This window comes from Comamonas sp. MYb21 (assembly GCF_037479395.1).
Taxonomy (GTDB): domain Bacteria; phylum Pseudomonadota; class Gammaproteobacteria; order Burkholderiales; family Burkholderiaceae_C; genus Comamonas.
On the sequence record NZ_JBBGZC010000013.1, the window covers coordinates 1 to 54,930 of the forward strand.

General features: G+C 59.9%; 58 protein-coding genes, 1 tRNA gene and 2 riboswitches (1 of these 61 only partly in view). Of the genes, 30 read left to right on the forward strand and 29 right to left on the reverse strand.

Going from position 1 to position 54,930, the window contains the following annotated elements; all coding sequences use genetic code 11:
* From WH367_RS18980 to WH367_RS19010, 7 genes are all read left to right on the forward strand, one after another.
* Positions 1 to 765, forward strand: a 765-nt coding sequence (locus WH367_RS18980) for an RHS repeat-associated core domain-containing protein (protein ID WP_339537222.1), incomplete at its 5' end; no start/stop codon positions are given.
* A 695-nt stretch (positions 766 to 1,460) separates the two neighbouring features.
* Positions 1,461 to 1,626, forward strand: a riboswitch (yybP-ykoY riboswitch).
* 19 nt (positions 1,627 to 1,645) lie between these two features.
* Positions 1,646 to 3,856 carry an RHS repeat-associated core domain-containing protein gene (locus tag WH367_RS18985; RefSeq protein WP_339537223.1) on the forward strand — a complete coding sequence of 737 codons (2,211 nt, stop codon included), beginning with the start codon at positions 1,646 to 1,648 and terminating at the stop codon, positions 3,854 to 3,856.
* 495 nt (positions 3,857 to 4,351) lie between these two features.
* On the forward strand, positions 4,352 to 5,278 hold the full coding sequence (locus WH367_RS18990) for an RHS repeat-associated core domain-containing protein (protein WP_339537225.1): 927 nt from the start codon (positions 4,352 to 4,354) through the stop codon (positions 5,276 to 5,278).
* A gap of 922 nt (positions 5,279 to 6,200) precedes the next feature.
* On the forward strand, positions 6,201 to 6,545 hold the full coding sequence (locus WH367_RS18995) for a hypothetical protein (RefSeq protein ID WP_339537226.1): 345 nt from the start codon (positions 6,201 to 6,203) through the stop codon (positions 6,543 to 6,545).
* A gap of 757 nt (positions 6,546 to 7,302) precedes the next feature.
* A riboswitch (yybP-ykoY riboswitch) is annotated at positions 7,303 to 7,468 on the forward strand.
* 19 nt (positions 7,469 to 7,487) lie between these two features.
* Positions 7,488 to 8,057, forward strand: a complete 570-nt coding sequence (mntP, locus tag WH367_RS19000) for a manganese efflux pump MntP (protein ID WP_339537227.1) — start codon at positions 7,488 to 7,490, stop codon at positions 8,055 to 8,057.
* A gap of 443 nt (positions 8,058 to 8,500) precedes the next feature.
* A complete protein-coding gene (locus tag WH367_RS19005) occupies positions 8,501 to 9,502 on the forward strand; it encodes a DUF808 domain-containing protein (RefSeq protein ID WP_021026715.1) in 1,002 nt (333 codons plus the stop codon).
* 288 nt (positions 9,503 to 9,790) lie between these two features.
* The gene (locus WH367_RS19010; RefSeq protein WP_027010866.1) at positions 9,791 to 10,402 is read left to right on the forward strand and encodes an OmpW/AlkL family protein; all 612 of its coding nucleotides are present in this window, start codon (positions 9,791 to 9,793) and stop codon (positions 10,400 to 10,402) included.
* Between the two features lie 116 nt (positions 10,403 to 10,518).
* Here the strand turns inward: WH367_RS19010 and WH367_RS19015 are convergent, their stop codons facing one another.
* On the reverse strand, positions 10,519 to 11,802 hold the full coding sequence (locus tag WH367_RS19015) for an O-acetylhomoserine aminocarboxypropyltransferase/cysteine synthase family protein (protein WP_339537228.1): 1,284 nt from the start codon (positions 11,800 to 11,802) through the stop codon (positions 10,519 to 10,521).
* Positions 11,803 to 11,919: 117 nt separating this feature from the next.
* Complete coding sequence (locus WH367_RS19020) at positions 11,920 to 13,011, reverse strand: YeiH family protein (protein WP_339537229.1); 1,092 nt, start codon at positions 13,009 to 13,011, stop codon at positions 11,920 to 11,922.
* Between the two features lie 168 nt (positions 13,012 to 13,179).
* Between WH367_RS19020 and WH367_RS19025 the strand changes: the two genes are divergently transcribed.
* Positions 13,180 to 14,079, forward strand: a complete 900-nt coding sequence (locus tag WH367_RS19025) for a LysR family transcriptional regulator (protein WP_339537230.1) — start codon at positions 13,180 to 13,182, stop codon at positions 14,077 to 14,079.
* An 18-nt stretch (positions 14,080 to 14,097) separates the two neighbouring features.
* Here WH367_RS19025 and WH367_RS19030 read toward each other — a convergent pair whose 3' ends face one another.
* The 7 genes from WH367_RS19030 to cyoA all read right to left on the reverse strand — a co-directional run bounded on the left by WH367_RS19030 (position 14,098) and on the right by cyoA (position 21,027).
* Entirely contained in the window at positions 14,098 to 14,640 is a 543-nt protein-coding gene (locus tag WH367_RS19030) for a response regulator transcription factor (protein ID WP_021026719.1), read from the reverse strand.
* Positions 14,603 to 15,904 (reverse strand): ATP-binding protein, encoded by a 1,302-nt coding sequence (locus tag WH367_RS19035; protein WP_445228134.1) that lies wholly within the window; start codon positions 15,902 to 15,904, stop codon positions 14,603 to 14,605. The genes WH367_RS19030 and WH367_RS19035 overlap by 38 nt, the downstream gene beginning before the upstream one ends.
* Before the next feature lie 163 nt (positions 15,905 to 16,067).
* Positions 16,068 to 16,823: an SURF1 family protein gene (locus tag WH367_RS19040; RefSeq protein ID WP_339537232.1), complete on the reverse strand. Its 756-nt coding sequence runs from the start codon at positions 16,821 to 16,823 to the stop codon at positions 16,068 to 16,070.
* Positions 16,824 to 16,892: 69 nt separating this feature from the next.
* Positions 16,893 to 17,321, reverse strand: a complete 429-nt coding sequence (gene cyoD / locus WH367_RS19045) for a cytochrome o ubiquinol oxidase subunit IV (protein WP_116925060.1) — start codon at positions 17,319 to 17,321, stop codon at positions 16,893 to 16,895.
* Positions 17,322 to 17,945 (reverse strand): cytochrome o ubiquinol oxidase subunit III, encoded by a 624-nt coding sequence (gene cyoC, locus WH367_RS19050; RefSeq protein WP_021026722.1) that lies wholly within the window; start codon positions 17,943 to 17,945, stop codon positions 17,322 to 17,324.
* Entirely contained in the window at positions 17,938 to 19,941 is a 2,004-nt protein-coding gene (cyoB, locus tag WH367_RS19055) for a cytochrome o ubiquinol oxidase subunit I (protein WP_027010869.1), read from the reverse strand. Before cyoB ends, cyoC begins: the two co-directional genes overlap by 8 nt.
* A gap of 30 nt (positions 19,942 to 19,971) precedes the next feature.
* Positions 19,972 to 21,027: a ubiquinol oxidase subunit II gene (gene cyoA / locus WH367_RS19060; protein WP_339537233.1), complete on the reverse strand. Its 1,056-nt coding sequence runs from the start codon at positions 21,025 to 21,027 to the stop codon at positions 19,972 to 19,974.
* Positions 21,028 to 21,214: 187 nt separating this feature from the next.
* Here cyoA and WH367_RS19065 point away from each other — a divergent pair, with 187 nt between their 5' ends.
* Entirely contained in the window at positions 21,215 to 22,567 is a 1,353-nt protein-coding gene (locus WH367_RS19065; protein WP_339537234.1) for an MFS transporter, read from the forward strand.
* 134 nt (positions 22,568 to 22,701) lie between these two features.
* On the opposite strand, the gene WH367_RS19070 is transcribed toward WH367_RS19065, so the two are convergent.
* Positions 22,702 to 24,705: a peptidase U32 family protein gene (locus WH367_RS19070; RefSeq protein WP_339537235.1), complete on the reverse strand. Its 2,004-nt coding sequence runs from the start codon at positions 24,703 to 24,705 to the stop codon at positions 22,702 to 22,704.
* Between the two features lie 151 nt (positions 24,706 to 24,856).
* On the opposite strand from WH367_RS19070, the gene WH367_RS19075 reads away from it, so the two are divergent.
* The 3 genes from WH367_RS19075 to WH367_RS19085 are packed head-to-tail and all read left to right on the forward strand — an operon-like array spanning position 24,857 to position 27,943.
* On the forward strand, positions 24,857 to 25,105 hold the full coding sequence (locus WH367_RS19075) for a hypothetical protein (RefSeq protein ID WP_339537236.1): 249 nt from the start codon (positions 24,857 to 24,859) through the stop codon (positions 25,103 to 25,105).
* 50 nt (positions 25,106 to 25,155) lie between these two features.
* Positions 25,156 to 26,643: a tRNA adenosine(34) deaminase TadA gene (gene tadA / locus WH367_RS19080; RefSeq protein ID WP_339537237.1), complete on the forward strand. Its 1,488-nt coding sequence runs from the start codon at positions 25,156 to 25,158 to the stop codon at positions 26,641 to 26,643.
* A gap of 58 nt (positions 26,644 to 26,701) precedes the next feature.
* The gene (locus tag WH367_RS19085) at positions 26,702 to 27,943 is read left to right on the forward strand and encodes a PLP-dependent transferase (RefSeq protein WP_339537238.1); all 1,242 of its coding nucleotides are present in this window, start codon (positions 26,702 to 26,704) and stop codon (positions 27,941 to 27,943) included.
* A gap of 50 nt (positions 27,944 to 27,993) precedes the next feature.
* On the opposite strand, the gene WH367_RS19090 is transcribed toward WH367_RS19085, so the two are convergent.
* Positions 27,994 to 28,608 carry an arylesterase gene (locus WH367_RS19090; protein WP_052329953.1) on the reverse strand — a complete coding sequence of 205 codons (615 nt, stop codon included), beginning with the start codon at positions 28,606 to 28,608 and terminating at the stop codon, positions 27,994 to 27,996.
* A 79-nt stretch (positions 28,609 to 28,687) separates the two neighbouring features.
* On the opposite strand from WH367_RS19090, the gene WH367_RS19095 reads away from it, so the two are divergent.
* The 5 genes from WH367_RS19095 (at position 28,688) to WH367_RS19115 (ending at position 33,215) form a co-directional block, all read left to right on the forward strand.
* On the forward strand, positions 28,688 to 29,401 hold the full coding sequence (locus WH367_RS19095) for an ABC transporter ATP-binding protein (protein WP_339537239.1): 714 nt from the start codon (positions 28,688 to 28,690) through the stop codon (positions 29,399 to 29,401).
* 128 nt (positions 29,402 to 29,529) lie between these two features.
* Complete coding sequence (locus WH367_RS19100; protein WP_339537240.1) at positions 29,530 to 30,126, forward strand: phosphatase PAP2 family protein; 597 nt, start codon at positions 29,530 to 29,532, stop codon at positions 30,124 to 30,126.
* 3 nt (positions 30,127 to 30,129) lie between these two features.
* The gene (locus tag WH367_RS19105; RefSeq protein ID WP_339537241.1) at positions 30,130 to 31,746 is read left to right on the forward strand and encodes an ArnT family glycosyltransferase; all 1,617 of its coding nucleotides are present in this window, start codon (positions 30,130 to 30,132) and stop codon (positions 31,744 to 31,746) included.
* A 114-nt stretch (positions 31,747 to 31,860) separates the two neighbouring features.
* Complete coding sequence (locus WH367_RS19110; protein WP_445228131.1) at positions 31,861 to 32,418, forward strand: NADPH-dependent FMN reductase; 558 nt, start codon at positions 31,861 to 31,863, stop codon at positions 32,416 to 32,418.
* A 128-nt stretch (positions 32,419 to 32,546) separates the two neighbouring features.
* Positions 32,547 to 33,215, forward strand: coding sequence for an alpha/beta hydrolase (locus WH367_RS19115; protein WP_339537243.1), 669 nt, complete (start codon positions 32,547 to 32,549; stop codon positions 33,213 to 33,215).
* Between the two features lie 9 nt (positions 33,216 to 33,224).
* On the opposite strand, the gene WH367_RS19120 is transcribed toward WH367_RS19115, so the two are convergent.
* The 5 genes from WH367_RS19120 to WH367_RS19140 all read right to left on the reverse strand — a co-directional run bounded on the left by WH367_RS19120 (position 33,225) and on the right by WH367_RS19140 (position 36,869).
* On the reverse strand, positions 33,225 to 34,049 hold the full coding sequence (locus tag WH367_RS19120) for a M90 family metallopeptidase (protein ID WP_339537244.1): 825 nt from the start codon (positions 34,047 to 34,049) through the stop codon (positions 33,225 to 33,227).
* 1 nt (position 34,050) lies between these two features.
* The gene (locus tag WH367_RS19125; RefSeq protein ID WP_339537245.1) at positions 34,051 to 34,908 is read right to left on the reverse strand and encodes a UDP-2,3-diacylglucosamine diphosphatase; all 858 of its coding nucleotides are present in this window, start codon (positions 34,906 to 34,908) and stop codon (positions 34,051 to 34,053) included.
* A gap of 17 nt (positions 34,909 to 34,925) precedes the next feature.
* On the reverse strand, positions 34,926 to 35,432 hold the full coding sequence (locus WH367_RS19130) for a peptidylprolyl isomerase (RefSeq protein ID WP_339537246.1): 507 nt from the start codon (positions 35,430 to 35,432) through the stop codon (positions 34,926 to 34,928).
* A gap of 68 nt (positions 35,433 to 35,500) precedes the next feature.
* Positions 35,501 to 36,085 carry a peptidylprolyl isomerase gene (locus tag WH367_RS19135; RefSeq protein WP_116925078.1) on the reverse strand — a complete coding sequence of 195 codons (585 nt, stop codon included), beginning with the start codon at positions 36,083 to 36,085 and terminating at the stop codon, positions 35,501 to 35,503.
* Between the two features lie 181 nt (positions 36,086 to 36,266).
* Complete coding sequence (locus tag WH367_RS19140) at positions 36,267 to 36,869, reverse strand: tetratricopeptide repeat protein (protein WP_339537247.1); 603 nt, start codon at positions 36,867 to 36,869, stop codon at positions 36,267 to 36,269.
* A gap of 282 nt (positions 36,870 to 37,151) precedes the next feature.
* Between WH367_RS19140 and cysS the strand changes: the two genes are divergently transcribed.
* The 6 genes from cysS to WH367_RS19170 all read left to right on the forward strand — a co-directional run bounded on the left by cysS (position 37,152) and on the right by WH367_RS19170 (position 42,828).
* Positions 37,152 to 38,537 (forward strand): cysteine--tRNA ligase, encoded by a 1,386-nt coding sequence (gene cysS, locus WH367_RS19145; protein WP_339537248.1) that lies wholly within the window; start codon positions 37,152 to 37,154, stop codon positions 38,535 to 38,537.
* Between the two features lie 57 nt (positions 38,538 to 38,594).
* Positions 38,595 to 39,245, forward strand: coding sequence for a DNA-3-methyladenine glycosylase family protein (locus WH367_RS19150; RefSeq protein WP_339537249.1), 651 nt, complete (start codon positions 38,595 to 38,597; stop codon positions 39,243 to 39,245).
* A 77-nt stretch (positions 39,246 to 39,322) separates the two neighbouring features.
* A complete protein-coding gene (locus WH367_RS19155) occupies positions 39,323 to 40,297 on the forward strand; it encodes an acetyl-CoA carboxylase carboxyltransferase subunit alpha (RefSeq protein WP_116925082.1) in 975 nt (324 codons plus the stop codon).
* 83 nt (positions 40,298 to 40,380) lie between these two features.
* Positions 40,381 to 41,352 carry a tRNA lysidine(34) synthetase TilS gene (gene tilS, locus WH367_RS19160; protein WP_339537250.1) on the forward strand — a complete coding sequence of 324 codons (972 nt, stop codon included), beginning with the start codon at positions 40,381 to 40,383 and terminating at the stop codon, positions 41,350 to 41,352.
* Between the two features lie 77 nt (positions 41,353 to 41,429).
* Positions 41,430 to 42,710, forward strand: a complete 1,281-nt coding sequence (locus WH367_RS19165; protein WP_133858990.1) for an aspartate kinase — start codon at positions 41,430 to 41,432, stop codon at positions 42,708 to 42,710.
* 25 nt (positions 42,711 to 42,735) lie between these two features.
* Positions 42,736 to 42,828: transfer RNA gene (locus tag WH367_RS19170), tRNA-Ser, on the forward strand.
* Between the two features lie 84 nt (positions 42,829 to 42,912).
* Here WH367_RS19170 and WH367_RS19175 read toward each other — a convergent pair.
* The 7 genes from WH367_RS19175 to WH367_RS19205 form a co-directional block, all read right to left on the reverse strand.
* Positions 42,913 to 44,124: a site-specific integrase gene (locus WH367_RS19175; protein WP_339537252.1), complete on the reverse strand. Its 1,212-nt coding sequence runs from the start codon at positions 44,122 to 44,124 to the stop codon at positions 42,913 to 42,915.
* Positions 44,125 to 44,284: 160 nt separating this feature from the next.
* Positions 44,285 to 44,530, reverse strand: coding sequence for a hypothetical protein (locus WH367_RS19180; protein ID WP_339537253.1), 246 nt, complete (start codon positions 44,528 to 44,530; stop codon positions 44,285 to 44,287).
* Positions 44,527 to 45,351 carry a hypothetical protein gene (locus tag WH367_RS19185; protein WP_339537254.1) on the reverse strand — a complete coding sequence of 275 codons (825 nt, stop codon included), beginning with the start codon at positions 45,349 to 45,351 and terminating at the stop codon, positions 44,527 to 44,529. Before WH367_RS19185 ends, WH367_RS19180 begins: the two co-directional genes overlap by 4 nt.
* Complete coding sequence (locus WH367_RS19190) at positions 45,348 to 46,142, reverse strand: hypothetical protein (RefSeq protein WP_339537255.1); 795 nt, start codon at positions 46,140 to 46,142, stop codon at positions 45,348 to 45,350. Before WH367_RS19190 ends, WH367_RS19185 begins: the two co-directional genes overlap by 4 nt.
* A 79-nt stretch (positions 46,143 to 46,221) precedes the next feature.
* Positions 46,222 to 47,103, reverse strand: a complete 882-nt coding sequence (locus WH367_RS19195) for an ORF6N domain-containing protein (protein WP_339537256.1) — start codon at positions 47,101 to 47,103, stop codon at positions 46,222 to 46,224.
* Positions 47,100 to 47,390: a hypothetical protein gene (locus tag WH367_RS19200; RefSeq protein ID WP_339537257.1), complete on the reverse strand. Its 291-nt coding sequence runs from the start codon at positions 47,388 to 47,390 to the stop codon at positions 47,100 to 47,102. Before WH367_RS19200 ends, WH367_RS19195 begins: the two co-directional genes overlap by 4 nt.
* The gene (locus WH367_RS19205) at positions 47,387 to 47,542 is read right to left on the reverse strand and encodes a toxin-antitoxin system HicB family antitoxin (protein WP_339537258.1); all 156 of its coding nucleotides are present in this window, start codon (positions 47,540 to 47,542) and stop codon (positions 47,387 to 47,389) included. The genes WH367_RS19200 and WH367_RS19205 overlap by 4 nt, the downstream gene beginning before the upstream one ends.
* A gap of 101 nt (positions 47,543 to 47,643) precedes the next feature.
* Between WH367_RS19205 and WH367_RS19210 the strand changes: the two genes are divergently transcribed.
* On the forward strand, positions 47,644 to 48,084 hold the full coding sequence (locus WH367_RS19210; RefSeq protein ID WP_339537259.1) for a toxin-antitoxin system HicB family antitoxin: 441 nt from the start codon (positions 47,644 to 47,646) through the stop codon (positions 48,082 to 48,084).
* Here WH367_RS19210 and WH367_RS19215 read toward each other — a convergent pair.
* Together WH367_RS19215 and WH367_RS19220 are read right to left on the reverse strand one after the other, a co-directional pair.
* Entirely contained in the window at positions 48,079 to 48,933 is an 855-nt protein-coding gene (locus WH367_RS19215) for a hypothetical protein (RefSeq protein WP_339537260.1), read from the reverse strand. The two genes, WH367_RS19210 and WH367_RS19215, sit on opposite strands and share 6 nt — an antisense overlap.
* On the reverse strand, positions 48,905 to 49,066 hold the full coding sequence (locus tag WH367_RS19220; RefSeq protein ID WP_339537261.1) for a hypothetical protein: 162 nt from the start codon (positions 49,064 to 49,066) through the stop codon (positions 48,905 to 48,907). Before WH367_RS19220 ends, WH367_RS19215 begins: the two co-directional genes overlap by 29 nt.
* 301 nt (positions 49,067 to 49,367) lie before the next feature.
* Here WH367_RS19220 and WH367_RS19225 point away from each other — a divergent pair, with 301 nt between their 5' ends.
* Positions 49,368 to 50,093: a hypothetical protein gene (locus WH367_RS19225; protein WP_339537262.1), complete on the forward strand. Its 726-nt coding sequence runs from the start codon at positions 49,368 to 49,370 to the stop codon at positions 50,091 to 50,093.
* A 50-nt stretch (positions 50,094 to 50,143) separates the two neighbouring features.
* Here the strand turns inward: WH367_RS19225 and WH367_RS19230 are convergent, their stop codons facing one another.
* The 3 genes from WH367_RS19230 to WH367_RS19240 all read right to left on the reverse strand — a co-directional run bounded on the left by WH367_RS19230 (position 50,144) and on the right by WH367_RS19240 (position 52,165).
* On the reverse strand, positions 50,144 to 50,410 hold the full coding sequence (locus tag WH367_RS19230) for a DNA-directed RNA polymerase subunit alpha C-terminal domain-containing protein (protein WP_339537263.1): 267 nt from the start codon (positions 50,408 to 50,410) through the stop codon (positions 50,144 to 50,146).
* Between the two features lie 681 nt (positions 50,411 to 51,091).
* Positions 51,092 to 51,514: a hypothetical protein gene (locus WH367_RS19235; protein WP_313330287.1), complete on the reverse strand. Its 423-nt coding sequence runs from the start codon at positions 51,512 to 51,514 to the stop codon at positions 51,092 to 51,094.
* Between the two features lie 15 nt (positions 51,515 to 51,529).
* Positions 51,530 to 52,165: a S24 family peptidase gene (locus WH367_RS19240; RefSeq protein ID WP_339537264.1), complete on the reverse strand. Its 636-nt coding sequence runs from the start codon at positions 52,163 to 52,165 to the stop codon at positions 51,530 to 51,532.
* 80 nt (positions 52,166 to 52,245) lie between these two features.
* Between WH367_RS19240 and WH367_RS19245 the strand changes: the two genes are divergently transcribed.
* The gene (locus WH367_RS19245; RefSeq protein ID WP_260719100.1) at positions 52,246 to 52,473 is read left to right on the forward strand and encodes a transcriptional regulator; all 228 of its coding nucleotides are present in this window, start codon (positions 52,246 to 52,248) and stop codon (positions 52,471 to 52,473) included.
* Here the strand turns inward: WH367_RS19245 and WH367_RS19250 are convergent.
* On the reverse strand, positions 52,470 to 52,688 hold the full coding sequence (locus tag WH367_RS19250; RefSeq protein WP_339537265.1) for a hypothetical protein: 219 nt from the start codon (positions 52,686 to 52,688) through the stop codon (positions 52,470 to 52,472). The genes WH367_RS19245 and WH367_RS19250 overlap by 4 nt on opposite strands.
* A 59-nt stretch (positions 52,689 to 52,747) precedes the next feature.
* Between WH367_RS19250 and WH367_RS19255 the strand changes: the two genes are divergently transcribed.
* From WH367_RS19255 to WH367_RS19270, 4 genes are all read left to right on the forward strand, one after another.
* The gene (locus WH367_RS19255; protein WP_339537266.1) at positions 52,748 to 53,236 is read left to right on the forward strand and encodes a phage regulatory CII family protein; all 489 of its coding nucleotides are present in this window, start codon (positions 52,748 to 52,750) and stop codon (positions 53,234 to 53,236) included.
* Positions 53,237 to 53,336: 100 nt separating this feature from the next.
* Positions 53,337 to 53,528, forward strand: coding sequence for a hypothetical protein (locus WH367_RS19260; protein ID WP_339537268.1), 192 nt, complete (start codon positions 53,337 to 53,339; stop codon positions 53,526 to 53,528).
* Between the two features lie 2 nt (positions 53,529 to 53,530).
* Positions 53,531 to 53,983: a hypothetical protein gene (locus WH367_RS19265; RefSeq protein ID WP_339537269.1), complete on the forward strand. Its 453-nt coding sequence runs from the start codon at positions 53,531 to 53,533 to the stop codon at positions 53,981 to 53,983.
* Between the two features lie 340 nt (positions 53,984 to 54,323).
* Positions 54,324 to 54,930, forward strand: partial view of an ATP-binding protein gene (locus WH367_RS19270; RefSeq protein WP_339537270.1) — the 5' portion only. The gene runs 146 nt beyond the window's last position; the window shows 607 of its 753 coding nt (coding positions 1-607); the start codon lies at positions 54,324 to 54,326; its stop codon lies off the right edge, out of view.

Below are 54,930 nucleotides of genomic sequence, written 5' to 3' on the forward strand. Positions count from 1 at the left end.
CAGCACAACATCGCCATCCAGGCGATGCCCCCAGATGTGCAGCGCTTTATGTACGAGCAGTTCCAGGAGCTGGAGCAGACGGTGACCAGCCAGCGCGAGGAAGCGGCGCAAAGTATCGAGATACGGCATTACCTGTGCGACCACCTGGGAACGCCCCATGCCTTGATCCGAGAAGACACCCAGCTGGAGTGGGCGGTGCAATTGGATGCCTGGGGCAATGTGCGGGCGGAGCATAACCCCAGCGGGCTGTACCAGCCGATCAGGCTGCCTGGGCAGCATGCGGATGGGGATACGGGGCTTTATTACAACCGGTATCGGTATTATGAGCAACAAACCGGCCGATACATAAACCAAGATCCTATAGGTTTGAAGGGGGGTCTAAATGTTTTAATGTATGGGGAGTGCAATCCTTTGACATTGGTAGACCCATATGGCTTACAGGCAATAATGCTGCCTCCCCCTCCTATTCCATTTCCTATTGGAGGTGTGAATTCTGGAGGTTTCCCGAGAGATCCTGATGATATTCGTCCTCCATCAGGGGGAGTGATTGTGCCTCCACCTGGTATAAATTGGCCACCTTCTAATGAGGATCTAGGATGTAGAATTGAGGTCCCGCCAACACCAGCACCTAAAGCCCCAAAACCTGATTGCGAAACGCAGGCGGATATATGCTGGAAGATTGCACCAACATTTATGAGTAAGATGTGGTGCATGATGGGGTATTTAGCTTGTAAAAAAATGTTTAAGGGTAACGATGGACACTAAAAATCTAATATATCCAAATAAAGGATTTTCTAAAAAAGTCATGTCGAAATTAAATAAGGAAGATGATTTTAATATAATAATTAAGTCTAGGTTTTCGAAATTTATTATGAGTCGAGCAATTGACTGCTGGCCGCGCGTGTCTAATGATGCCGATAGAATGAAAACTGCGGTAAATAGATTTTTGTCTATTTCTATGTTTTTCTTTCCGACTCTGTGGAGCGTAAATTTGACGGCAGTGTATTCGGGTTATATAATGAATTATTTAATAACTGAAAAAGAAGTTTTAATATTTTATACTTACCATTAATGGCTTTACTCTTAGGATTTGAAATTTTTTAATCGGGCAGTCTGATTGATATTGGGAGTAAATGGGTTATGGGAATGTTGCAAGACGCCCAGCCTACCTCCCCGCGGAGGATGACCCACGCATGAAACATTCCAGCCCCGCTTACGGATTCACAATAAAAAACCAAATGCACGCCCAGGCGTAATTTATGTCGTAGATAGAGTTAATCACGTAGCTTCGAAATGCTCCATTGCGCAACCACAGCAGTTGTTTTGCGCGCGGGATATTGGGCTGGGACGGTTCCGATTTCTCGATGCAGAGACAGAAATGCGATCCATTTCTGAAGAGCTTGGCGCCCTTGGCTTGGGGCCATGCGTCCAGAAGCGCCGCGATGCGTTTAGACTGCGGTCTCCCTTGGGGAGTAGCCTGCTTCCGCGCTGGAAGCGTCTGCGTCAACATACTCGGCATCTCGCATGCTGTGGCGCAGACATCCGTTCTTCGGTTGGCGAGACCATCGGCATGCCAGCACGACCTCGGTCGGGCAGTGGTGGCATGCCGTTGTGCTCATGCCCGACTGTCCTAGAAGAACCTCCGATGAACGCTGCTTCCATTTCCCTGTTGGCGCTTGCCATGTCTACTGATGCCTTTGCCGCCGCAATTGGCAAAGGCTCTGCCCTTGTCAAACCCCGTTGGTCGGAGGCGCTGCGCACCGGCCTGATCTTTGGCGTCATCGAGGCCATCACGCCGCTGGTCCGTGGGCTCCGCTGGGACACCGCAGGGCGCTTGACCCACATGCAGTGGAGCGGCCTGGAGCAAGGCACAAGCCTGCCCGATATGCTGGACCCGTTACCCGGGGGCAATGTGGGCAGCACTGCCGACACCCACCATATCGTTCACCACACTGCCCACACAGCAAGACCACCCCAAGCCGTGCTGGGTGCGTTGGCTTCCAAGCACTACCACTACGACAGCCTGGGCCAAATGGTCGGCATCCAAAGCCCTGCAGGCATGAGCCGCTTTGCCTACGATGCAGCAGGGCGCCTCACAGGCGCAGACACCCCCCATGCCGGAGCCCAGCGCTGGCAGTTTGACCCCGCAGGCAATCGCCTGCCCATCACGGGAACAACTAGCCAAGCCAGCATCAGTGAAACCATCACCGGCGAGCTTAACGCAACCGACCGCCTGCGCGCCCAGCAGCGCGCCAGCGCCCAGGCCAACCCCATCACCCCAGAGCAGCTGCTGCGCCCCGACTTCAACCCCTTGCAGGCCAGCCAAGACCCCGCCAGCCACCAACCGCTACCGAGAACCCAACGCTGGGCCGGCAACCGCGTAGCCTATTACGAAAACAGCGAAGACAAGAGCAGCCAGGGCGCCAAAACCCACTACCGCTACGACAGCCGAGGCAACCGAGTCCAAAGCCTGGACGAGACCACCGGCCGCCAGATGGACCTGCACTGGGACACAGGCAACCAGCTCGTGCAGGTACATGTGCAAGAAGGCGGCAAACACCACCTGCAGCACTACCGCTACGATGCGTTTGGCAGGCGCCTGGCCAAATACAACCACCCGGCCAATTCATCAGCCAGCCAAGACAGCGGCACCGACTACTTCGGCTGGGATGGTGACCGGCTGGTGCACACCGAGCGGTTCAACGCTACCAATAACCAGGACAACAACGGCGCAGCCCAGCCCGAAATCATCCACACCATCTATGAGCCCGGCAGCTTTACCCCGCTCATCCAACTGCGACGCGCCACCAAGGCCCCGCCAGATCTGGCCGACCAGCTGCTATCCAACACCCAGCCCGGCCTGGTGCAAGACGCCCTGCGCGGTGTGCTCACGGATATCAAAGCGATGAATGCCTCGATGCAGCACAACATCGCCATCCAGGCGATGCCCCCAGATGTGCAGCGCTTTATGTACGAGCAGTTCCAGGAGCTGGAGCAGACGGTGACCAGCCAGCGCGAGGAAGCGGCGCAAAGTATCGAGATACGGCATTACCTGTGTGACCACCTGGGCACGCCCCATGCCCTGATCCGAGAAGACACCCGGGTGGATTGGGCAGTGCAATTGGATGCCTGGGGCAATGTGCGGGCGGAGCATAACCTCAGTGGGCTGTACCAGCCGATCAGGCTGCCGGGGCAGCATGCGGATGGGGATACGGGGCTCTATTACAACCGGCATCGGTATTATGAATCAATCTTAGGAATCTATATAAATCAAGATTTTTTAGGTATATCAGGCGGGCTATTATTCAACAACTATGCCGGAAATAATCCCAATCAATTTCTAGATCCGCTCGGACTGTGGTCTACTGGCGCACACAATATATTTATCGATCAAGCATTCCCTGATTTACCTTCAGTATTTAGAGAAGCAATTAAGAGTGGGAGTGCTGAAGCAGATTATCTATACAATCAAGGATCATCGAATCTTGACTCTGCAAAACACGCAATGTCCACGGTGAAAAACACGCCAGAAGAAGCCAAGCAATTATATTGTGAATATATTAAAAGTCAGCTGAATAAATTTCAGGATCAACTCGCGAATGCCAGATCAACGTTGGCGAAAAAAGCTGCATGCGCGCAGCTGGGCAGAGGGCTTCATGCTGTAATGGACTCAACTTCTCCTGCTCATAGAGGCTTCCAACAGTGGACAGGAGATGCAAGCAAACATGGGCCTTATATTAAACATCTTCATCAGCACACCATAGAGTCGAAGCAGCATATGGGGCCACACATGGAAGAAACTATTAGCAAAATGAATCAGTATACCCAAGGAAATTTAGTTGACTGTAAATGTTAACCACTCCAATCGCAACCTATTAATATATTATGTGGTGGTAATTATACTCTCACTCATACTACTGAAAATAGGCTATACATTAATTCACTCCGGCATATTCATTTTATTGATTTTTAGCCCGGCATACTTTTACCTAGAAAACAAAGGGCAAATCTTATCGCCAAACTTGCAAGACATCCTGTTATATACAAGCATACAGTTAATATATTATTATATATTATTAAAATTTTTCATTTTTCTCCGAAGTAGATTGGGTAAAAGTCGTTGATTTAAAAATTTTTAAATTAATTTTTTTGAAAGATAACCCTCATGCCGATTTATAAGGAGTGAATTTTTCTCAAAATCATATCTAAAACACCAAAGGATGGCTTATTAGACAGCAGTTATTGGCTAATTTTTGGTTGATCTAAGGCAGATAGCGGTGCAGCGTCGTAGCTCTTACAGCAAGATTGAGCAATAGATAGCCCGAACCTCCTAACCAAGCTGTGCGGCACTTTGTCCGAGGAATATCTGAGCGCGCAGATAAGTGCCACCTCCGTCATCCACTACGAATGGGATGCTCAGCCAGATCTGGCCGACCAACTCCTGTCCAACACCCAGCCCGGCCTGGTGCAAGACGCCTTGCGCGGCGTGCTCTCCGATATCAAAGCGATGAATGCCTCGATGCAGCACAACATCGCCATCCAGGCGATGCCCCCAGATGTGCAGCGCTTTATGTACGAGCAGTTCCAGGAGCTGGAGCAAACGGTGACCAGCCAGCGCGAGGAAGCGGCGCAAAGCATCGAGATACGGCATTACCTGTGCGACCACCTGGGAACGCCCCATGCCTTGATCGGAGAAGACACCCGGGTGGATTGGGCGGTGCAATTGGATGCCTGGGGCAATGTGCGGGCGGAGCATAACCCCAGCGGGCTGTACCAACCGATCAGGCTGCCGGGGCAACATGCGGATGGTGATACGGGGCTTTATTACAACCGGCATCGGTATTATGAGGGGCAACAAGGAGCCTACGTAAATCAGGACCCCATTGGCTTGAGTGGCGGGTGGAACAAATTTTTATATGCCTCGCGGCCAGTGACGATGATTGATCCGCTGGGTCTATGGGCATCACAGCTTGGATTCTATGTACATCAGAATGTAACAAACTATCAAGGCTACATGATGCCATTTGGCTACGATTATTCGAGAGCAGAGTTATCTATGATTAATCAAGGGCAAGTTTGGGCAGATTCACCCCCGAATCAGACTTCAGCCAGTTCGTTTATGCATGCAATGAGGGATAAAGATGCCGCGCAAAATAAAAATCAATCGTGCAGCAGCTCAAATAATCTCATTCAAGATGTAATGAAGAAATCTTTTGAATTAAAGCTGAGGGGAAAAAACAGGAATCTCTTTTTATGTTTGGAGTCGCTCTTCATGTAATACAAGATGCCACTTCGCCCGTCCATAAAGGGCAGAAGGCTTGGTCAGAAAACTATGGACTTCCTCGCCAAATATTGCACGCTATGTCGGAGATTGTTGCGCCACCAAATAAAAATCATCCACTCTACACAGAAACCACAGCAGCATTAAAAGCGTATAAGGATAATGATCTATCTAAATTCAATCTCTCATGTCCTTGCAATTGAATATATCAATACTGATTGTATTTTTAACCTACTCAAGAAATGCGTATGCATTTGTGAGTAAAGATGCTATAGAAGTTGCGTTTTTTGTCACTTTGCTTTGGTTCGCACCAATACTACAAGCATTGCTGCTCGGGATGAAGAGCAAAAATTATTTGTATATTGTAAATATAGCTGTATTATTTTTCTTGCCCTGGACTCTTCTGCTTATACCGTATTCTCAGAATCTTGAAGTTATGATCTCGTGTATTTATTTTGGGTCGCCTTTTGTTGCATTGTTTATAAATTTTATTATTTATAAAAAATATAAGTGATATCACCGCTGGCTAGATTGGGAGATATCGCCAGTTGCTTGGGCCGTATGCTGGTAAAGCATGGCTTTTTAGAGAATTTAGTAGCAGTATGAAGCTTCTCGCTCATGATGAGGATGTGGGGAGATATCTATTGATAAGAATATTAGTATGGGCTTTGTGTTGTGCTCAGTGGATAATGTCGCATATCTTATGCAATCAGGAGCTGTAAATAATATGATTTATAACATATTCTTATTGCTGGTAGCTGTATTTTTAGTTGATGAGTATATGCCTGGAGGGTTTGTTGAAGATGCAGCTATTTTTTAAGAAAAAATTACTATAAAGTAAACTTAATAGCATAACAGCGACGATTGAAAATGAATCCGATAAGACTTGTAAAAAATCAAATTATTGAGAAGGAAAAAAATGAATGAACTAGAGAAGCTAAATGTTTCAATAAAAGAATCAAGATATATGCATCTTGTGTTATTTTTTATCTTATGCCTGTATTTTTATTTTTTCGGAGGCATTGATTTAAACATGATGCTGGGGATAGGATTTATTGTGGCGCTACTGATGTCCTCGAATAATTATGTTTCAGATGAAAATAGCCATCGCATTGCTATATTTCATATTGTTTTGATTTTGATTATGATTGGTGTATACGATTATTTTTCAAAAGAAGGTAATCGGTTGAATAATATTTTAAATGCCATTACTCCAATGGTTTTTTTATCGGCCCTATATGGATTTTATTTAAAAAGAAAATAAATGCTAAATATTGATTGTAAATTTCTTTACCTCGCCTCTCCATCTGACGGCATTCTGGATAATCGCATAGATAAAACAGTTATCTGCTACCTATGCCTTGTAAAGTGCTACGCGAGCTTTTAAGGTGATGTATTGAATAACCATTTGGTGCGATTTGTTAATGCGGATGACTTATTGATATGTCAGAAGCCTCTAAAGCTGCAATGAATTGAGTGATTTAATATATGCCAGTAGAGATTTTTCAAAAAATGTTTTATTGAAGTTGGATCATGAAAATGATTTTAATATAGTAATAAAATCTAAATTTCTCAAATTCATAATGACCAGGGTAATAGACGGCTGGCCACGCGTGTCTAATGATGTCAATAGAATGAAAGCTGCGGTAAATGGTTTTTGTCTATTTTTATGTTTTTCTTTTCGACTCTGTGGGCCATAAATGGGTAGGGGAACTCTGCAAGATACCCAGCCCACCTTCCCGCAGGGGATGATTCAAACATGAAACATTCGAGCCTGGCTTCCGGATTCAAGATGAAAGCCAAATGCACGCGCAAGCGTAATTTATGTCCTAGATAGAGTTAATTAAGCGGCCTCAAAATGCTACATGGCGCAATCACAGCATTTGTTTTGCGCGCGGGGGGTTAGCTAGGATTGGTTTTGATTTCTCGCGTGCAGAGACAGAGATGCGATCCATTCCTAAAGAACTTGGCGCGTTTGGGGCCATGTGCTCCGAAGCGCTGCGCAGCGTTTAGACTGCGGGCTCCCTTGGGGAGTAGCCTGCTTCCGCGCTGGAAGCGTCTGCGTCAACATACTCGGCATTTCGCATGCTGTGGCGCAGACATCCGTTCTTCGGTTGGCGAGACCATCGGCATGCCAGCACGACCTCGGTCGGGCAGTGGTGGCATGCCGTTGTGCTCATGCCCGACTGTCCTAGAAGAACCTCCGATGAACGCTGCTTCCATTTCCCTGTTGGCGCTTGCCATGTCTACCGACGCCTTTGCCGCCGCGATTGGCAAAGGCTCTGCCCTTGTCAAACCCCGTTGGTCGGAGGCGCTGCGCACCGGCCTGATCTTTGGTGTCATCGAAGCCATCACGCCGCTGGTGGGCTGGGCCCTGGGCTATGCCGCGGCCGATTATGTGAAGGCCTGGGACCACTGGATTGCCTTTGTGCTGCTCTTGGTGCTGGGCGGCCGCATGGTGCTGGGTGCCTTCCAAAGCGCCGATGAGCCCGAGATGAGCCGGCCCGCGCGCCATGGCTTCTGGCTGCTGGTGGCCACCGGCTTTGCGACCAGCATCGACGCGATGGCGGTGGGCGTGGGCCTGGCATTTCTGGATGTGAACATCACCGTTGTTGCGCTCAGCATTGGCTTTGCCACCTTTGCGATGGTGACCTTGGGCGTGATGGTCGGTCGCGTGCTGGGCCATATCACCGGCCGCTGGGCAGAGGCGGTAGGTGGTGTCGTGCTGATCGCCATTGGCTCGCTGATCCTGTACGAGCACATGGTGGCCGTATAAAAGCCAAAGCCCTCCGCGGGCATGGCAGAGGGCTTGGCTGCGTTTTGCGCTGTAGGAGCGTTGCTACAGGCAAAACAAAGCCCCGCAAAGCGGGGCTAAAGTGAGAGAGATCAGTGCGCTTGCAATCGCTGCGGGTGCCGGGTTTTTAGTTCTGGCTCAACCGCTTGCAGGCTGCGCTGGTATCAGAAGCGGGCAGGAGCACGCTTACGGTCACGTTCGTCTTCAGGCCAAATAGCAAACACTTCAGTCATTTCAGTCCTTTCACCTTTCTGGTGTAGATGGGTGTACAACGGGCCGCAGGCTGAAGTTGTTGACAAGGCCTGCATAAAGTTTTGTGAACAAGCTCCAACAAAACGTAGAAATCACCGTTTTACGGGGCCTGACACGGCATTGCTTTGTGAAATCGCTATGATTTGCCACCGAATTTAGACAGGGAGTGCGTAATGGCTGGTGCTGGTTTGTTGATGTTGCTCGATGATATTGCGACCTTGCTCGACGATGTGGCGCTGATGACCAAGACGGCTGCGGGCAAGAGCACGGCCATCCTGGACGATGTGGCCACGCAGACCAAGGTGGCGGTGCAAAAGACGGCGGGGGTGCTGGGCGATGACCTGGCGCTGAACGCCGAGCAGGTGACTGGGGTCAAGGCCAACCGGGAGTTGCCGGTGGTCTGGGCGGTGGCCAAGGGATCGCTCAAAAACAAAGTCATCTTGGTGCCGGCAGCGCTTTTGATCAGTGCTTTTGCGCCTTGGTTGATCACGCCGCTGTTGATGCTTGGCGGCGCTTTTCTGTGTTTTGAAGGGGTGGAGAAGGTGCTGAGCCTGTTCCACAAGCCCGGCAAACAGGCGCCCCATGATGCCGTCAAGGAGTCCGAGCAGGCTGCGCAGATGGGCGTGGCGCCATCATCCGTGAAGGCTGCCAGCGAGAAAAACATGGACCCTGTGGCCTATGAAAAAGCCAAGGTGGCGGGTGCGGTGCGTACCGATTTCATTCTGTCTGCAGAAATCATCGCCATCGCGCTGGGCACTGTGGCCAGCAAGCCGCTGTGGGAGCAGTTTGCAGTGCTGGTGGCCGTGGCGCTGGCGATCACCGTGTTTGTCTATGGCCTGGTCGCCGGTATTGTGCGCATGGACGATGTGGGCATGTGGCTGATGCGCAAGACCAGTGCCGCTGCCAAGGCTTTTGGCCGGGGCCTGATTGCGTTTACGCCCTGGCTGATGCGTGGCCTGTCGATTGTCGGAACGGCTGCGATGTTCATGGTGGGCGGCAGCCTGCTGGTGCATGGCATTGGCCCGATCGAGCACTGGTTGGAGAGTACCGTAGCCCCGATGGGTGGCGTGGTGGCACTGCTGGCCCCAACGCTGGTGCATGTGGCTGTTGGTGCAGCCATTGGTGGCCTGGTGGTGCTGGCGGTGGAGGCTTGGCACAAGCTGCGCGGGCACTGATCGCAAGCAGCAGCGCATGGCTGCTGGCCGCGCCTCTCGGGTGCGGCGCAGCAAGAAGCAGAAGGCGGCATCGCAACAGCGGGCCGCCTTTTTTCATCGCTTGTTTTGTCTCGTTGATCTGGGTCAGGGCCGCGCAGCCCGCTTAAGCAGAAGATGCAGGCATGGACAGCAGAAACTGCTCTGCCGCCTTCAGATACGGCGCTTGGCGCGGGTGGGGGCATGCAGATGCGGCCTGGGTTCAGCTACTTTTCAATCCATGCGAGCAAGCTCGCAGCGAGGGCAATGACGATGAAAAAAATGATGTTGGCAGCGGCAGCTGTATGTGCAATGGCGTCGGGCGCGGCGATGGCGCAAGAGGCGCAAAGCCCTTGGCAGGTGCGTGTGCGCGCCGTGCATCTGGACAGCGCCAACAAGGACTCCACCGGCCTGGGTCTGTCGATCAATGACAAGACGATTCCCGAAGTGGATGTGACCTACTTCTTCACGCCCAATATCGCGGCCGAGCTGGTGCTGACCTATCCGCAAAAGCACGATCTGCGCTCGGATGGCGCCAAGATCGGCACGCTCAAGCACCTGCCGCCCAGCCTGCTCGCGCAGTACCACTTCACCAATATGGGCGCCTTCAAGCCCTACCTGGGCGCTGGTGTGAACTACACGCGCTTCTCGAACGTGAACTTTGCACCCGCTGTTGAAGCCGCGCTCGATCCATCGATCAAGAAGAACAGCTTTGGCCCGGCGCTGCAGATCGGCTTTGACTACATGCTCGATAAGCACTGGTCGATCAACGTCGACGTGAAGAAGGTCTACATCAAGACCGACGTGCGCTCGGCGGGCACCAAGGTGGGCACCTTCAAGGTGGATCCCTGGCTGCTGGGTGTCGGTGTGGGCTACCGTTTCTAAAAGGGGTCTAGAACCCGCTCCTGGTGGTTCAGGAGCCAAAGAGCACTGTGATTGAGCCGCTTATTGCAAGCGGCTCTTTTTTATGAAAGCGGCTCTTTTTTATGCGCGACGGCCCCTCAGACCTGGGCCAGCGCCTGCTCCAGATCGGCCAGCAGGTCATCGACATGCTCGATGCCGACCGAGAGGCGCACCATGCCTTCGCTCACGCCAGCCTTCTCCAGCTCTGCGCTGTCCAATTGGCGGTGCGTGGTCGAAGCCGGGTGCGTGGCCAGCGATTTGGCATCGCCAATATTGACCAGGCGGGTGAACAGCTGCAGCGCATCCAGAAAGCGGGCACCGGCAGCGCGCCCTTCGCCATCGGCAGCGTTGAGGCTGAAGGACAGAATGCCCGAGGCACGACCGCCCGACTGCTTTTGCACGGTGGCATGGTCCGGGTGGTCGGGCAGGCCGGCATAGCGCACCCAGGCCACCTTGGGGTGCTTTTGCAGCGTCTCGGCAATCTTTTGCGTGTTCTCGCAGATGCGGTCCATGCGCAGCGCCAGGGTCTCGATGCCTTGCAGGATCTGGAAGGCGTTCTGCGGCGAAATGGCCGCGCCCATATTGCGCAGCGGCACGACGCGCGCGCGGCCGATATAGGCCGCAGGGCCCAGCGCTTCGGTGTAGACCACGCCGTGGTAGCTCACATCGGGCTCGTTCAAGCGCTTGAAGCGCGCCTTGTGCTCGGCCCAGGGGAACGTGCCGCTATCGACGATGGCACCGCCCACGCTGGTGCCATGGCCGCCCAGGTACTTGGTGAGCGAATGCACGACAATGTCGGCGCCATGCTCGATGGGGCGCAGCAGATAGGGCGAGGGCACGGTGTTGTCCACGATCAGCGGCACGCCATGGCGATGGGCCACATCGGCGAGCGCCCGGATATCGGTCACATTGCCCAGCGGGTTGCCGATGGACTCGATGAACACGGCCTTGGTCTTGTCGTCGATCAAGGCGCCAAAGCTGGCCGGGTCGCGCGGATCGGCAAAGCGCACCTCGATGCCTTGCTGCGGAAAGGTATGCGCAAACAGGTTGTAGGTGCCGCCATACAAGGTGCTGGCCGAGACGATGTTGTCGCCCGCTTCGGCCAGGGTCTGGATGGCGGCGGTGATCGCTGCCATGCCCGAGGCCAGCGCCAGCGCGGCAATGCCGCCTTCGAGCGCTGCCACGCGCTTTTCCAGCACATCGGTGGTCGGGTTCATGATGCGGGTGTAGATATTGCCCGGCACCTTCAGGTCAAACAGGTCGGCGCCGTGCTGTGCGCTGTCAAAGGCGTAGGCCACCGTCTGGTAGATGGGCACGGCCGCAGCCTTGGTAGTGGGGTCGGGCGAATAGCCTGCGTGAACGGCCAATGTCTCGATGCGCATGGTGTTGGAATCCTTGTTGTTGGCGGAAAGATGCCTGCCCGTTGTAGCAGTTTTGCGCGCCGGGCCAACGATTTTTTGGGTATGAGCTTATGAGGCCGCAGAGGCCGCAGAGCCCCCTCAAATCCAGGTATTGACCGCCAGCCCGCCCAGCACCAGCCAGACAAACAGCACCAGGGCCAGCAGCAAGGGTTTGATGCCCGCAGCCCGTACCGAGCGCACATGGGTAGTGAGGCCCAGGCCGGCCATTGCCATCGTCAGCAGCGCGTTGTCCCCCTGCACGCCGATGGCCAGCGCCTGCGCCGGGATGACACCCAGCGAATGGATGCCCGCGACCGCGACAAAGCCCAAGGCAAACCAGGGAATGGTGATCTGGCGGGCCTGCACGGCGCCGTTGGTGGCGGGCTGCGGGGCCGGTGCTTCATTGCCAGGCCGCTTGGCCAGCCACAGCGACAGCGCAATCAGAAACGGGGCCAGCATCATCACCCGCACCATCTTGGCGACCACGGCGGTATCGGCCGCGCTGCTGCTGATGGCGCCGCCCGCAGCGACGACCTGCGCCACTTCATGCACGGTCGAGCCCACCCAGAGGCCATAGCCGGCCTCGCTCATCTGCAGGCTGGGCGCGAGCCACTGGTAGAGCACAGGGTACAAAAAGGTTCCCACCGTGCCAAAGACCACCACGGTGGCGATGGCGACTGCCACATCATCGGCGCGCGCCTTGGCCACCGGGGCGGTGGCCAGCACGGCCGCTGCGCCGCAGATGGCGCTGCCCGCGCCCACCAGCATGCTGGTGCGGGCATCCAGCCCCAGCCAGCGCTGGCCCAGCCATTGCGCCAGCACAAAGGTGCTGCTGAGCATCAGCGCATCGATCAGCACGCCGCTGGCGCCCACGGCGGCGATGTCCTGGAAGGTCAGGCGCAGGCCATAGAGGATGATGCCCAGGCGCAGCAGCTGCTGCTTGGACAGGCCCACCCCCGCAGCGGCCGGCGCCTGCACCCAGCCATAGACGGTATTGCCCACCAGCATGCCGATGACGATGGCCAGCGTGAGCGCGCTCAGCCCATGGCTGCCAAACCAGGGCAGGGCTGCGAGCGTGCTGGCCAACCAGGCAATGGCCGCACACAGCAGCAAGCCCGGCACGAGGCGTTTGGCGCTGTCGAGCCAGTGGCTGTTGCGCAGTTGGGGGAGGGAGAGGGGGGCGAGTGACATGGGTGGTTCCAGAGGCCCTGGCAGGGCCAAAAGTGGTGGCCTGCCGGGCGATATGGAGTCACTATAGAAATTATTCTTATATCTGTATAACTAATTGTTTGGTTAATATCTATCGATAAAATAGGTAGATATTTTTTCATCAACCCAAGCGCCTTGGGCGCCATCCCCATGCTCCATCTCAGCCTGCGCCAGTGGGAGGTTTTCTGCGCCATCGCCCACAGCGGCAGCACCGTCGCTGCAGCGCAGACCATCGGCCTGTCGCAATCAGCCGTGAGCGCCGCCTTGCAGCAGCTGGAGGTGGGCCTGGGCGCGCAGCTGTTTGCGCGCAGCGGCAAGCGCCTGGTGCTCAATGACCTGGGGCGCAGCCTCTGGCCGCAAGCGCAGGGCTTGCTGGAGCAGGCCACGCAGCTGGAGCAGGCCACGCAGCAGACCGAGCCGATGGCGCCCGTGGTGCTGCGGCTGGCGGCCAGCACCACGATTGCCAACCATGTGCTGCCCGCCATCCTGGCGGATTTCATGCAGCGCTATGCGCTGGTGCAGTTTGAGGTGGTGATTGGCAACACGCGCGAAGTGGCCGAAGCGGTGGGCCAGGCCAGTGTGGACCTGGGCTTTATCGAAGGGGTGAGCCACTGGCCGGCGCTGGAGGTGCAGCCCTGGCGCGAGGATGAGCTGGTGCTGATTGCCGCGCCTGGCCATGCGTTGGTGGCTGCTGCCGGCCACAGCCCTGTCAGCGCCCAGCAGCTGGGCGCTTGCCGCTGGCTGCTGCGTGAAGAGGGCTCGGGTACGCGCGAGGCGGTGGAGTTCACCGTGCTGTCCCAGTTGCGGGAATGGCCGATTGCAGCGGTGCTGGGCAGTTCGGAGGCCATTTGCACGGCCGTGGCGCGCGGGGCGGGTATCAGCTGCCTGTCGCGCGTCATTGCCCAGCCCTGGATCGAGCGCGGCGAGCTGGCGGTGCTGCACAGCCTGTTGCCGCCGATGCGGCGCCAGTTTTCGCTGCTGCAGCGCCAGGGCAAGCAGCGGTCACCGGTGCTGCAGGCCTTGGTGCAGGCCTGTATGGACGCTGCCTGAGCCTCTGTGAACAGGCCCCTAGCGAACGTGCTGCTTGTCGAGCTTGCGCGCCAGGGTGCGGCGGTGCATGCCCAGGCGGCGCGCGGTCTCGGAGATGTTGAAGCCGGTCTCGGCCAGCGTTTCGTGGATCTTTTCCCACTCCAGCGTCTTGATCGAGGTGGTGGCGGCAGTCAGGTCCACCTCGGTGCTGCCCTCGACCCGGCTGAAGGCCGCCTCGATGTCGTCGGTGTTGGACGGCTTGGCCAGGTAGTGGCAGGCGCCCAGCTTGATGGCTTCGACCGCGGTGGCGATGCTCGCGTAGCCGGTCAGCACCACAATCAGCGCCTCGGGGTTTTGCGCATGCAGCAACTGCACGCAGGACAGGCCCGAGGCGTGGCCGGCGAGCTTCAAGTCCATCACTGCATACTGCGGGCGCTCGGTCTGCAAGAGCTGCGCCACTTCGTCGGCGCTGCTGGCATGCAGCACGCGGTAGCCACGGCGCTCGAAGGAGCGGCGCAGCGTGCGGGCAAAGGCGGCATCGTCTTCAACCAGGAGTAAGAGGCGTTCTTGGGTTGGCGTCATGGTGTGGTTCGTCATCCAGGGCAATGGAGGCCAGCGGCAGGCTGATGCGTACAGCTGCACCGCCGCCCAGGTGCTGCTCGCGGTTGCGGGCCTCGACATGGCCGCCCAGCGAGCGGGCCACATTCATCACCAGAAACAGGCCCAGGCCACCGCCAGGGCGCTGTTTGGTGGACTGGTAGGGCTTGCCCAGATGGGCCAGGATCTCGCTCTTGAAACCCGGGCCGCTGTCGGTCACCTGCAGCACCAGCTGGGCATCGTCCTGCGCGGGGCATTCCACCACCAGCTGCACAAAACCCGGCGAGGCCTCCAGCGCATTGTCCAGCACATTGAAAATCATCTGTTGCAACGAGGTATCCGAGATGATCGGAATATCGCGCGCGACCTGCTTGCGGTAGACGAAGTTGCCGGGCTGGCGGTGGCTTTGCCACTGCGCGGCGACCCGGTCCATGAAGGTGACCAGGGTGGTGCTCTGGGGTGCGTCGCCGCGCGTCTCACCGGCCGACAGCAGCACGCCGGTGACGATGGATTTGCAGCGCTGCACCTGGTGCTCCATCTCGTGCAGGTCCTCCATCAGCTCGCTGTCTTGCGCGATCGAGGGCATGCGCTGCCAGTCACCCAGAATCACCGCCAAGGTCGACAGCGGCGTGCCCAGCTCATGGGCGGCGCCGCTGGCCAGCAGGCCCATGCGCACGATGTGCTCCTCCTCGGCCGCGCGCTGGCGCAGGTCGGCCAGGCGCGCATCGCGCAGCTGCAGGTTGGACATGATGCGGTTGATGAAGGAGACCAGCAAGATGGCATTGAGCCCAAAGCTGATCAGCAGCCCCAGCAGGTAGAGCGCATGCATGGCACCACTGCGGTGGCTCATGATCTGCAGCGGCTGGTAGAAAAAGGCCAGCGCCACCGCGCAGCAGCCGGTGACCACCACAATGCCCCAGGCGTAGAAGGGCTTGAGCAGCACCGCCCCCAGGGTGACCTGGAGCAGGAACAGGGTGATGAAGGGGTTGTTGGCGCCGCCGCTGAGGTAGAGCTGCAGGCTGAGCGCCCCGACATCGGCCAGCAGCGCCACAAACAGGTCGCTGGACGAGATATCGTGCTGGCGCCAGCGCAGCCACCAGACGCAGATCAGGTTGGTGATGACCAGGCCGGCCAGCACGGCAAACATCTCGTACAGCGGCAGGTAGATGTCAAAGCCCCAGCGGACCAGCGAGATGGTGACCACCTGGCCCACCACCGCCAGCCAGCGCAGCTGGATGAGCAGCTGCATGTTCTGGCGGTCGGTGGTGTGGGTGACCTGAAAAGGGGAGGGGATGGACAGTGGCACCGTGCAATTGTGCCGCAGGACTGTGCCGCAGGAATGCGCCGCAGGCGGCAGGCCTTGCGCCTGCCAGTGTTACCGGCGCCGCTAAGCGCCGGTAACTGCACTGTGGCTAACGCGCGCCCTTGCGTCGGCGCAGCACCAGCCAGGTGGCGCCCACCACCATCAGGGCCAGGCCATACCAGGTCAGCGCATAGACCAGGTGGTTGTTGACAAAGCGAACCTGCGTGAGCCCTGCGCGTGGCCACTGCTGGCCTTGCAGGTCGCTCGCGCTGCTGCGCTTTTGCTCGCCCACCAGCTCGGCGCTGCCATCGGGCAGGCCTTCGTCGATGAAGAACGGTGCCACTTGCGCCAGGCCCTGGGCCTGTGCAATGGCCTGCACATCGCGCGAGAACCAGCGCTGGGCCTGCGGGTCGTTGTCGCGCAGAAAGCCGCCCTTGGGCTCGGTAGCGCGCAGCAGGCCGGTCACGCTGACCTCGCCCGTGGGCGTCGCGGCTGTCAGCTGCGGGCCGCCTGCCCAGTCGCGGCGCAAGGCGTCGGGCACAAAGCCGCGGTTGACCAGCACCTGGCTGCCATCGGCACGCTGCAGTGGCGTGAGCACCCAAAAGCCCGAACCCAGCGCCGTGGTGGCCTGGGTCAGCACGGTCTTGTCCGTCAGCCACTGGCCTTGCAGCTGGCTGGGCTGGTACTCCATGGCCTTGGCATCGAGCTGGGGCCAGTTGCTTTTTGCAGGTACGGGCTGGGGCGCACTGTGCACCCGGCGCTCGACCCGCTCGATGAGGTCGAGCTTCCACTGCAGGCGGTAGACCTGCCAGGTGCCCAAGGCGCAAAAGCCCAAGAACAAGGCGATGCCCACGGTTGCGAGCATCGCCTGAAAAAGTGCGGAATGCCGGGGCTGGCCCTGCGCATTCCGTTGCGTTTCGTTGGTCAAAACAGCTTAGTGGTTGGTGTGGCCTTCGCTGGCAGCAGGTTGCTGCTGGGTCACGGCGGCCGGGTTGTGGTTGTGGCCAGGCATCATGTTGGTGTTCATGTGGTACATGACCCACAAGGTACCGGCCAGGGTCACAGCCACGAACACGATGGTGAAGATGGTGGACATCAGGGTCCAGCCGCCTTCGATCTTGCCGTTCATGTGCAGGAAGTAGACCATGTGCACGATGATCTGCACGACCGCGAAGAAGGCGATCACGACCACGGTGGTGGTGCGGTTCTCGAACACATCACCCATCACCACAGCGAACGGGATGGCCGTCAGGATGATCGACAGGAAAAAGCCGATCATGTAGCCCGAGAAGGTGCTGTGTGGGCCATCGTCATGACCGTGGTCATCGTGGCCGTGTGCTGCGTGGTTATGTTGTGCGCTCATTTACAGCACTCCCATCAAATATACGAAGGAGAAGACGCCGATCCAGACCACGTCCAAGAAGTGCCAGAACATCGACAGGCACATCAGGCGGCGGTTGTTCTCGCGGGTCAGGCCGTGCTTGCCGATTTGCAGCAGCAGCACCACCAGCCACACCAGACCAAAGGTCACGTGCAGACCGTGGGTGCCCACCAGTGCAAAGAAGGCCGACATCGCAGCGCTGCTCTGCGGGCCAGCGCCCACATGGATCAGGTGGTGGAACTCATAGAGTTCCACGCCCAGGAAACCGGCGCCAAACAGCATGGTGATGATCAGCCAGACGACGGTGCCCTTGACCGAGCCCTTTTGCTTGGCCAGCATGGCAAAGCCGAAGGTGATGGACGACAGCAGCAGCAAGGCGGTGTTGATGGCCACCAGGCTCAGGTCGAACAGCTCGGCGCCACCTGCGCCGCCTGCATAGTTGCGGCCCAGCGCGCCATAGGTGGCGAAGAGGGCAGCAAAGATCAGGCAGTCGCTCATCAGGTAGAGCCAGAAGCCCAGAGCGGTGCCATTTTCAACGTGCGGTTCTTCCTTGAGGAAGTAGTCACGGGTACCGGTCGCGCCGGCGAGGGTGTTGTGATTAGACATGGCGGGCCAACAGTTGGGTACGTTCTTCTTCGGTGGCTGCTACTTCGCTTGCAGGGATGTAGTAGTCACGCTTGTAGTTGAAGGTGTGGATGATCGAGACCAACACGATGCCGGCAAAGCTGATGCCTGCGATCCACCACATGTGCCAGATCATCGCGAAACCAAAGACCAGGGCGATCATCGAGATCACGAAGCCGGCGCCGGTGTTCTTGGGCATGTGGATTTCCACGAAACCGTCGAGCTTGCGCTTGTAGCTGTGCTTCTTCATGTCCCACCAGGCGTCGCTGTCATGCACGGCTGGCGTGAAGGCGAAGTTGTACTGGGGAGGAGGCGACGAGGTAGCCCATTCCAGCGTACGGCCGTTCCAGCAGTCACCGGTCACATCACGCAGCTGGTCGCGCTTGAGGTAGCTGACGAACAGTTGGATGAAGAAGCAGGCGATACCCAGAGCGATCAGCACGGCGCCGAAGGCAGCGATGATGAAATAGATCTGCAGCGAGGTGTCTTCGTAGTGGTTGACGCGGCGGGTCACACCCATCAGGCCCAGCACGTACAGCGGCGTGAACGCAACCCAGAAGCCGAAGAACCAGAACCAGAACGATGCCTTGCCCCAGAACTCATCGAGGCGGTAGCCGAAGGCCTTGGGGTACCAGTAGTTGATACCGGCGAACACGGCAAACACGACACCACCAATGATCACGTTGTGGAAGTGGGCGATCAGGAACAGCGAGTTGTGCAGCACGAAGTCAGCAGGCGGCACGGCCAGCAGCACACCGGTCATACCACCGATGGTGAAGGTCAGCATGAAGCCCACGGTCCACAGCATAGGCACGGTGAACTTGATGCGGCCACGGTACATCGTGAACAGCCAGTTGAAGATCTTGGCGCCGGTCGGGATCGAGATGATCATCGTCGTGATGCCGAAGAACGAGTTCACGCTGGCACCGGACCCCATGGTGAAGAAGTGGTGCAGCCACACCAGCCAGGACAGGATGGTGATACACACGGTCGCATACACCATCGAGGTGTAGCCGAACAGGCGCTTGCGCGAGAAGGTCGCAACGATTTCAGAGAACACGCCGAACGCAGGCAGGATCAGGATGTAGACCTCTGGGTGGCCCCAGATCCAGATCAGGTTCACGTACAGCATGGGGTTGCCGCCCAGCTCGTTGGTGAAGAAGTTGGTGCCGACGTAGCGGTCCAGGGTCATCAGCACCAGCACAGCGGTCAGGATCGGGAAGGAGGCGACGATCAGCGCGTTGGTGCACAGCGAGGTCCAGGTGAAGATAGGCATCTTCATCAGGTTCATACCAGGCGCGCGCATCTTGATGATGGTCACGATCAGGTTGATACCGGACAAGGTCGTTCCGACCCCGGCAATCTGCAGCGCCCAGATGTAGTAATCCAGACCCACGCCCGGGTGGTACTCGCCCAGACCCGACAGTGCCAGCCAGCCCAGGGTGGAGAACTCACCGACGAACAGCGAGGCCATCACCAGCACGGCGCCGGAGGTGGTCATCCAGAAGCTGAAGTTGTTCAGGAACGGGAAGGCCACGTCACGCGCACCGATTTGCAGCGGCACCAGATAGTTCATCAGGCCGGTCACAAAAGGCATGGCCACGAAGAAGATCATGATCACGCCGTGGGCGGTGAAGATCTGGTCGTAGTGGTGCGGGGGCAGGTAGCCCATCGATTCACCGGCGGCCAGCGCCTGCTGGCCACGCATCATGATCGCGTCGGCAAAGCCGCGCAGGAACATGACCAGGCCCAGGATCATGTACATGATCCCGATGTTCTTGTGGTCGATGGAGCAGATCCAGTTCTTCCACAGCGGACCCCAAAGCTTGAACTTGGTGATACCGGCGACGACCACGAGGCCGCCCAGGACCACGGCGATGAAGGTCCACAACACGATGGGCTCATGCACCATCGGTATGTCATTCCATGTCAGCCGCCCGAGGAGCGGGTCATGGCTTACGTTTGTAGCTACGGACATATTGAGTCTCTTTGAAAATTCTCGATGGGGTTACTGCGCCACGGGGGTGCCAGGCGCTGGCTCGCCCAGGGAGGCGACCACGGCAGGGGCGTTGGCCACCGTGCACACGTCGTCCTCAGGGATCAGCGAAACACTCTTGCCTGCAGCTGCACGGGCCTTCATGTTGGCCATCGCATCCTTGGCCATGATCTCGTCCATGCACATCTTGCCCGCTTCAACGCAGCGGTTGAGCACGGCGTGGTACAGGGTGCTGTCAACGGTGCTGAACAGGCGCACAGGATCGCGCTCGCTGGGCTTTTCCAGCTTCACGTATTCCGCACGGTCCAGGGTCGCGCCTTCGGTCTTGGCCTTCTGCACCCAGGCGTCGAAGTCGCCATTGCTCAGGCCGTGGAACTTGAAGGTCATGCCGGCAAAGCCCGAGCCGCTGTAGTGCGAGCTCATGCCCTTGTACACGCCAGGCTTGTTGATCACGGCGTTCAACTGCGTCTGCATCGATGGCATGGCATAGATCATGCCGGCCAGGTCAGGCACGTAGAAGGCGTTCATCGTGGTGGTGGCGGTCAGCTTGAAGCGGATCGGACGGTCCACGGGCGCAGCCAGCTCGTTGATGGTGGCAATGCCTTGCTCGGGGTAGATGAACAGCCACTTCCAGTCCATGGCCACCACTTCGACTTCCAGCGGCTTGACGTCTGCAGCCAGTGGGCGGTTGGCGTCAATGCGGTCCAGAGGACGGTAGGGGTCGAGCTTGTGGGTGTAGATCCAGGTCAGCGCGCCCAGCGCGATGATGATCAGCAGAGGAACGGACCAGATCACCAGCTCCAGCACCGTGGAGTGGTGCCACTCGGGATCGTAGTCGGCGGGCTCATTGCTTTCGCGGTACTTGAACGCGAACAAGAGGATCAGCACGATCACCGGAACGATGATGATCAGCATCAGCAACGTGGCGATGATCACCAGATTGCCGGACTGCGCCGCCACGTCACCCGCAGGGTTGAGAACGACGGTATTACAGCCTGCAAGGCTGGCGGCAACCAGTAACGCCGCAACGAGCCGTGAGGGCCCGTGAAGTTTTTTCAGATCAGGCATGCGAAAGGGCACGGCTAGCGCGCTTAGGTATAAACATGGATTGCAAAATCCCCCCAAATGTAAATGCTAGAGGCAGGCCTGTCGATTGGACATTTTGTCCTACGCCCTCTCAGAAAGTACCCAGCTAGGCTCCTGGTAAAGGTACGGTCTCAGCAGGCCGGTAACAGCTTGAGGAAGGAGCTTTTGTATGAGTAGTCTCGGTTACACAGCATCTCCTGTCGGCGGCACCCCCGGTGCTGATCCCCGTCCCCGTGCCCATTCTGAAGAAGATGTAACACCTGGCGAGATCGCGGTCGGGGTGATTATCGGCCGTTCGTCAGAGTATTTTGATTTTTTCGTATTTGGCATAGCGGCGGTCTTGGTCTTTCCAAGCGTCTTTTTTCCCAACTTTTCGCAGCTCAATGGCACGTTGCTGTCATTTGCGGTCTTTTCCATCGCTTTTGTCGCCAGACCGGTCGGCACCGCCATCTCGATGGCCATCCAGCGCCGCTGGGGACGTGCCGCCAAAATGACAGTCGCCCTGTTTTTGCTGGGTGTCTCCACGGTCGGTATCGCCTTTTTACCCGGGTATGAGGTACTGGGCCGCACCGCCATCTGGCTGCTGGCCCTGTTCCGCTTTGCGCAGGGCCTGGCACTGGGCGGCTCCTGGGATGGCCTGCCGTCGCTGCTGGCGATGAACGCGCCAAGCAACCGCCGAGGCTGGTACGCGATGATCGGCCAGCTGGGCGCGCCACTGGGCTTTGTGCTGGCCGCCGGCCTGTTCGCCTACCTGTACAGCGCGCTTTCGAAGGCCGAGTTTCTCAGCTTTGGCTGGCGCTACCCGTTCTATGTCGCTTTTGCGGTGAACGTGGTGGCCCTGTTTGCCCGGCTGCAGTTGGTGCTGGGCCAGACCTATACCCAGGCGATGCAGGAGCGCGAGCTCGAACCCGTCAGCGTCACCCGCCTGATCGACGAGGAGGGCAGCCACGTGGCCATCGGCGCCTTTGCCGCGCTGGCCAGCTTTGCGCTGTTCCACCTGGTCACCGTGTTTCCGCTGTCCTGGATTTCGCTCTATTCGGACCAGCCCATCACCCATGTGCTGGGGGTGCAGATTCTGGGGGCCTTCTGCGCGGCGCTGGCGATTGTGGCCTCGGGCAAGCTGGCAGACAGTTTTGGCCGGCGTAACACCCTGGGCGCGATGGCGGTGCTGATTGCACTGTTCAGCCTGGCGACGCCCAAGCTGCTGTCCAGCGGCGTGACCGGTAACAACATCTTCATCATCGTCGGCTTTGTGCTGCTGGGCCTGTCCTACGGCCAGTCGTCCGGCACGGTCACCGCCAACTTCTCGCCGCGCTTCCGCTACACCGGTGCTGCGCTGTCCACCGACATGGCCTGGCTGGTGGGCGCGGCCTTTGCACCGCTGGTGGCACTGGGCTTGTCGGCCAAGTTCGGCCTGATCGCTGTCTGCCTCTATCTGCTGTCGGGCGCCGTCTGTACCTTGGCGGCCCTGGGCATCAACCGTGCACTGGAGTCGCGCGAAAGCGCCGAGTCCAGCACCTGACCGGTTTTATCAAGGGACTGTCCATTGCGGACAGCCGGGACGAAGGATTGACCTGAGCTCCTGGGCCTTGGTGAAAAAAAAGCTGCAGAGCTTGGCTTCTGCAGCTTTTTTCTTGGTGCGGGCGGATCGCCCGCTCAAGTACGCACCACCGCAGGCCGGGTGCGGTAGAACTGCATCGGGAACTCCTGCATCTCCTTGGCATGCTGGTTGATGACCGAGCGTTTCATCTTGCCGACCACATGCATCTCGCAGGGCTTGCAGTCAAAGCGCAGGGTCAGCTTTTCCTTGCCATTGATCAGCTGCAGCGGCTCGGCCTTGATGGTGCCCTTGACGCCGATGACGCCCTTGGCCTGCTTGGGGCACAGGCTCATCGAGAAGCGCACGCAGTGCTTGGTGATCATCAGCGAGACTTCGCCTTCCTCTTCCTTGCTCTCGTAGGCCGCATCGATCACCTTGACGCCATGCTTGACATAGAAGTCATGCGCCTTCTGGTTGAACACATTGGACAGGTAGGTCAGCGTGTCTTCCGGGAAGGGCGCAGGCGGCTCCACCGGCAGCGCGCGCGGCAGGCGCACAAAGCCGGCCTCGCGGGCGGCTTCGAGCGCAGCCACAGCATCGCGGCGCAGCTGGTTCAGTGCAGAGGCGGGGATGAACCAGGGCTGGTCCAGCTGCAGGCTGATGTCATGCACCGAGAAAATCGTGGTGCCAAAGCGGCCCAACTGGTCGCGCAGGCTCGCTTCGGCCCGCTCGCTGTCGGTGGCGGCTTGGTGCGGCTGCACCAGGCTGGCGCTGCCGACAAAGCCGTCATCATCGGTCAGGGTCAGCGCAAAGCCATCCGGGGTCTGGCCGAGCTGGGCCCAAAGGCCAATGCGGCGCTCGCTGGATTTCTTGTCCAGGGTGCGTACCCAGGCCATGTCGCGGTTGCGGTTCACTTCCAGGCCCTTGCGCAGGTCCTTGAAACCGGCAATCGGGTCCTTGGGGAACACGCGCCACAGCGATTTCTTCGCATCCACCGATTCGGCACGGTTGATCTGCATGCCGACCAGCTCTTTTTGCAGGTCGTAGTAGCACAGGCCATCGCCGTTGTGCAGCACGGTGTCGCGGCTGGAGGCTTCGAGTTCGACAAAGTTCTCGCCCACCTTGGTGACCCAGCCGATCGCGCGGCCCGGGGTCTTGGGGGTGTCAAAGGCGCCGATATCGTCCTTGCGGCCATTGACAAAGTAATCGGTGAACTCGCGGTTGAAGTTCTGGTCCGGATCGGGCATGAAGCTGAAGCTGGTGCGGCCCGAGGAGGAACGCGCCAGCGGCGCATCCGAGAACTCGCGCTCTTCGATGATCTCGTCGAGCAGCTTGCGGTAGTGGGCAGTGATGTTCTTCACATAGCCCATGTCCTTGTAGCGCCCCTCGATCTTGAAGCTGCGCACACCGGCATCGATCAGCGCGCGCAGGTTGTCGCTCTGGTTGTTGTCCTTCATCGACAGCACATGCTTCTCATGCGCAATGATGCGGCCCTGGGCATCCAGCACCTCGTAGGGCAGGCGGCAGGCCTGGTTGCAATCGCCCCGGTTGGCGCTGCGGCCGGTGTGGGCGTGGGTGATGTAACACTGGCCCGAATAGGCCACGCACAGGGCGCCATGCACAAAGAACTCAATTGTCGTGCGGGCCGGGTCGGTCGCGGCACGCACGGCGGCAATCTGTTTCAGATCCAGCTCGCGCGCCACCACGATCTGCGACAGGCCGGCATCCTGCAGAAAGCGGGCTTTCTCAGGCGTGCGGATATCGCTTTGGGTCGAGGCATGCAACTGGATCGGCGGCAGGTCCAGCTCCAGCAGGCCCATGTCCTGGATGATCAGCGCGTCAGCCCCGGCTTCGTAGACCTGCCAGGCCATCTGGCGCGCGCCTTCCAACTCATCGTCGCGCAAGATGGTGTTGAGCGTGATGAAGATGCGGCTGCCAAAGCGGTGCGCGTGTTTGATCAGGCGCTCCAGGTCCCGGATGTCATTGCCCGCCGTCGCGCGCGCGCCAAAGGCCGGCCCTCCGATATAGACGGCATCGGCGCCATGGTTGATCGCTTCAATCCCGATATCGGCATCGCGGGCCGGGGAGAGCAGTTCGAGCTGGTGGGGCAGGAGGGACATAGGGGGCGCATTATCTCAGCAGAGTGCCGATATCCAGGGCCTGCGGTCAACATTGCCGATTTCCGCAATGGGCGGCTGATGCTTGGCCCTGCAGGTGGCAAGCCCTTGTGGGCTGATAATTGACGCTTTGTAAGCTGCGGGGGAGAAGTCCATGCGTGCGATTTTCGGTTTAGCGGGAGTGCTGGTGGTCATGGCCATCATTGCCGCTTTGATGAAGCAGAACCTGCATGGCACGGGTGCCGATCCGTCAGCAGCGAACAGCACCTCGGTGACGGTTCCCAGCATCGACACGAGCGGCAACGTCCATACGCAAAGCAAGCAGATTCAACAGCAGGTGCGCGATGAGCTAAACAATGCACTGCAGCAAGATGACCAGCGGCTCAAGGATGCCGACCAATGACAGCATATGACTGCCGGGCCTTGGCGGCAGCCTTTGGGGCGAGGGTCTGAATGTCTTTGTTTCCTATCACTCTAGTCCCCCAGCCTGGTGATGCGCACTGGATGCGCGCTGCGCTGGAGCAGGCGCGCGCTGCGTCCGACGCTGGCGAAGTGCCCGTGGGTGCCGTGGTGGTGCGTGATGGCCAGATCGTCGGCCGGGGCTTTAACCACCCGATTGGCGCACACGACCCCAGCGCCCATGCCGAGATCGAGGCGCTGCGCGATGCGGCCAAGCGCCTGGGCAATTACCGGCTCGATGGCTGTACCTTGTATGTCAGCTTGGAGCCCTGCGCGATGTGCGCTGGCGCCATCTTGCATGCGCGTCTGGACCGCGTGGTCTGGGGCGCTGCCGAGCCGCGCACCGGCGCTGGCGGATCAGTGCTGGACCTGTTTGCGCAGGCTGCACTGAACCACCACACCGCCGTGACCATGGGGGTGTTGGCAGACGAGGCAGCAGCCCTGCTCACCGAGTTTTTTGGCAAGCGCCGCGTGCAGCAAAAGCAGCAGGCGCTGGCGGGCCATCCGCTGCGTGATGACGCACTGCGCACCTCCGATGCACTGTTTGCCCCCGCACTGGATTGCGCCTGCCCCAGCTGCTTTTACAGCGATTGGCCGGCCTTGGGCGGCCTGCGCCTGCATGCCAAAGACAGCGCGGGCCAGAACCCACCGCCATCTGCCGCTGCCCGGCAATGGCTGCTGCTGCCCGGCCTGCCGGCGCAGCAAGGCCTGTTTCGCGAACTGGCAGCCGGCCTGGCCGCGCGGGGTGACCGCGTGCTGGCACCCGATTGGCTGGGCCTGGGGCGCAGCGACAAGCCCAAAAAGGAACAACGGCTGGGCGATGCGCAGCAGCTGGCGATGCTGCAAGACCTTATCCAGCATTTGCATCTGGATGGCGAACGGGGGCTGGTCGTCGTGGCCCATGGCGATGCCGCGCGCCTGGCCCAGGCCCTGGTGGCGCAGCAGGCTGCGCTGGGCAAGCCCGTGCAAGGGCTGTGGCTGATCAACCCGCCCAACGCCGCAGTGCCGAGCGCCGACTACCGGCTCTGGCTGGAGCAGGTGGCGCGCAAGCCGGCGCTGGATATCGCCGCCGCTCTAGGCAGTAGCGCCATGGGTGCGGCCCTGGATGCGGACCGCCAGCAGTGGGCGGCGCAGTTCCCCGACAAGGGCTACCGCGCAGGGCTGCGGGCCTGGGCACGCGATGCCTTGGCGGCGCTGGATGCACCCGTGGTGATGCCGAGCGCATCCGCGCAAACACTGCCCGTTCTAGTGAGCATGGGTGAGCAAGCCTGTTGGTGGCCAGCACCTGTGGATGGACTCGATGCCTGGCTGGCGGCGGTCACTACTGCCTCTGGCGGCATTGGGCCGCTGGCTTGGCAGCGCTGCGCTGGCGGCGACTGGCTGCCCTTGCAAAACAGCGCGGCACTGCTGCAGGCCAGCCGCTTCTTTGAGGCGGGTGCCAACCCTGCAGCGCTGGGCTTGGTGGCAGCGGCTTGGCGCTGAGCCTATCTGCTGCACAATAGCCCGCAGCTGTTCCGTTTTCTGACCGACTTTTTTTGCTATGAGCTCCACCCCCAAAAACCAGGCACCGATCACCGGCATCATCCACCACCCCTATGCGCCAGATGCGCCGTTTGCAGCGCCGCAGCCCGGCGTGTTCAAGGCGTCGAGCGTGTTCTTCCCCAACGTGGCGGCAATGCGCAGCTGGGACTGGAAAGACAAGAGCGCCTTCACCTATGGCCTGCACGGCACGCCCACCACCTACATCCTGGAAGAGCGCATTGCCACGCTGGAAGGCGGCAGCCACTGCGTGCTGGTGCCCAGCGGCCTGGCATCGATCTCGGTGATTGGCCTGGCGCTGCTCAAGAGCGGCGACCATGTGCTGCTGCCCGACAACGTCTACGGCCCGAGCAAGGGCTTTGCCGAGAGCGAGCTGCAGCGCTTTGGCGTCAGCATCGGCTACTACGACCCGATGCGCGTGGACCATTGCGCCAGCCTGATCCAGGACAACACCCGCCTGGTGTGGCTGGAGGCGGCCGGCTCGGTCAGCATGGAGTTCCCTGATCTGGTGGGCCTTGTGCGCCTGTGCCAGCAAAAAGGCATTGCCACGGCGCTGGACAACACCTGGGGCGCGGGCCTGGCCTTCAACTGCTTTGACCTGGATGGCGACGGCAGCTACAGCACGGGCGTGGATGTGTCGGCGCATTCGCTCACCAAGTACCCCAGCGGTGGCGGTGATGTGCTGATGGGCTCCATCGTGACGCGTGATGCCGCCGTGCACCGCAAGGTGCAGGCCACGCATATGCACCTGGGCCTGGGCGTGGGGGTGAACGATATCGAAACCGTGCTGCGCAGCCTGCCCAGCCTGGCGCTGCGCTACCACGCGCAAGATGCGGCGGCCCGGCAGTTGGCCGCCTTCATGGCCGAGCAGCCCGCCGTGGTGCAGCTGCTGCACCCGGCCTTTGCCGGATCGCCGGGCCATGCGCATTGGCAGCAGCTCTGTGGCGCGGGCAGCGTGGCGGGCAAGCAGGGCGCAGCCGCAGGGCTCTTTAGCGTGGTGATCGATCCGCGCTACAGCCAGCAGCAGATCGACCTGTTCTGCGAGAGCCTGCATCTGTTCAAGCTGGCCTATAGCTGGGGCGGCCCGATCAGCCTGGTGGTGCCCTACAAGATTGGCAGCATGCGCGCGCTGAGCGAATCGCAGCTGCAGCCGGGCACGGTGGTGCGCTTTTCGATCGGACTCGAAGATGCAAACGACCTGCAACAGGATCTGGCGCAAGCGCTGCAAAAAGCCTTTGGCTAAGGGTTAGATCCCAACCTATAAACGCCGCCAGCACCGCGCTGGCGACATTTTTATTTCATCAGCTTTTGCAGCTCGGGCCAGACATTGGCCAGCAGTTGCGGGTGGGCGCTGGCCAGTGGGTGGATGCGGTCGGCCTGGAAGTTCTTTTCCGCGTTGGGCACATCGGCCACGCCATGCAGCAAAAAGGGCACGACAGCGGTTTTCTTCTCGCGCGCCAGGCTGGTAAAGACCTGGGCAAAGTCCGTGGTGTATTTGCTGCCGTAGTTGGGCGGCACCTGCATGCCCAGCAGCAGCACCTGGGCGCCAGCCTTTTGGGCGCTGTCCACCATCGCCGCCAGGTTGGCCTGGGTGCTGGCCAGCGGCAGGCCGCGCAGCGCATCGTTGGCACCGAGCTCCAGCACGACGATCCCGGGTTTGTGCTGCGTCAGCAGCTGGCCAAAGCGGGCCCGGCCGCCGGCGGTGGTGTCACCGCTGATGCTGGCGTTGTGCACCTGGTAGGCGTTGGCGTTTTTGCTTTGTTCGAGCTTGTCCTGCAGCAGCGCCACCCAGCCGGTGCCGCGAGCAATGCCGTATTCGGCGCTGATCGAGTCGCCCACGACCAAAATCGTGGCGGGCGCCTGTGGTGCAGCCGCCTGTGCTGTAAAACCTATAGCGGCGGAGGACATCATTGACAACGCTACGATGCTGCGAAGACACCGGCGTCGCGTGACGGGTGTTCGATCATTGGAGGAAAGATTGGTTGTCATGACAGATGCAGTGCTTTCTCAATCGCAGGCGCCTGAGGCGGTGTTGGTGGCCCAGGGCCTGGGTAAATCGGTCTCGGATTCGACCGGCAGTTTGACCATTCTGCGTGATGTGGACTTTAGCATCACGCAGGGAGAAACCGTCGCGATTGTCGGTGCATCGGGCTCGGGCAAAAGCACCTTGCTGTCGATCCTGGCGGGCCTTGATACGCCCAGCGTGGGCACGGTGCGGATTGCAGGCCAGGACCTGTTTGCGCTGAGCGAGGATGACCGGGCTGCGCTGCGTGCGCGCACGATGGGATTTGTGTTTCAGAACTTTCAATTGATGGGCAATTTGACGGCGCTGGAAAACGTGATGCTGCCCCTCGAGTTGGCCGGCCAGCGCGATGCCCGCAAGCAGGCGACCGCCATGCTCGAGCGCGTGGGCCTGGGCCAGCGCCTGTCGCACTACCCCAAGCTGCTGTCGGGTGGCGAGCAGCAGCGCGTGGCACTGGCCCGCGCCTTTGTCGTGCAGCCTGCCGTGCTGCTGGCCGACGAGCCCACCGGCAGCCTGGACTTTGCCACCGGCGAAGCCGTGATGCAGCTGGTGATGGACCTGAACCGCGAAGCGGGCACCACCTTGATCATGGTGACGCACGACCGCGCCATTGCCGCTCAGTGCCAGCGCGTGATCACTATCGCCGCCGGTGCCGTCGTGCAAGACAGCCGCATTTAAATTCTTTATCGTCTTTTTTCATGCATTAAGACATCGGTAAGCTCCGCCCGCCACAGTGCCAACCTACAGAGTGCGCTGTTGCCGGGTGAACACCCATCCAGAGCGGCCTTCTGCGTGAGAGGTTTGCGATGGAAGCATTGAATCTGCAATGGTTTGCATGGATGGCCGGGGGCTTTGCACCGACGGCCTGGGTGTTGGAGCTGGCCCGATGGCTGGGCATGGACGGCGTTGCGCTGGCAGGGGCCGCGCTGCTGTGGCTGTGGTGGAAGCGGCCGGCCGACCGCCTGTACCTGCTGGGCAGCATGCTGTGCTGCGCCGCTGCCGTGTTGCTGGCGCACCGGCTCGCCGTCTGGCTGGGGCATCCCCGCCCCTTCGTGATGGGGCTGAGCCCCGCCTATATTGACCATGCCGCCCGGGGCTCACTGCCCAGCGCGCATGCCAGTTCACTCTTTACTCTGGGCTTTTGCCTGCTATGGCTGCGGCAGTTGCGCCTGGGCGGCGCCGCCATCGTGGCCGTGGCGCTGGCGGTGAGCTGGGGCCGGGTGTACTGCGGCGTGCATTTTCCGCTTGATATCGCAGCCGGCGCGGCGCTGGGCGGGGTGATTGCGCTGTTGTACGGCTGGCTGTGGCGGCATGCCGGGCCGGTGGTGCAAGACCCTGCCGAGCTCGCGTTGCAAGACGCCGCAGCGCCACGCCCTGCGTCGCAGGCGGCATCGCTGGAGTAGGGCATGCACAGCCTTGCTTCTGCGCGGGCCATGCCCGCCCGCTTTGCCTGGACGATCGAGGCCCGCATGGCGGTCCTGGTGGCACTGTGGCTGCTGGTGCTGGCCTGGCTGCGGCCGCTCAGCGATCCGGATGAGGGCAGGTACGCCGTGGCTGCGTTGCAGATGCTGCGCAGCGGCGACTGGGTGACGCCTGCGCTCAACGGCCTGCCGTTTTTCCACAAGCCGCCGCTGTACTACTGGCTGGCGGCCACCGGCTTCCAGCTTGCGGGTGTGCATGAATGGGTGGCGCGCCTGCCATCGCTCTTGGGCGCATGGCTGGCGGCCATGTCCTTGTTGGTCCTGCTCAAGCGCTATGCCAGCCAGTCGGTGGCCGTGGCTGCGGCCGTGGTGCTGGTCACCATGCCCTATACCTATATGGCCGCGCAGTACGCCAATATGGACATGCTGTTGGCCGGCTGCCTGACGGCTTGCATCTGCAGCGCCGCAATGGCGACCCTGGAGGCGCGCCAGGCCACCGGCCGTATCCGGGGCATGGCCTGGATGGGCTGGCTGGCTGCGGCGGGCGCCTGGGCCGGGTTGGGTTTTTTGGCCAAGGGCCTGATTGCGCTGGTGCTGCCCGGTATGGTCTGGGCCCTCTGGCTGGTCTGGGACCGGCGCTGGCGCCAATGGTGGCTGCCTTTGCACGCAGCGGCATGGCTGCCGGTGCTGCTGATTGCTGGCCCCTGGGTGTTCATGGCGCAACAGCGCCACAGCGGTTTTTTCCACTACTTTTTTGTCACCCAGCACTTTCAGCGCTACACCGGCAGCAGCTTTAACAACCCCCAGCACTGGTGGTTCTATCTCGCGGTGATCGCGCTGGCCGCCTTGCCCTGGACCGGCTGGGCGCTGGCTGCTGGCTGGCGCAGCTGGAGGCGCAAACAAACTGCCGCACCGGTATCGCTGCCAGCAGCACGGCCTGCAACGCCGGCTTTCGTGCAAAGCCTGGACCGGCTGATGCTGGTCTGGTTTGCCGTCATTGTGCTGTTCTTCTCGGTGCCCCACAGCAAGATCGTGGGCTATGTGCTGCCGGCGCTGCCACCGCTGGCCTACGCGGTGGTGCGTCTGGTGCAAGCGGCTGGCTGGCAGCGCTGGGGCCGGCGCACTGCGGCCCTGGCCGCGCTGTTGTGTATGGCGCTGGCGGTGGTATTGGGCACGGTGGCCGTGCCTGCGAAGGCCCAGTGGCGCGCACTGCGCAGCCTGCCGGTGCAGTCGGCGGACCGGCTGGTGATGCTGGAGCACCTGTACTACGAAGTGCCTTTTTACCTGCCCGCGATGGCCGATCCGCTGGTGGTGGACGACTGGCGCACCGAAGGCCAGCAGGCCGACAACTGGAAAAAGGAGCTGAGCGATGCCGCGCAATTTGCGCCGCAGCTGGGCAGCCGTGTCTTGCTGGATGCGCAGGGCTTGCAGGCCTATGCCTGCGCGCATCCACAGCAGCGCCTGTGGGTGGTGGGCAGCGCCGAGGCCGCCCAGCGCCAGATGCCGGTGGTGGCGGCTGCTGCACCAGCCCTGCACCTGGGCAGCACCCAGGTCTGGCAGCTGCAGGCAGGCCAGGCCTGCGGCAGTGGCATCGCGAAGTGAGTCACCGCGCGGCCATGGCCGCGCTGTTCGCCTTGGCCTACATCGGTCGTCACCAAGCAGGGGTATAACCAGAGGCTTTCCTCTCCTCTGCATGTCCTGAAAGTGAGAATGACCGTGGCAAAACCCCAAATTGGCGTGATCGTTGGCAGCAACAGCAAGACCTCGATCAACAAGCAACTGGCCCATGGCCTGGTGAACCTGGTGCAGGACCAGGCGGACTTCGAGTTCCTGGATCTGAGCGCGCTGCCCTTCTACAACCGCGACGACGATGCCGACGCCTACCCGGCGGCATTTACCGCTTTCAAAGACAAGGTGCGCAGCAAGAACGGCATCCTGTTTGTGACACCCGAGCACAACCGCTCGGTGCCGGCCTACCTGAAAAACGCGCTGGACGGCGCCAGCCGCCCCTATGGCAGTGGCGCATGGAACGGCATCCCCGCCGGAATCATTGGCACCTCCACGGGTGGCCCGGCAACGGCGATGGCCCAGCAGCATCTGCGCAATATTCTGGTGTTTCTGGACATGCCGGCAATGGCGCAGCCCGAAGGCTTTATCCGCTGGACCGATGGCCTGGTCAGCGCCGATGGCAAGGTGGCCGATGCCAGCGAAAAGTTCTTGCGCAGCTACATGGAGCGCTTTCTGGCCTGGGTGGCTCTGCACCCGAAGAAATAAGCCATCAGCGCTGGGTAGGGGGCGCCAGCGACGGCGCCCCAGCCACCGCAAGGCGTTTTGCTGTGGTTGCCACCATGGTTGCAAAGGCTGCGGTACGATGCAGCCAATTTTTTTCGACCAAGGCTGCCATGTTGAACCTTCCCCTTCACCACTTGTACCGCGCCGCTGCGGTGGATACCCCAGCACCTTGGCTGCTGGTGCTGATGCATGGCGTGGGCAGCAACGAGCAGGATCTGTTTGGCCTGGCGGGCATGGTGCCACCGGCTTTCCATGTGCTGAGCCTGCGCGCGCCCTACACCCTTGGCCCCAGCAGCTATGCCTGGTTCCAGTTTGGCGTGAACCCCGACGGCAGCCGCACCATCGACACCGCGCAGGAAAAAGCCAGCCGCGCGCTTGTCGCACAGACCTGTGCCGAGGCAGCCCAGGCCTTGCAGATACCGGCCCAGCGGGTGGTGGTGGGTGGTTTCAGCCAGGGCGGCATCATGTCGCTGTCGGCGCTGCTGACCCAGCCGCAGCTGCTGCAGGCCATCATGGTGTGGCACAGCCGCCTTGTGCCCGAGATTGCGGCAGAGCAGGTCGCCCCGGCGCAACTGGCTGGGCGCCAAGCCTGGATCAGCCATGGCACGGCCGACAATGTGATTCCGCTGGCGCAGGCCCATGCGATTCGCGCAGCGCTGCAGGCCACGCCGCTGGAGCTGCGCTACCACGAGTACCCCTGCCGCCATGAGCTGCACCCGCAAGAGCTGCAAGACAGCATGGCCTGGCTGCAGGCGCTGACGCAGGCGCAGCGCGGCTAAGGTCCGTATTTAGCCGGCGCCCGGCCGGAACAACCCGGCCAGCATGCGGTCGAGCTGTGGCCATTCCTGCGCGAAGTGGCTGCGGTTGACAAAGAAGGCCTCGCAGGCCACTGCAAAGAACTCGGCCGGTGCAGTGGCGCCATAGCTGTCCAGCCAGGGCGCGGGCTCGCCAAAGCGCTGGGATTTGGCGATCGCATGGCGAAAGGCGTCAAAAGCCGATGCCCAGGTGCGCTCCCAGGTCTGGCGTGCTTCGGCGGCGCTCGCCAGGCCCAGAAAATGGCCGGGCAGCGAGGGGTAGCCATCGGCACCGCCATTGCGCATATCGATCTTGTGGCAGAACTCGTGGATGACGACGCTGGTGCCGCGCTCGTTTTGCTGCAGCGGGTCCTGCGCGATGGCCGCCCAGCTCAGGGTGACAGGGCCATGCTGCATCGCTTCGCCTTCGAGCATCATGCGCCGGTGCGACACCAGGCCCGCCTCGTCGTGCATGTCGCGCGCAGCCACCATCGTGCCGGGGTGCACGACGATGCCGACAAAATCATCGTAGAGCGCAATCGCCTGCTGCGCCTCACCCCGGTGCAGCAGCGGCACGCAGGCCTGCGCGGCAATGGTCAGCGCCATCACATCGCTCACCACCAGGCCATGCGCGCCCGAGAACTGTTTTTGGCGCAGAAACAGCGCGCTCAAGGCGCGCAGCTTGGCTTTTTCTTCGAGCGACAGCGCTTGCAGGAACGGGTATTTTTGCAGCACCTGCAACCACAGGGCGGCGGGGATTTCGGGCACGGGGCGCGCCAGCGCGCGCAGACGTGACCAGGTGCGCTGCAGCCAGGCCATCTCAGCGTCCTTGCTGTGGCGGCCGGGCCAGGTAATCGGCCAGCGCGATACGCTGCAGGCCGGCGGCATCGATGCGCAGCACTTCGGCGCGGGCGGGTTCCAGGTCGGTGTCCCAGTCGCTCAGCACCAGGCGCTCGTGGCCGGCATCCAGCGCGTGGCGGGCAGGGCGATGGGTGTGGCCGTGGATCAGCGTGGGCGCCTGGGCCTGCTGCAACCAGGCGAGAGCAGCCTGGGTATCCACATCGGCAGTGATCACTTCGCGCATGCGGCGCGCTTCACTTTGGCTGCGCATGGCGCCAGCGAGCTGGCGGCGCTGGGCCAGCGGTTGGGCCAGAATTTGCTGCTGCCAGGCGGGGCTGCGTGCCACCGCACGAAAGCGTTGGTATTCGGTATCTTCCACGCACAGCGCATCGCCATGGCTGAGCAGCCAGCGCTGGCCGAGAAAAGTGAGGCAGCTGGGATCGGGCAGCAATTGCATGCCGCTGCGCTCGGCAAACTGCGCGCCGATGAGAAAGTCGCGGTTGCCGTGCATGAAGAACAGGGCGCGCTGGCCACTGGCTTCGCGCAAGCTCTGGGCGCAGGCCGCTTCAAAGCTGCCGGTCTCGTCCAGCGCATCGTCGCCGACCCAGGCTTCAAACAAATCGCCCAGCATGAAGATCGCATCTGCCGTGCTGGCTTGCAGGTACCGCTGCCAGCTGTGCCAGGTCAGTGGCAGCTGGGGTTGCAGATGCAGATCGGAGATGAATTCGATGCTGCGCCAGGCGGGGGGCGCAGCGAAGGCATGGACTGCCGTGGTGGCCAACTGGGCGCGCAGCGCCTCATGGGGGTCTGCGGCGCGGGTGTCGGTTGGGCTGTCCATGCAAATGGTGGCGCCTATTACAGGGCCACCGCCTTTTCGATCAGCACTTCGTCCTTGGGCACGTCTTGGTGCATGCCCTTGGAGCCGGTCTTGACGGCCTTGATCTTGTCGATCACGTCGTTGCCCTGGACCACCTTGCCGAACACGGCATAGCCCCAGCCGCTAGGCGTGGGCGAGGTGTGGTTCAGGAAGTCGTTCTTGGCGACGTTGATGAAGAACTGGGCGGTTGCCGAGTGGGGATCGCTGGTGCGGGCCATGGCCACGGTGTACTGGTCGTTCTTCAGACCGTTTTGCGCTTCGTTCTGGATCGGCGCCTGGGTGGACTTCTGGTCCATGCCCGATGCAAAGCCGCCGCCCTGGATCATGAAGCTGTTGATCACACGGTGGAAGATCGTGCCGTCATAGTGGCCGCTCTTGACGTAGCTCAGGAAGTTCTCGGTGGACTTGGGGGCTTTGTCTGCGTCGAGTTCCAGCGTGATGACGCCGTAGTCTTTGATATGCAGTTCAACTTGTGGATTGCTCATGGTGTGTTTCCTGTTGAGAAAGGTGGGAAGGGCGCCGCAGCCCGGTTGGGGGCCAGCGGCAGGGCCATTTACTTGACGACGGTGGCCGACTTGATGATGACCGGGGTCTTGGGCACGTTCTGGTGCGGGCCGGCATTGCCGGTTTGCACGGCCTTGATCTTGTCGACCACGTCATTGCCGCTGACGACCTTGCCAAACACCGCATAGCCGTGGCCATCGGGGTTGGGGGCGTTCAGCGAATCATTGTTCTGCACATTGATGAAGAACTGCGCGGTGGCCGAGTCGGGCACTGCCGTGCGGGCCATTGCAATGGTGTAGGTGTTGTTCTTGAGGCCGTTGTTGGCCTCCAGTGGGATCGGCGAGCGCGCGGGCTTTTGCTGCATATCGGGGGTGAAGCCGCCGCCCTGGATCATGAAGTTGCCGATCACGCGGTGGAAGATCGTGCCGTCATAGAACTTGTCGTTCACGTACTGCAGAAAGTTGGCCACCGTCTTGGGCGCTTTTTCTGGATTGAGCTCGACCACGATGTCGCCCATCGAGGTCGCCAGTTTCACGCGGGGCTGGTCCGCTGCTTGCGCGGCGCTCGTCAGCAACATGCCGCCGGCCAGTGCCAGGCCGCCCAGAATGGAAAGAGTGTGTCGTTTGGAAGGCATCGGTTTCCTCTGTCGTTGAATACGGTAGATGGCCAGCGCAGGGCGCTGCGGGGTCCGCAAGGCATCCTGCGCTGCGCGCAAATCATGGGCGTTGCAGCGTCTGCGTTTGCACGGTGTGCGTTTGCACCCTATGCGTTGCACCGAGTTGAGGGCCAACGGTGCAAGATTCAAGGCAAGGCCCTTACTTTTTTGCGTCGGGCGCCGCTGCCGGGGCAGCCGGCGCTGCGGCAGCGGGTGCTGCAGCAGCGGCAGGCTGGGCCCGGGTCACCAAGAGGCGCAGGCTGCTGATCTTGGGCTGCAGCCGCGCTTGCTGGGCCGGCGCCAGCGTGCTGGCCTTGCTCAGTGATTGCTCGGCCAGGCGGATATAGATATCGCCCAGGTTTTCATAGGCGGTGGCATAGCCGGGGTTGGCCCGCACGGCGTCTTGCAGCGCGCGGCTGGCTTTTTCCAGCTGGTTGTTCTGGGCGTAGAGCACGGCCAGGTTGTTGTAGGGCTCGGGCAGTTCGGGGTATTCCTGCACCAGTTTCTCGAACGTGGCCGTGGCTTCGTCGCGCTGGCCGGCGTTCATCTGCGCCACACCCTGCAAAAAGCGCCATTGCGGGTCACGCGGGGCCTGCTGGATCTTGGGCTCCAGCTGCTCCAGGGCCAATGCGGTCTGGCCAGACTGGATCAGCTTTTCCACAGCCGTGTATTCGTCCGCATAGGCGGCGCCGCAGCTCAGCGCAAGCGCCAGCAAGGCGGCACGGGGCATCAGGGGGGAGAAAAGGCAACTGACTAACTTCATAGGGTTCGGGCGCGCTGGGCGCGTGCAAGTGGCCTGCAGGCTTATACTGCAGCGCATTGTAGCTGAGGGGGCTGGCGCCCCGGAACGACGGGCGGCCATGGTTTGCAGGGCATGGTCTCGGGCATCAGCTACCATACACGGTTCGGCGGTTCCTGCCGGGCGGCGGTGCCCGGGCAGGCGCTGCCAAACCCGTGCCCCAGCCTCTGTCAAGAGGATGGACGCGGAACGGGGCAGGGCGCCAGGCGTCTTTCCCTCTCTCAACCACAACCACGCTAATTTTTCATGAGTTTGCGCATCTACAACACGCTTTCGCGTGCGCTGGAGTCATTTGTTCCGATTGAGCAGGGCCATGTCCGCATGTATGTATGCGGCATGACGGTCTATGACCTCTGTCACCTGGGACATGCGCGCTCGATGCTGGCGTTTGATGTGGTGCAGCGCTGGTTGCGCGTCAGCGGCCTGAAGGTGACCTATGTGCGCAATGTCACCGACATTGAGGACAAGATCATCCGCCGCGCCGTGGAAAACGGCGAGACCATCCGCAGCCTGACCGACCGCATGATCGAGGCCCTGCACCAGGATGCCGATGCGCTGGGCATCGAGCGGCCCACGCATGAGCCCCGTGCCACCGAATACGTCCCGCAGATGCTGTCCATCATCTCGCAGCTGGAAGGAAAAGGCCTGGCCTACCGCACCGAAGGTGGCGATGTGAACTATGCCGTGCGCAAGTTCCCCGGTTATGGCAAGCTGTCGGGCAAGTCGCTCGACGAGCTCAATGCCGGCGAACGCGTGGCCGTGCAGGACGGCAAGGACGACCCGCTGGATTTTGTGCTGTGGAAGAGCGCCAAGCCCACCGAACCCGACGAGGCCAAGTGGCAAAGCAGCTATGGCACGGGCCGGCCGGGCTGGCACATCGAGTGCTCGGCGATGAGCTGCGCGCTGCTGGGTGAGACCTTCGACATCCATGGCGGCGGCGCGGATCTGCAGTTTCCCCACCACGAAAACGAGATTGCCCAGAGCGAAGGCGCACACGGCCAGCCACTAGCCAAGATGTGGATGCACAACGGCTTCATCAACGTCGACAACGAGAAGATGTCCAAGTCCCTGGGCAATTTCTTCACGATCCGCGATGTGCTCAAGCGCTACGACGCAGAAACCATCCGCTTCTTTGTGGTGCGCACCCATTACCGCAGCCCGCTCAACTACAGCGATGTGCACCTGGACGACGCCCGCAATGCCTTGAAGCGCCTCTATACGGCGCTGAGCCTGGTCGCCGCCGAGCCGGTGACCATCGACTGGAGCCACCCGAGCGCAGCGCGCTTCAAGGCGGCGATGGACGAGGACTTTGGCACGCCAGAAGCGGTGGCCGTGCTGTTTGAGCTGGCTGCCGAAGTCAACCGCAGCAAATCGCCTGCGGTGGCGGGGCTGCTCAAGGCACTGGCTGCTACCCTGGGTTTGCTGCAGGCCGACCCTGCCGCCTACCTGCAAGCGGGCGCCACCGTGGATGCCGCTTATGTGGAGGCGCAGATTGCGCTGCGCGCCGCTGCCAAGGCGGCCAAGAACTATGCGGAATCGGACCGCATCCGCGCCGAGCTGCTGGCCCAAGGGGTGGAGCTCAAGGATTCCGCCCAAGGCACGACCTGGACGGTAGTGCAGGCAGGGGCCTGATGCGCGCTGTTGGTGGTCTGACTCTCTCCCTGGCGTTGACGCGGTCCGTCTAGCCCTATGCCTGGTATCAGCAACAAACCGCTGTCTGCGGAAGACTGGGCCGTCGCCTGCAAACATCTGGCCCGCAAGGACCGGGTGATGCGCCGGCTCGCGCCGCTGTATGCCGGCGAGATGCTGCGCCGCGAGGCCGACGGCTTTGCGCTGCTGATGCGCTCGGTGGTCTGGCAGCAGCTGTCCGACAACTCGGCGCGCCAGCTGTGGAAGCGGCTGGTGGCAGCGCTCGGGTCGGCTAGCCCCAAGGCCATGCTGGCCCTGACGGACGAGGCGGCCAAGGCCATCCGCCTGCCGCAGCGCAAGCTGGGCTATCTGCGTGATCTGGCTGCATGGTTTGTGCAAGAGCCCAAGGATGCGCTGTCCTGGGTGCATGTCGATGACGACGCGGTCATCGAGCAGCTGATGGCGCAACGCGGCCTGGCGCGCTGGGGCGCGGAGATGTTTTTGCTGTTCCATCTGGGGCGGCCCAATGTGCTGGCCATTGACGATGCGGCGCTGCTGCAGGGCATCAGCGACCATTATTTTTCGGGTGAGGCCGTCAGCCGCAGCGATGCGCGCGAGGTGGCCCAGGCCTGGCAACCCTGGGCGAGTGTCGCGGCCTGGCTGATCTGGCGCTCCCAGAATGCCATGCCACTGGGGCAGGATGCAGATTGATCTGGTTTGGCCGCATGCGGTTACACTGTCGGTCGTTATGAGAAGGCTGCCTGCGGCTTTTCTCGAGGAGAATCATTTTGGCGAAAAGAACATTCCTGGATTTCGAGCAACCGATTGCGGAGCTGGAAACCAAAATTGATGAACTGCGCTATGTGCAAAGCGAAAGCGCAGTCGATATCTCTGAAGAGATTGATCAGCTCAGCAAGAAAAGCCAGCAGCTGACCAAGGACATCTACAGCGAGCTTTCCCCCTGGCAGATCACCAAGATCGCACGCCACCCCGAGCGTCCCTACACCCTGGACTATGTGAACGAGATCTTCACCGATTTCGTCGAAATGCATGGCGACCGCCACTTTGCCGATGACCTGTCCATCGTGGGCGGCCTGGCACGCTTCAATGGCAACCCCTGCATGGTGGTAGGCCACCAAAAGGGCCGCGACACCAAGGAGCGCACCCTGCGCAACTTTGGCATGAGCAAGCCCGAGGGCTACCGCAAGGCGCTGCGCCTGATGAAGACCGCCGAGAAGTTCAAGCTGCCGGTGTTCACCTTTGTCGATACGCCCGGCGCCTACCCCGGCATTGACGCCGAAGAGCGCGGCCAGTCCGAAGCCATTGGCCGCAACATCTATGAAATGGCGCAGCTGGAAGTGCCGATCATCTCCACCATCATCGGTGAAGGTGGCTCGGGTGGCGCGCTCGGTATCTCGGTGGCCGACCAGGTGCTGATGCTGCAGTACTCGGTGTACTCGACCATCAGCCCCGAAGGCTGCGCCTCCATCTTGTGGAAGACCAGCGACAAGGCCCAGGAAGCGGCCGATGCCATGGGCATTACCGCCCACCGCCTCAAGGCCCTGGGCCTGATCGACAAGATCATCCACGAGCCCGTTGGCGGCGCCCACCGTGACCACAAGCAAATGGCGGCGCTGCTCAAGCGCGGCCTGAGCGATGCCTTCCGCCAGCTGGCCGATCTGAAGCCCGCCGAGCTGCTGGACCGCCGCTACGAGCGCCTGCAAAGCTATGGCCGTTTCTCGGACACCAAGGCTGAGCATTGATACGCGCTGCTGGCCGCCGCTGATGCTGCGCCGCTGCTGCCAAGCCTCCCTTTGCGGAGGCTTTTTGCTGTGGGGCGCGCGCCATGGCTGAGCCCGCCATTGTTACCGCGCTGAACGGCTGGCAGCCCGCACTGCCGCTGGCTGTGGCCTACAGCGGTGGGGCCGATTCCACCGCCTTGCTCTGGGCCTGCCTGCAGCGCTTTCCAGGCCAGGTGCATGCCATCCACATCAACCACGGGCTGCAGGCCGCAGCCGCGGTATTTGAAGCGCATTGCCGCGCCCAGTGCGCGGCCTGGGGCGTGCCGCTGATGGTGGTGGCGGTGAATGCCCATGCGCTGCCCGGCCAAAGCCCGGAGGATGCCGCACGCATTGCGCGTTACCAAGCGCTGACCCAGGCCGTGCTGGCTGCTGACGAGGCAGCGAAGGGCCGTATCCAGACCATGGCGCTGGCCCAGCATGCCGACGACCAGGTCGAAACCGTGGTGCTGGCGCTGTCGCGCGGCGCCGGGGTGGCCGGCCTGGCGGGCATGCGCGCGCAGTGGCAGCGCGCTGGCCTGCAGTGGGCGCGGCCCTATCTGGGGCTGGGCAGTGCGCAGATCCGTGCTGACCTGGCTGCGCTGGGCATTGCCTGGGTCGAAGACCCCAGCAACACCGACACCCGCTACACACGCAACCGCATCCGCCAGCAGGTGATGCCCGGCCTGGTGCAGGCCTTTCCGCAGATCGCGCAGACGGTGGCGCGCAGCAGTGCCAACGCAGCGCAGGCGGCCGAGCTGCTCGATGAGCTGGCGCGGATCGACCTGCAGGCCACCGGGGCGCCGCCGCGCATTGGCGCGCTGCAGGCGCTGAGCGAGGCGCGCATGGCCAATGTGCTGCGCTACTGGCTGCGCACGGCCCATGGCCAGACGCCGAGCGCTGCGCAGCTGTCGCAACTGCTGCTGCAGCTGCAGCGCTGCACCACGCGGGGCCACCAAATCCATATAAAAGTGGGCCGTGGGTATATACAGCGCCACAGAGATGTCATCGATTGGTACAATCCGCCAGTTTTGGTCTGACTAATGTACGATTCCGACGGCGTGCCAAAACACTTTGCATCAACGCCGAGCTTCGTGTTTCGTCATCGTGATATTCAATGGCACTGATCGTTCATAAGTACGGCGGCACGTCGATGGGCTCTTCCGAGCGCATCCGCAATGTCGCCAAACGCGTCGCCAAGTGGGCAAGGGCTGGCCACCAGATGGTGGTGGTGCCCAGCGCCATGAGTGGCGAAACCAACCGTCTGTTGGGTCTCGCCAGTGAGCTGGCACCCAGCCGCGCAGACAAGTCCTATTACCGTGAGCTGGACATGCTGGCCGCCACTGGCGAGCAGGCCTCGTCGGCCCTGCTGGCCATTGCGCTGCAGGCCGAAGGCGTGCCCTCGGTGAGCTACACCGGCTGGCAAGTGCCGGTGCGCACCGATGACAGCTACACCAAGGCGCGCATTGAATCGATTGACGACCAGCGCGTGCGTGCCGATCTGGACGCAGGCCGCGTGGTCATCGTCACCGGTTTCCAGGGCATTGACCCGAACGGCAACATCACGACCCTGGGCCGTGGCGGCTCGGACACCTCGGCGGTCGCCGTGGCAGCCGCCATGAAGGCCGCTGAGTGCCTCATCTATACCGACGTCGATGGTGTCTACACCACCGACCCGCGCGTGGTCTCGGCCGCACAGCGCCTCAAGACCGTGAGCTTTGAGGAAATGCTGGAGATGGCGAGCCTGGGCTCCAAGGTGCTGCAGATCCGTTCGGTGGAATTTGCCGGCAAGTACAAAGTGCCAATGCGTGTGCTGTCGAGCTTCACGCCCTGGGATATTGCATTGGATGAAGAGGCCAAATCGGGCACTCTGATCACATTTGAGGAAGACGAAAAGATGGAAAAGGCCCTCGTATCGGGCATCGCTTTCAACCGCAGCGAAGCCAAAATCTCTGTCCGTGGCGTGCCTGACACCCCCGGCATCGCCTACCAGATCCTGGGCCCGGTGGCCGACGCCAACATCGATGTGGACGTGATCCTGCAAAACATCGGCAAGGACGGCAAGACCGACTTCAGCTTCACCGTCAACCAGGGCGACTTCAACCGCACGGTTGAGTTGCTGCGCGAAGAAGTCGTGCCCAAGCTCGGCGCTGACGAAGTCATCGGCAACCCCAACATCTGCAAGGTGAGCATTGTCGGTATCGGCATGCGCAGCCACGTGGGCGTCGCATCGACCATGTTCCGCGCGCTGGCCGAAGAGGGCATCAACATCCAGATGATCTCCACCTCCGAAATCAAGACCTCGGTCGTGATCGATGAGAAGTACCTGGAACTGGCTGTTCGTGCCCTGCACACCGCTTTTGGTCTGGATTCTGCAGAAGTTTCCAAATCGGCCTGATTTTTCAGGTTAGAATAGCTGTATTGGAAACGTGACCGAGTGGCCGAAGGTGCTCCCCTGCTAAGGGAGTATGGGGTGTAGAGCCTCATCGAGGGTTCGAATCCCTCCGTTTCCGCCAATAAGATAAGCCCCAAGTGATTGATTCACTTGGGGCTTTTTCTTTGCCTAGGTGGTGCGCTCTCTAGTCATCCCTAATCCATCCCTAAATCGCTTCTTTTCGGGGTGTGGCCTGGGTGGTGATCGCTGCATTGACTGCTGCGAGATTGGCGCCTCGATCCGCTGACGGAATCCACTTTGCATAGTCGCGCATCATTACCTGCACAGAGTGCCCGTGCTGCATGGCCACCCACATGGGATTCGCGCCGGCCATGAGCGCCAGGGTTACGCTGGTGTCCCGGCATTCCTTCGGTGCCCTGTAACGCACGCCAATGGCGCGCAAGGTGAGACGCCAGGCCCGGCGCTGCGATTGCTCATCGTGATAGGGCGCTCCAGTATTCGGGTTGTAGAACACCTCCGCATTCATTGCAGCGGTTCTTGCCCGCTGACGCTGGATCACGCTGGCGGCGCGCTGGTTCAGCTCCACAGTGCGCTCGACGTTGGTTTTAGTGCGGTCCTTTTCCATGGTCATGACCTTGGAGCGGCGAACAAGTACCGTGGCCTTGCGCAAGTCCACATCCTCCCAGCGAAGCGCTATATGTTCGCTAGCTCGCAATCCAGCAAAAAACGAGAACTCGAAATAATCCGTCATCACATCCCCAAAGCGCTTTTGCATTTCCTTGAGAATCAACTCAACCTCATCAGGCGCAAAAGGATCGGGGTTTGCTTTCTGGATCTTCTGGTTATCAATGCCTTCTACTGGATTGCTAATGCGGCTTGGTGGTTTGCAGATTAGATCGAATACCCCGCGCAATGGGATCAGAATATTATTCTGAGTTTTGCGGGATAGTCCCTTCATTTTGCGACCGGTTTCTAGATCAATCCGGTCTTTGCTCAACGTAGCCAAATGAGTGAGTACCATCTCATGGCTTATTTTCTCTGGCCGCAGCTTTCCAAATGTGGGAATCCAATATGCATTTAGGTGGCGAACATAAATTGCGTGAGTTGAATACTCCAAGCTCCGGGCGGAGAGAGTGACCCATACCTTAGACCACTCTAGGAATGTCCGCATGCCAGCTTCGCTCTCTGGCTGATGTTGCTGCAGGTGCTTGTAGTCGGGGAAATGCGCTGCGAAGCTAAAGGTTCCGTGCTTGATTTCTTCGACTATGGTGGCTCGCAGCCTGGCTGCGTGTTTAAGGTTTGCGGCGGTCGGGCGAAGATCGAGCGTAGGGGATACCTGCTTTTCGTTCCAGGTGAAACGAACCTCTATGCGGTCGCCTCGCGGTCTAACACCTCCTGTCGTTGCTTTGCGGCCCATTGGTTATAACCTTCCATATCAATCAAAATATTGTTATCCGGGGCGCGAACATATTCCTTGCCTTCAATCCAAACTCCCCGGTGAATCTTTGTCTCAACTGCGCGATCAGAGTATCCAGTCTCTGCGCAGAATTTGACGATACGTACAAATCGTGCGACCATCATGGCTCCTTTCGGATCTTATTGACCTTGCTCAGCGCCCGCTTTGCGGTGGTGAGGTGCAGGCTTTGCACCTCATGCTGTGCTTGGTCCTGCTCATTCTTGAACCCGTCGCGCTTCCATTCGCGCAATACGATTGCCATCCAGTTGACGGCATGCCAAAGGGCTACCGTCTCAACCTTGGCCAACTTGGTCGGGCCCGCAGCCTTTTGTCCGGCCTGCAGTTTTTTCGTTGTCCCGCTGCTCATCCCAGAACTCCCAAATCACCATCAGTGATCCGTTTGGCGCTTGTGAGCAGGTAATTCACCCCGTGCAGCACGCCGTCATCGTGTTCAGTTGCGTATGGCACAGTCAGAGTGAGTAACTTGCAGATGGAAGTAGACGCGTCAGGAAGGTCGCCTTTCGTGAGGGTTCCCACTTCATCGCGGTCAAGCCTCGCCTCTGTCTCGCTGAGATAAGCGTTCAAAAGATCCCGGAAGGCGAAAATTACATCCTCACCAGCTTCGTCGGCATAGTGGTTGAGGACATGGCGGGCGCAGTCCATGTGCAAATGAGCCTGCCAAAACAACTCTTTCAGTTGCTCTTGAGAGAATTGTTTTCCATCGAGTGGAGTGGGACTTGGTGCTGGCGCAGCCTCCCGACTTGGCCGTGGCACATCGGTGAAGATCATTTGATGCACAGGCATGCCGGCAATGATCGCCAGGCGCTCCGCGGCGTTGTTGATGTGCAGCGTGCGCTCCACTGATTCGTCATCGCCAGGTACAAGCCGTGCAGAATTTATGCATGCCGCTATGTCGTAGACGGTGTTCTCCGCATTCGAGTTCGAGAAGTGACCTTTGGCGGCATCGAACGCGATCATGGCTCCAATGGAAAGCAGCCGGTCGGACTCTCCGCTGAATGCATGATCTTCATCGGTTCCACTGGCCTGCGCCAAGAAGTCTCCAACTTCTGCAAACAGGGCTGAGTCTTCCAAAATTGAATTCGCTGGCGTTTGCGCAGGAACTGGTGCGAAGGATGCCACTTTGCGGCCGCGAGCTTTTGCAGGTGGCTTTTCAAGAACGGCATTCATGCTTGCACTCCTTTTCCCGCTTCTGCGAAATTGGGCCCATAGGTCCAACGCTCGAAGTCCCCGACGATGTCGCCACCCAGGGCATCATCTGCAGCAGCGCCGATGTATTGGGTAATGGCCTGAGCCCCACCAAGCAACACTTGGCTCTCGTAGCCGATCTTTGAGTCTGCCTGCATCTGCATGAGCAGCTCGTTCACGGTGCCTGCCTGCTGGGCGACGAACTCAAGCACTCGGCGCTGTTGAGCATGGGTCTTCCCCAGTGGCGGTGGCTCAATGCGGCGGATCGGCGGCATCGGGCGGTCGCGGAATGTCCTGATGCCAGCGAAGGTGGTCAAGGCCCGGAGAGCTTCCAGCGTGCCTGGCAGGCCTGCAATTGCTGCGTGCAGGCGTTCCGCATATTGGTCGATATGCTCAAGCACAGCTGCAGTTGCTATGGCCACTGGCATGTCTGGGCGTGAGGCCTTTTCGATCAGTGAAGAAGTGGTGAGCACATGGGAGCGCAACAGTTCCAGGCTTGCGAGCGCTCCCATGGGAGGGCCGTCAGCTTGATCAGGATTAAGCAGGTGAAAGATCACGGTGTCGCAATCTATTGCTGCACCCAATGCTTCCGGCATACCCTTCATCTCAGCCTCAGACAACTCGGTGCAGAGGTAGTGAAGAATCTTTAGCGCTTCCTTCTGCAGGCGCTCGGCCTCTGTGGGTTGCGGCGGCACTGGACTGCCGTGCTTAGCCTGCTGGCGCGCAGGGCTCCGCTTGGCCTCCGCTTTGGGAGGCGTCATAATCTCGGACATGATTCGGTCCTTGTGAAAGAGTGGCGGGTCTAGAAACCCTTGAGCAGGTCAGAGCGCTCAGGGGTTTCGCTTTGGTGGGTCACGCTGCAGAGCCTTGTGGGCCAGACTGTGCGGGGCTGCTGGAGGTCTTGCGCTTGGTTGTTTCGGCGGGCAAGTTGTCGCGCACCACGTTGACGACAGACTCATACCAGTCGATCTGCAGGCCGGAATGATCGTTCTCGGCTTTGTAGTCGTGGATCTCGCCAAACTTGGTGCCGGCCTCTGTCAGAACGTAGCCGTCCTCCACTTTGCGCTGCAGGCCCAGTGCCAGCAGCACCTTGTTGACTGCTTGGCCGCTCACCTTAGCCCGGCCTGTCTGCTCTTGAATGCGCTGCCCGATCTGGGTAGGGTTCAAGTGGACCATCTGGTCCAGTGGCAGTGCAGGGAGGGCGCGGCGAAAGTCGCTGAAATCCAGGCCCGTCTGCTCGGAGAACGCTTTGAGCTTCGCAGCCGCCAGTCGGCCAAGTCGGATGCCCGGTACGTTCTTGATGGCATCGCCGACGAAGTTAATGAGCTTCACCTGCTCCAGCGCTGTGCGGCCGCGAATGTGGGCAGATTTGGGCGGCGCAGCAACTTCCTGGGCGCGGAAGTAACCAGTGACGAGCTGGCGCTGTACTTGCCAGGCTAGATCGTCGGTGAAGGACTTCACCAACATCAGGTAGCCAGACTCGGTAACCAAGATGCCCTTAGCAGTGCGCGGCGCGAAAGCATCGCCCAGCGACTGCGTACGGATTTCGTCCGCAGTCACTTCATAGAAATCCTCACCTTCAACGAGACGATGTTTGTGCTCATTGAATGTGCGGCGGGCTGTCCCCTCCGGACGGGCATGCACCTCATCAATCTGTGCGAGTGTGGCCACGCGCTGGCCCCGGTACTCGATCACCTGCAGGTCCGTGTCGTTGATCTTGACGATATTGCTCATTGCGGTACTCCTTCCAGGTTTGCGGGGGTGCCCTCGGGCTTGCGGGACTTGCGCAGCAGCTCGCGGATCAGGCCATAGGCGTAAGCGGTCGCGTTCTCCCGGTCTTCCATCACGAATTGCTCCATGACAGTGGTGGCCATGTGAAACGAGGCTTCATCCACGGTGTCGCCCTCGCAGTGCTGAATCCAGGTTTCGTGGGCCGTCTCTTCGCCGAGCTTGAAGGCATCGTCTCGCTCGGTATCGACCGTGATCTGCGGGGTCACGGTGCTATCTGTTGTCACTTTCATGGGGTTCCTTTCTGCGCGACTTCGCGCTCCAATAGACGAACGATCAGACTGTTCAAGCTGATGTGCTCTTGCTTCGCATGGGCCTTGGCAGCTGCCTGCAATGCAATGGGCACTCTTAGGGTGAAGGTGACCTGATCTTGTTGAGTTTGCATAGATCACTCCTGATCGGCTTCACTTTGAAGCTGGTTTTTAATGTACTTCGGCTTCATTTTGGTGTCAACACCATTTTGAAGCCGTCGCATAGAATCGGGGTATGGCACAAGACGACTACATCCGGACCGCGCTGCGGGTCCCTCCTGATCTGCACAAGGTCATACATGCGGCCGCTGACAAAGCTGGCCGTAGCTTCAATGCACAACTTGTGTTCCTACTTGAAAAAGGGCTCAAGGCTCCAGAGGCTTACATTCAGGCACCAAAAAGCATTGGTTCGCTGGATCCGGATGGTGAATACCGCGAGAAGGATCCCAAGGAGCTGTTTGCAGAGATGGCGGCTTTGATCAGAAGGGCTTCGTTTCTAGCAAACGTCTTCGAGTCGTATGCAGACGGTCCTCCGGACATGCCCGATATTTCTCAAGTACCCGATTGGGCCGCTGGAGCCCCGTCCAATACAGTTACTCCTGTGGAGCCAAAGGGGCGCCGTCTAAGAACTCCCAGGCCTGTCGTCGCACCAGAGGTTTCCAAGAAGAAGTCATGATCCACTGCGGCTGCAAAGGGCAACCTTTTGCCAGCCGCCGGCAATCAGGTTGCGCAGAATGTCCGGGGTCTCGTTGCGGTCCATCCCGTCTTTGTCCTCCAGGTGCTGGTACACCTGCAGCGCTTCATCCTTGGAGCGTGGTGGGATCTTGGCCAGCATTGCAAAGCAGTAATCGTCGTGTGCGCGGCCGGCAGGATCGGCGTCACTGGTGTAGATAGAAAAGATGTTGCGCAGCCAGTAGAGCGAGTCCCAGTAGTCCTGCTCATAGAGGCAGTCAGAGAGCGTATGCGGCACAAGCTCTGGGTGCTTGGCGAAGCGTGCAGCTGCTTCCTCTAGGTCGTACACGCCCCAGTCTTTATCGCGCTTGAGTCCCCGCACGGCCTTTTTGCAGAGCGTCTCCGCTGGCGTCATCTCGAATAGCGCCTTCTCACTTCCAAAGCGAGCTAGAGCCTCATCCTGGCGAGCCTTTTTCTTGACGGACGATTGGGCTAAGTCCTCCAGGTTGGCAAAGTCAAAGCCACCGAATACAGCTGCCAAAGCGTTGCCGCCACTTGCTCGCACCAGGTAGTCGCTGTATCGCCGTTCAAGGTCCTTGGCGGGTGTTTTGATCTTCTTGAAGGCCTCCAGCGCATTCTCGATCAGCGCCGGGTGTGCCGTCTTGATGCAATCGCGCAGCCATAGCACTGCGTCGAGCTCACGGTCGCCGGTTTCATTCTTTGGCGCGGGCGTCTGCACGGTGGCCAGTGCTGTGCTGGCGCTGAGCGCGATGGGAGGAAGTGAGAAGAGGGCGCGGAATTCTTGGTTATCGGTCCTGGTGTCCTTACAGGCGCTGGCGGACAGCGCGTTCAACTTCTGCGCGGCCGTCGTTGCGCACGTTGCCCCAGACCAGGCCACAGGCCCAGGCTGCAGCCGTGGCCCAGCTGGCGCCGGCCCAGCGGCGCATGGTGAAAAGTCGGTAGGCGAGGGTGATTTGTTCGGCCATTGCGGCTCCGTTGTCAGTGCCCGGGTGGGCGGGTTATCAGTGGCCGCAGGGCAGGCCTTCGCCTGGCTGTGGTTCGCGTTCTACGGGGCCGCCGCAGCTGCCGCAGCGGAGAGGAGCGGAAGAGTTGTTTTCAGCCATGTTGGGCTCCAGAAATGGAAATGCCCGCTCAGGGGCGGGCTGGGTTGAAGGGTGCCGGGCCCTGAAGGGCGAACCAAGCGCGGAGGAGGACGCGCATGGACCGGCGAAAACCGATTAAACGAATACTCCAAGGGCATAATCTCCGGATACAGGAGGTTACGAAATGTCGATGTCCGCTGAGGGTCAGTTTCGCTTGGAGGGATGCACGGTCTTGGGCGCTAACGGCTTTCCGTTTGCTGCCGGGGGCACCTTGAGCGTGCAGTTTGATGAGGGGGCAGTGAACTTTATTGGGCCAGGACGAAGTGCTTTGTTTAGCTATGCTGAGCTTGCCGAACTAAATATCTCGGGCCCGGGTTCTGTCACTACAGGGGGCGGGTTTGTCGGGGGTGGATTTGGAGTCGAGGGAGCGCTTCAAGGAATGGCGATAGCTGCGGTGTTGAATCTCATTTCCACACGCACGAAAATCCATACCTTCCTCACTTTCATAGCCAACTTCGGCGAGATCCACCTTCACTATTCGGGGATGGAGCCTAGTGCTCTGAGGATCGCGCTGGCGCCTGTCTTTGTGAAGCTGCGCCGTCTGGAGCCCAGTTGGATTGCTAATAGAACAAACATTCTGGATAACCAGTTGGCGGCAGGAGCTATAGATCGAGAAGCGCATGGTGCTGCACTGCGCCGGCTGACTGTCACTTCGGATTGGAAGGACCCGGTTCTAGAGGTACGGGATCTAAAGGCTCTGAAACATGCTAGTGACAGAGCACTACTTGAAAGCGCTCCAAAAGGAACCTGTCCAAACTGCAGCGACGTTATCCCAGTAATCTCCGAGTCCTGCCCGAAGTGCAAAGCAGCCTTTGGCATCGGCTCAGCCTGGCAGATTCTTCCGTTATAGATTTAAAACCTAAGTCTTCTGTCGCAAGGCGCGGGCCACCTGCTGAGGGGCTAGGCCAGACTCTTGGCATCGTTTTGGATAGATGCTGCGGATGCACTTACGTGTCTCTCGTACTTCCTTGCCTTCGGATCAAATTTCTGATCAGGGAAGAATGCTGCCTCAACGGCGCGAAGAGAGGTGATGCCGAATCCTTCGACGCGCAACAGTCGTTCGGGGTAGTTCGCCCGGATCTGTTCAATGGTGTCTATGCCAGCTCTTGCGAGCCTCCGCGTAGTGCGCGTGGACAGCAAACTGGAAATCTTGGCCGAATCGTTCATTGATATTTTTGTGTCGATGGTTTGAGTTCGATAGATTATTTCATGATGCGTGTGCTTTAAATGTTAGCTATCGTTTCTTTGTTTGATTTCTATCAAATCTATCTAGAGGAGGCCTAAGCCCTCTGTCACAAGGCTTGGGTTTCCCGCCCGGATACGCTCCGGGCAGGCGTGCTGGGATTCCAACCAGCATTGCCGTTCCTGTTCTCGGTCGCATTCACCTCACCAATTGAGCCTTGCAGGGCTACGGCTGGGCACCGCGCAGAGCAGCGGCCGTGCCCGCTGATGCAATTGGCCGGACGAATGCCCCACAGGCGGGGCACGCAACATCGGCGCCTGACTTTTTAAAGACCTGGAGGGGGGCTCGCTCGATCACTGGCACCCATCGCCTGTTGCAACTTCTGCGTGGTCATCCCGGTGTGTTGGGCCTGGCCTCCAGCTGCCAGCGGTGATTCACCGGCTTAGGTCCCTACGCATACCAATCGCTTCGGGGTGGCTGGATCGCTTTTTGTTGCTGCGACGGTTGAAGTATAGTGAATCTATCCTTAATGTCAAGCTAACCTATCCCTTGATGAATAGAAAAAATAGTCTCTGCGTGGCTGCGTGCGGTTCACAAGGGAGATAGATTTCTTTCAGGCAACAAAAAACCGCCCTAAGGCGGCTTGAAGGTGAAGTGATTTCAACCTAGAAGCAGGCGGCGTCAATTCCGGAATTTGCTGCCACATCGATGTGTGGATATCGGTTGCCGGTGGACTCAATGGTCCCAGAGTTGTTGCTTGCGGCAAATCGCTTAAAGCCAACATATGCGCCGTAGCTGTTCTTACCGTTGACCTCTCCACAAACAACTTTGCCATTGGTGAAATGCATCACACGAACATTGCGAAACTGAGCAGCAGCTGGATCTTTCAGGTTGCGCGCGATTGCTTCCTGAGCGCTTGCCTTCAGATCATCCTGAGACTTCCCACTGTCCAGAAACATCTGAGACTCACTGGAGTACAGAACAACCTGTTGGTAAGCCGCAGACTGCAAGCGATCTAGCGGCGTTGGCCCGGTCGCACATCCTGTAAGAGCTGCTGTTGCAGCAATTGTGATAGCAAACTTTTTCATGTCCCCTCGATTCCATCAATAAGGTTCAAACGCATCGGGTGGCACGCTTCCTGCCACGCGATGGATCTTATCAATGTCGACCATGTCGATGGTCATTGGCGTGTACCCATTGTTGATGCTCAGCAGCTGCACCTCGCCATCCCGCGACCAGTTGAGCAGCTTCAGCAACTTCTTGCCATTATTCAGCGCCACCACTACATCCCTGCCGGGCTGTGCTTCGATATTTGGGGTGATCACTACAAACTCGCCAGCCCTGTACCGTGGGTGCATTGAGTCGCCTTTGACTCTCAGTGCATACGCACCAGGATCTTGGGCCCAGTACATCACGAAGCCTTCCCCATGTCCAACTGGGTATTGCAGTTCTTCAAGGTAGCCATCATCACCGGCCTTAACGCTTCCCACTACAGGGATGGCGCGAGCCTGGCGCAGCTTGGGCGCTTCATCTGCATTTGCTTCTGGAGCTGTGGTTGAGTTTGGTGCCGGATAGCCAGTGACATCTGCGATGCGCTGAACCATCTCAAAGCTAGGCGAGTGCAGGCCTTTCTCCCAATGACCGACGTTGGCCTTAGTGCGCCCAACAGCTTCACCAAGCTGTTCCTGTGTGAGTTTTCCGTGCTTGCGAGCCGCGCGCACCCAGTCATTAAGTTCCATATAGCAATCGTATAGAAATACTTTACACAATGTGGATAGAATATATTGCCTGTAAAGTCTAGAAATGCTATCCTCTGGCGATGCAAAACCCAATTGACACCGCCGCCGAAGTGGTCGGCTCTCAACAAGCTCTAGCGGTGGCCTTAGGTGTCACCAAGGCTGCTGTCTGGCAATGGAAGAAGCAAGTGCCAGTTATTTACTGCCTGCGCATCGAGCGACTGACCGCTGGAAAGGTCAGCCGCAAAGATCTTCGGCCCAACGACTGGCATCTGATTTGGCCAGATCTCATCGAGCCAGCCACCGCTTAGGCCGCAGCCTTCGCCATTTCCACCCGGCTACCCGTGAACCGAATGACTGCCTCCCCGCTTATCCAATTCACCTCTAAGCATGAGGTTTGGAGCGTGCGAGTGGTGCGCCCATCTGCATCAACGTTGGTGGTGACGCTGGTTCGCATGCTGTTGTGGATCTGCTTGCCCAGCAGTTGCGGGCGGCGGGCGGTGGCGGAGGTGTTTTGCGTTTTCATGCAGCCAGTATCTGAAAGCTGCGCCAGTTGAACAACATCCAGAAACAGAGGTAACGGATATGAACCCCCAAGATGCACTGCGCCAGATGGCCAAGAACTACCCAGGCGGTTACGAGAGCCTGGCGCCCCGGGTCGGCAAGACCGCCGAGGTGCTGCGCAAGGAGCTGTCTGGCGATCCGAAGTTCAAGCTGGGCCTGAGCACCGCCACGCTAATTTCTGAAATCTGCATCGAGGCCAACACGCCTCATTGCCATGACTTTGTGAATGCGATTGCGGCCGATGGCGGAGGCTTTGTGCGCTTGCCCGTGGTCGAGATGGAAGGCGGCCCATGCGTGCATCGCTCGATTTCCAGCGTCACGCAGGAGCTGTCTCATGTGGTCAGCGCCGCACTGGAAGGCGATGCAGATGGCGTGATCTCAGACAACGACCTGGCCCGCATCCATAAGGAAGCTGCAGAGGCGCTGGCTGCGGTCCAGTTGCTGATCCAGACCGTGGAAGCAAAGCACAAACAAGGCAAGAGCGCTGTGCGCGCTGACGCTGCGGCTTAAAGGTTATGCCAGCGGCCAGGGTAGCTCCCGCACAGCAGATCCACCACCTGCCGGCCGCTGGCCTTCTATCTGTGGTGTTCCTTCATTTTGTGGTGGACACATGCCAATAGCAGTACAGCAGCAAGACGAGATTCAAGTCTCATTCGCCCAGGGCGGCCAAATCGTCATCACCCAGGAGCCTTCTGATTTGCAGAGTGCCTCCAGCAATGTTTTCGTGGCAGTCACCAACGTGGATGCCCTGATCCGCGCAATCCGCGCTGCCAAGCGCCAGGCGCTGGAGAGGGAGGGCTGAGTATGGCAGGTGACTGGATCAAGATGCGCGGCAATCTGTGGGATGACCCACGGGTGGCCGCTTTGGTGGACGCCACCGAGACCACTGAGGCGGCAGTAATCGGCGGGCTCTACTGGCTGTGGACTACTGCTGATCAACACACTGAAGACGGCCTGATGCCTGGCCTGACCTTGCGGCAGATCGACCGCAAAACGGGCGTGCCTGGTCTTGGAAAAGCCCTGTGCGAAATCGGATGGCTTGCGGAAAGGCCCGAGGGAGTTTGCTTGGAAAACTTCACCGAACACAACGGGGCGTCCGCAAAGCGTCGCGCTACAGAAGCCCAGAGAAAAGCAAATTCGCGCAAGCCGTCCGCATCTGATGCGGACAACAAGCGGACAAACGCCGGACAGGATTCGGACGAAATCCGCCAAGTAGCGGAGCTAGAGAAAGAGAAGAGAAGAGAAGAGAAGAGATAAATAACACCGTAGCTAACGCTACGGGCGGCGATGCCGCCGGTCTGCCAACAGAGCTGCCGAAGGATGAGCTTTGGAAGGCAGGGAAGTCGCTGTTGATGCAGGCCGGCATGCCGAAGGCGCAGTGCGGGAGCTTTGTCGGCAAGCTTGTGAAGGACTACGGGGAGGGGGTGGTGGTAGAGGCAGTGAGAGCCGCTGTGGTGGCCAGGCCGGCAGACCCAGCGCAGTACATGAAGGCTGCCTGTATGCGAGCTGTTGGCAAGCGTTCTGGAGGCGGGCCGACAGCTGGCACCCAGCAGCAGGAATTCGATAAGGGCTACTACGAAGGTGCGGAGAGCTGGGGATGACTGATACACGAAATGAAAACTGCCCCACCCATGGGGACTACACCTCCCGCGTGAACGCAGAGACAGGCCGCTGGACGCGTTGCTGGGGCTGCGTGGAGGCGGAGATTCAGGCGCAAGAGGCGCTGGACCGTCAGCGGGAAAAAGCTGCAGAGGCTGGCCAGGTGCTGGCGCAACTGATTGACAGCAGCGGCATGGAAGGCCGCATGCTGCGCGCATCGTTCGACAACTACGAGGCAAGGGAGCCCGCACAAACGGTCGTGCTTGCTGCGTGCCAGGCCTTTGCTGAATCCGTGGACCTGGATGGCAGCCGCAATCTGTGGCTTATCGGGCCGCCTGGCACCGGCAAGACGCACCTTGGCAGCGCAATCGTGAGCCACCTCATCCGTGAGCGCGGCATCCCTGCTGCGATCTACAGCGCCCGGGAGATTGTGCGGATGCTGCGCGCTACCTGGGGGCGCAATCGTGACGAAGACGCCGAAACCGAGAGCGAGGTGATTGACCGACTGGGCGAGATTGGCCTGTTGGTGCTCGATGAGGTCGGTGTGGGCTTCGACAAGGAGGCCGAGCGCACCCAAATTCTCGATGTGATCGACCGCCGCTACA

Coding starts and splice junctions, on each gene's coding strand:
- WH367_RS19125 (WP_339537245.1), bottom strand. CDS start 34,908: ATGGACAGCCCAACCGACACCCGCGCCGCAGACCCCCATGAGGCGCTG.
- tilS (WP_339537250.1), top strand. CDS start 40,381: ATGGCTGAGCCCGCCATTGTTACCGCGCTGAACGGCTGGCAGCCCGCA.
- WH367_RS19040 (WP_339537232.1), bottom strand. CDS start 16,823: ATGCTCGCAACCGTGGGCATCGCCTTGTTCTTGGGCTTTTGCGCCTTG.
- cyoA (WP_339537233.1), bottom strand. CDS start 21,027: ATGCCTGATCTGAAAAAACTTCACGGGCCCTCACGGCTCGTTGCGGCG.
- WH367_RS19100 (WP_339537240.1), top strand. CDS start 29,530: ATGGAAGCATTGAATCTGCAATGGTTTGCATGGATGGCCGGGGGCTTT.
- WH367_RS19035 (WP_445228134.1), bottom strand. CDS start 15,904: ATGCAGCTGCTCATCCAGCTGCGCTGGCTGGCGGTGGTGGGCCAGGTG.
- WH367_RS19180 (WP_339537253.1), bottom strand. CDS start 44,530: ATGAGCAGCGGGACAACGAAAAAACTGCAGGCCGGACAAAAGGCTGCG.
- WH367_RS19015 (WP_339537228.1), bottom strand. CDS start 11,802: ATGCGCATCGAGACATTGGCCGTTCACGCAGGCTATTCGCCCGACCCC.
- WH367_RS19020 (WP_339537229.1), bottom strand. CDS start 13,011: ATGTCACTCGCCCCCCTCTCCCTCCCCCAACTGCGCAACAGCCACTGG.
- WH367_RS19220 (WP_339537261.1), bottom strand. CDS start 49,066: ATGGCCGAACAAATCACCCTCGCCTACCGACTTTTCACCATGCGCCGC.
- WH367_RS19120 (WP_339537244.1), bottom strand. CDS start 34,049: ATGGCCTGGCTGCAGCGCACCTGGTCACGTCTGCGCGCGCTGGCGCGC.
- WH367_RS19205 (WP_339537258.1), bottom strand. CDS start 47,542: ATGCAAACTCAACAAGATCAGGTCACCTTCACCCTAAGAGTGCCCATT.
- WH367_RS19245 (WP_260719100.1), top strand. CDS start 52,246: ATGCAAAACCCAATTGACACCGCCGCCGAAGTGGTCGGCTCTCAACAA.
- WH367_RS19065 (WP_339537234.1), top strand. CDS start 21,215: ATGAGTAGTCTCGGTTACACAGCATCTCCTGTCGGCGGCACCCCCGGT.
- WH367_RS19195 (WP_339537256.1), bottom strand. CDS start 47,103: ATGAGCAATATCGTCAAGATCAACGACACGGACCTGCAGGTGATCGAG.
- WH367_RS19070 (WP_339537235.1), bottom strand. CDS start 24,705: ATGTCCCTCCTGCCCCACCAGCTCGAACTGCTCTCCCCGGCCCGCGAT.
- WH367_RS19025 (WP_339537230.1), top strand. CDS start 13,180: ATGCTCCATCTCAGCCTGCGCCAGTGGGAGGTTTTCTGCGCCATCGCC.
- WH367_RS18985 (WP_339537223.1), top strand. CDS start 1,646: ATGAACGCTGCTTCCATTTCCCTGTTGGCGCTTGCCATGTCTACTGAT.
- mntP (WP_339537227.1), top strand. CDS start 7,488: ATGAACGCTGCTTCCATTTCCCTGTTGGCGCTTGCCATGTCTACCGAC.
- WH367_RS19265 (WP_339537269.1), top strand. CDS start 53,531: ATGGCAGGTGACTGGATCAAGATGCGCGGCAATCTGTGGGATGACCCA.
- tadA (WP_339537237.1), top strand. CDS start 25,156: ATGTCTTTGTTTCCTATCACTCTAGTCCCCCAGCCTGGTGATGCGCAC.
- WH367_RS19230 (WP_339537263.1), bottom strand. CDS start 50,410: ATGAACGATTCGGCCAAGATTTCCAGTTTGCTGTCCACGCGCACTACG.
- WH367_RS19200 (WP_339537257.1), bottom strand. CDS start 47,390: ATGAAAGTGACAACAGATAGCACCGTGACCCCGCAGATCACGGTCGAT.
- WH367_RS19190 (WP_339537255.1), bottom strand. CDS start 46,142: ATGTCCGAGATTATGACGCCTCCCAAAGCGGAGGCCAAGCGGAGCCCT.
- WH367_RS19250 (WP_339537265.1), bottom strand. CDS start 52,688: ATGAAAACGCAAAACACCTCCGCCACCGCCCGCCGCCCGCAACTGCTG.
- WH367_RS19130 (WP_339537246.1), bottom strand. CDS start 35,432: ATGAGCAATCCACAAGTTGAACTGCATATCAAAGACTACGGCGTCATC.
- WH367_RS18995 (WP_339537226.1), top strand. CDS start 6,201: ATGAATGAACTAGAGAAGCTAAATGTTTCAATAAAAGAATCAAGATAT.
- WH367_RS19105 (WP_339537241.1), top strand. CDS start 30,130: ATGCACAGCCTTGCTTCTGCGCGGGCCATGCCCGCCCGCTTTGCCTGG.
- WH367_RS19235 (WP_313330287.1), bottom strand. CDS start 51,514: ATGAAAAAGTTTGCTATCACAATTGCTGCAACAGCAGCTCTTACAGGA.
- WH367_RS19075 (WP_339537236.1), top strand. CDS start 24,857: ATGCGTGCGATTTTCGGTTTAGCGGGAGTGCTGGTGGTCATGGCCATC.
- WH367_RS19005 (WP_021026715.1), top strand. CDS start 8,501: ATGGCTGGTGCTGGTTTGTTGATGTTGCTCGATGATATTGCGACCTTG.
- WH367_RS19150 (WP_339537249.1), top strand. CDS start 38,595: ATGCCTGGTATCAGCAACAAACCGCTGTCTGCGGAAGACTGGGCCGTC.
- WH367_RS19010 (WP_027010866.1), top strand. CDS start 9,791: ATGAAAAAAATGATGTTGGCAGCGGCAGCTGTATGTGCAATGGCGTCG.
- WH367_RS19165 (WP_133858990.1), top strand. CDS start 41,430: ATGGCACTGATCGTTCATAAGTACGGCGGCACGTCGATGGGCTCTTCC.
- WH367_RS19140 (WP_339537247.1), bottom strand. CDS start 36,869: ATGAAGTTAGTCAGTTGCCTTTTCTCCCCCCTGATGCCCCGTGCCGCC.
- WH367_RS19240 (WP_339537264.1), bottom strand. CDS start 52,165: ATGGAACTTAATGACTGGGTGCGCGCGGCTCGCAAGCACGGAAAACTC.
- WH367_RS19115 (WP_339537243.1), top strand. CDS start 32,547: ATGTTGAACCTTCCCCTTCACCACTTGTACCGCGCCGCTGCGGTGGAT.
- WH367_RS19090 (WP_052329953.1), bottom strand. CDS start 28,608: ATGTCCTCCGCCGCTATAGGTTTTACAGCACAGGCGGCTGCACCACAG.
- WH367_RS19225 (WP_339537262.1), top strand. CDS start 49,368: ATGTCGATGTCCGCTGAGGGTCAGTTTCGCTTGGAGGGATGCACGGTC.
- cyoC (WP_021026722.1), bottom strand. CDS start 17,945: ATGTCTAATCACAACACCCTCGCCGGCGCGACCGGTACCCGTGACTAC.
- WH367_RS19185 (WP_339537254.1), bottom strand. CDS start 45,351: ATGAATGCCGTTCTTGAAAAGCCACCTGCAAAAGCTCGCGGCCGCAAA.
- WH367_RS19085 (WP_339537238.1), top strand. CDS start 26,702: ATGAGCTCCACCCCCAAAAACCAGGCACCGATCACCGGCATCATCCAC.
- WH367_RS19175 (WP_339537252.1), bottom strand. CDS start 44,124: ATGGGCCGCAAAGCAACGACAGGAGGTGTTAGACCGCGAGGCGACCGC.
- cyoB (WP_027010869.1), bottom strand. CDS start 19,941: ATGTCCGTAGCTACAAACGTAAGCCATGACCCGCTCCTCGGGCGGCTG.
- WH367_RS19135 (WP_116925078.1), bottom strand. CDS start 36,085: ATGCCTTCCAAACGACACACTCTTTCCATTCTGGGCGGCCTGGCACTG.
- WH367_RS19095 (WP_339537239.1), top strand. CDS start 28,688: ATGACAGATGCAGTGCTTTCTCAATCGCAGGCGCCTGAGGCGGTGTTG.
- WH367_RS19255 (WP_339537266.1), top strand. CDS start 52,748: ATGAACCCCCAAGATGCACTGCGCCAGATGGCCAAGAACTACCCAGGC.
- cysS (WP_339537248.1), top strand. CDS start 37,152: ATGAGTTTGCGCATCTACAACACGCTTTCGCGTGCGCTGGAGTCATTT.
- WH367_RS19260 (WP_339537268.1), top strand. CDS start 53,337: ATGCCAATAGCAGTACAGCAGCAAGACGAGATTCAAGTCTCATTCGCC.
- WH367_RS19210 (WP_339537259.1), top strand. CDS start 47,644: ATGGCACAAGACGACTACATCCGGACCGCGCTGCGGGTCCCTCCTGAT.
- WH367_RS19030 (WP_021026719.1), bottom strand. CDS start 14,640: ATGACGCCAACCCAAGAACGCCTCTTACTCCTGGTTGAAGACGATGCC.
- cyoD (WP_116925060.1), bottom strand. CDS start 17,321: ATGAGCGCACAACATAACCACGCAGCACACGGCCACGATGACCACGGT.